Here is a 56,345-nt window from a genome sequence, read left to right as displayed (position 1 = left end):
ATTCAATAGGCTTAAACACAACTTGTGGAATTGGAGGTAATTCTAAATTCCAATTAGGATTGTATACTGGATTAGGTATAGGTTGAAACAATGGCTTTGGTATTAATGGAGGAGTTAACCCCCAGTTAGGTCTATATATAGGACTTGGTATAGTTGCAAATATTGGTGCTGGCACCATTAAAGGCACTGACATAGTTTGTCCTAATCTATTCCACTTATCACCAAACCAAATGAAGAATTTCTCCCACTTTGACTTTGATTCCTCTAATCCATTGTCAACTTGCACAGTAGACATAGAAGTATTGAATTCACCAGCTATCGCTCCTAATGCATTCCCTAAAGCTCCTCCACTGTTCCCCATTGAATCTTGCAACTGATTTATTTCATCAAATGACGCTATAGCTCCTTTAGCTGCTTTTCCAGCCTTTTTAATTCCATCCGCTAATTCTTCTTCTCCCTCAGCTGCATCAATTGCCGCATCACCTATATTGTTATTTGTTTCGACTGCAACCTCTTTGCCAGTAATCATTGTGTAAATTTTACCGATTTCTTTTGTTACATTGATTAATCCCTCTAATACCTTATTTATTATTTTTACAATAGGTAATAGGATTTCTATTAAAGCCTTACCTATTAGACTCATAAACTCTTGCCATTGTTCTTTTAGTATTTTGACTTGATTAGCCCAGCTTCCACTATTACGAGCAAAGTCACCTTGTGCATCGCCTGTTACACTTAACAAATAGTTATATCTTAACATTGTCTGCTCTGCTTGATTCATTTCTTGCCAAGACTTTCTAATCCCTTGTGCCATTGCATAGTTTTCAAGGTTTGCGATATTCATATTGATACCAAGTTCTTTAAGAGGTTGTGTCATACCTGACATACCTGACATAATCTTTTCAAATGCTACATCGTTGCTTAAATTATAGAAACTTGCCATATCAGTTGATAGCTTGGCTAAATCTATAGACATCTCTGTAACTGCATTTCCTCTTATACCGCTAGATTTTAACATTGCACCCATTGTGGATGAATATTTTTTAGCCGCCAATTCACTAAGCCCAAATTGTTTTATAGAATTACTAGCGAAATCATTTACTTCCTGAGACATAGACCCAAACGTAACATCAACTACGTTTTGAACTTCTACTAAATCAGATGCTACTTCTATAGATGCCTTGCCAAATTTATATAATTCCTTTGCAGCCATTCCGATTAATGCAAATTTACTTAACTTGCCTAAGTTTAACCCCATTCCTCCGGCTATACCTGAGAAAGCCTTATTAATCCTACCTTCAAACCCCTTAAACTGCTTTTCAGTATCTTTTAATCCTTTACTAATGTTACTTACATCTAATCCACCGCGAACTATAAAATTATTTTTTGCCATTTTCTCACCTGCCTTTTTGGCATAATAAAAGCACCTACTTTAGTAGATGCCTAAATCAGTAAGCCACTTATTATAAAAAGTGCTATACATATTAATATTTTTATCACTTCTTTGTTTACACTTTGTTTCTTTATTAGTTTATAAATCATCATTATAAAATTAATTATAAAGTACACCATTGATAGTACTCCGACATAAGATGCTGTCATTACTATTTTATTATCATTGTTAATTATTAAAATTAAATACATCACTACTAACACAATAGCTTGTATACTTATTTTGATACTCTTTTTCTTCTTCTGTTTTTCGTATTCTTCTATATCTCCATATTTTTTTGATAAATCCGGTGAACCATACAATCCCATAATCATACCCCCTTGGCACATATTACCTTTATAATATATATTATTGCCAAAGATTGCAAGGATGATTATTTTTGTTCTACAACTCCACCAAATAATCTATTTAATGCCATAACTTGATTTAGCATTTGCTTATCTGTCATGACTTTATTTTCTTTATATAAATTATCCAATATTTCATTAAGTGGTTTTGGACGGTCTGATTTCTTTCCTAGCCACTGTATAGTCCACATTGCGTTCCAATACTCCAATGTAATTTTTTCTTTGAAGTTTTCTTCCTTTTTATTGTAGTAGCTTTCTACTTTTAAATTAAATTCATAAGGTGTCAGTTCCCAAAATTCCGAGAACGGTAATTCTATTTCGGCAGCAAGTTTCATAGCACTTTTAATTGTAAAAGGCTCTACCTCACTACCTTCTATTCGTTTTTTCCTTCTTCCTCTACTTCTTCGGCTTCACCATCTGTAAATACTGCATTAAAAGCATTCCAGAACTCTTTTGTAACCGCCAATAATGATGAATGTTCATCTATTAATTCCATTACCTTTTTAGGTGTAAGGTTTTTATCTTCGTGTACTAACCCTGCCCATATAACGTATGCATATTCTTCCATTGTCAATTTACCATTCTGCATTGATTCTATTTCCATAATTGGTTTCTTATACTTCTTTTCAATCAGGTCTATTGCTACCATTCCATATTTTAAGTTTCTAATTTTGTCTAATTGTATTGGATAATAACTCATTTATACCTCTCCTTCAGTTTTTTATTTATCTTAAATAGTATTTTGTTTAGTAATTTCACTATAGGTAATAATAGCTTTTTAGCCATATTAAATCCCCCTATATAAAAATAAGGCTAAGAATAATCCTAGCCCTATACTGTAGTTACTGTTAAAACTGGTTTACCTGATACTTTTATTGTAGCCCCAAACCCTATAGTCCCATCTACATCTACATCTCCTACTTTAAACCCTGTTACAACCCCTTTAAAAGCCCATTCGGCTTGTGGTGTGGTAGGAAATGTTATTTTATAATCTTCTGCTAATCCACTATCTAAAGCATCCTGCAATGCTACTTGCCCAGATTCTGTGTCAGGATTAAAAAAACCTTCTATTGGAACCTCACCAGCATCTTTAAATCCACCTATAGATTCTTTATATCCTCCATCACTGTCTAAAGTAGTTGTATCTATGGTGTCGGCTGTAATTTCTATTCCGCCAATGGAAGTTAGTCCAGAAATATCTTTTTCACCTTTGCTCAACTTCGTTCCTAATGCTCTAGTTGCTTCACCCATCATTCTACCTCCTCAAAATATATTGTAAAATCTATTATCCCTCTATTTACTTTTAATTCATGTTCGTAAACTTCATGAATATTATTTATGTCTAAATCTTCAATAAAAAAACCACTTATAGCGGTATGTGGTAATGATTCTAATAACTTTTCAACTTTTTTAGTAATTCTTTTCATATCTCCGTAACGTGTAGCCATAATGCTAAACATGAAGGAAAGATACTCTTTACCCGTCATTCCTTCGAGAGTTTTTATCTTCTTGGTGCTAATACGCGTGTAAACTAGATAAGGTCTTGTAACCCCTTCTGGTGCGTTTGTGGGGAATACATAGCCTATCTCTGTTCCATCATCATTTATGGTTGGTTTTAACTCTTCAATTTTGGTTTCTAATTCTTGCCTTAATGCAGATTCCATTATTTTAGCTCCTTAAAAGTGGTTATATAAATATTAGTTAAGCCTGTCGGTACTCTGATTATGTTTTCTCCATCTAATGTAGACCTATCTATTTCTTCTACTTCATTTGCTATAGAAAAATCTTGTATTTCATCTACAGAATCAATAAAATCATTCAGTATCTTTTTTACAGTTTCTTTATCCATTTATCTCAACCCCGCTTTCGCTATTTCAGCATCAATTTTCTTTTGCATTTCGCTTACTATTGTTTTTTCTATTTTATTTACATTGTCGGTCAAACTATCACTTATAAAACGATAACCTGGTATATACCTACCATTCTTAGCAAAGAACCCATATTCTTGTGAAATTGGATAATAGCCTGTGATTTTGCCTTCCTTGTTAGGTTTTTGGAATATGTCATTCATTCTAGAGTCAAACATTATTCTATATACTTTCTTGCCTTTCTGTCTTGACCTTTCACCTTTAGACACAATTCCCTTTTTAAGCATCCCAGTATCAACAGGCGCATTAGCTTTAGATTGTTTTAAGGCTATGTTCATACCTTTTCTAGCACTCGCTGTTACGTGTTTTTGAGGTACCTTACCTAGTTGTTTAAGGCTACGTTCTAATTCTCTCATGCCCTCAACTTTAAATCTTACCTTAGCCAATTATTTCACCAACTTACCAATAAAAAACTTACTATTACACTTAGGACAACGAAGGCCATCCATTTGCTTATTATTTATCTCTGTATACTCACAATCGGCACAATACCATTTAGTTTTTTTATTTTTACTCATCTTATTTCACCAACCTACAATAGCAAAGCAGTTCTCTATTTAAACTTTTTACATTAATAGCGGATAGTATCTCGTATATTTCGTCATTATGTTTTATTCTCATTAAGTTTGTAATCCCTTCTACATATCTCATATTAAACTTTACTTCTACCTTTGTATCTGTAGTCAAAGCTGTAAAATATTCATTGCCTAATAAAGGGTCTTTACTCGCCCATATTCCGCCTTTGAACACTTCCCAATCTTCAATATACTCTCCGAATTCATCTCTTTTTTTTACTAAGTGTAAGAAGTCTATCTTATGTCTATAATCTCTCATATTACATCACCTACTGTATATTCAGTCGATAGTGTTAAATGGTGTTTTAGACTTATATAAGACTGTTCGAATCTCTCTGATAGTTTTACATCATCATAGCCAAAATTAGCTTTACAATAAAGTATTACCGCTCTTTTAATTAATGGGTCTGTGTCTATAACTTTATCTTTATTAACTCCTGATAATATTAAATCCGCTTTAGCACTTCCAATTAAGTCTAGAATTTCATTGTTTAAATCTTCTCCATTAATTCTTAGTGCATCTTTAATATCGTTTAACATCTAATCACCGCCTTGTAGCAGTTCAATTAAATCATCTTTCCTTGCTTTCATATCGTATTCTATACTTCTTTCTTCCAATACCTTCATAATCTCTTTTTTCGTCATAGAGTTAAAAAAGGGCTTGTCACCCTCAATCAATCCTCTATCAATTAAATCTTTTATCCTATCAGGCTCATTAGAAGAAAATTCATCTCCGACTTTGTAGACTATTTTTAAGTTATACTTATCGTGAAATTCTCTAATTACCTTATACATCTTATCCAGCCACTACTACTTCTTGAATTAATGCAAAGGCTTTAGTATCTAAAGGTGCTCCATCTACGATAGTGTATGCTGCATAGTCTACAGTTCTAGCTTTTACGTGTTCTTCTGTTGCAATACTCATTGGCTCATTGGTGTTCATGATATATGCTTCCCCAGGGTTACCAAAGATTATATTATTTGCTGTTACTCCCGCATCTGCTTTAACTACAAAACCTAACATCCTGCCTACTCCACCCGCTGTAGTATCTGGAATAAATATTGGTCTACCATTTTCATCTGTTATGTTAGCAAGTTGTGTCCAAATTGTAGAGTTATTAGCATAGAAAGCACAACCATTTAAGTAAGAAGAATGTACTTTACTAATAGCTTCAGTTATCTTTGCGTAAGTTAGTGGCACTGCTGTAGTTACATTGTCAAAGTCATAAGTCACTACTTGTGGAGTGTCTGTTTCTGCTAATAATGCAGTTTCTATTCCTAATGGTTCAGGTAAGAATGTATCACTTTCGCCTGGCTTGCCTTTACCTGTAGGCACTGCGGTTCCTAGTGCTACCCCTACTCTCTTGCCTAGTTCGTTCTTGATGTATGGAATAAATTCTTCTACTGCCATTGCTCTCATTTTCCAAGTCACAGTGATAGCTTTAGCAAGTTCACATCCTGTTAATTGAAGTTGCCCAAATACATTCTTTTCATCTGCTGTTGCTGTTGCTTCATCATACCAAGCTGCATCTCCTTCTGCTATTGCAGTATGCTTGTTAATAGTTAATGTACCTCTAACATTGTATTTCTTAACATCTGCTAACAAAGGATACATTTCTTCTGCTCTTGCCCAAATTCCAGCTACCACAGTATCAGGTATTAATGTTGGTGTGTTAACTGTTGTGTGAGTATAAGCATTGTTAAACTCTTTATTTACCTTGTTAAATACTTCTAACTCATTTCCTTCTAGCTTGTTACCTTGTATATATTTTGCCCATGCATTTTCGTATACTTTGCTTTCATTTACTACTTTGTTTTCTAAAATATTATCCACTACTTTTACCCCCTCTACTTTTACTGTTTTATTTTCTAAGTCTAATACCTTGTTGTTGTCCTTCAATGCGTTTAAATTAGCATTTGCTAACTTAATTTCTTCAAACTTGTTATCTAATGCTTTTACTTCTTCCATCTTTGCATTGGAATCTTCAATTTTACCTTCATTGATTAGATTTTCTACCTCTGTCATTAATGCATTTCTTTGTTCTAAATATTCGTTATACTTCATGCTTAACATCTCCCTTCAATTTTAAATAATTAAATTTTGCCATTAAAATATCCGACTCATTCTTTTCTGAATTAATCGGATTCTTAATTGTGTTTCTTATTTTATTTATTACTTCTAGTGGCAACATGCCTGAATAATCTGTACTCGCTACTAACTGTATATCATTTTCAAACATTACCTCATCTATAAATCCTAATTCCTTAGCTTTCTCTGCTGTCATCCATGTTTCACTATCCATTAAACTAAGTAATTCTTCTTGTGTTTTGCCTGTTTTTATCCTGTAAGCATTGGCAATAGTATTATTAGCACTTTTTAATACTTCGGCTGTATGCTCCATGCTTCTATAATCACCTTCTGCATAAGAAGATACATTATGAACCATCATTTGTGCTGTAGGAGACATTATAATCTTTTTACCAGCCATTGCTATTACACTTGCAGCACTTGCGGCTAATCCTACAATCCTTACAGTAACATTGCCTTGATAGGATTTTAAAGCAGTATATATTTCACTTCCAGCAAATACACTTCCGCCACCTGAATTTATTTCCACTTCAACATCTTCACCTTTTGCAGATTCCAACACTTTGTTTACTGAATTAGGGCTTGTGGCTTCAATCCCAAACCATTCATAGATCCAAGCTTCGCTATTTGATATTATAGGACCTTTTATATTTACCTTCACCTAATCACCTCCTTGTTCTGCAATAGGTAACCTTCCAACATCCATAGCTGTTTTTCGATGTCTTTCACCGCCAAATCATAGCCTATTGTTTCGTCATAATTGTTAGGGTCTACGCAAGCTGACTCCCCTACTATAGTAAAGCCATTAGGTAAAAGCGCTACTACAATGCATTGCTTGCCGAATATTCTATGAAATTCTTTCATCTCTGAATTGAATAATATTTCATCTATTTGTTTTTGCGTTACTGATTTAACTTCATTTACTTCTCTCACCTAATCACCTCCTCCAACTATACCAGTATCCTTCCTTAATACATATTGGTCTCCACCTTCCCTTGGTGCCAAATTAAGTATTGCTCTTACTTCATTAGGAGACATTATTCCTCTGTCTACATATTGAACTAAATTTAATTTAGTTTGCATGCTAGCAAAGTTTAAATTAGAACTTTCAAATATTATTTTGTTGCCAAACCCTCTCTCCCTTCTTGAGAATAACTTTCTTGTATATTCTCCACTAAGCTGAATTATGTCAGGTTCTATTGAACTTTCATAATAAGAGATCCATTTATTTTCATCATATTTGCCCTGGACTATATCCTCATTGGTATTAAAGAATGATAATATCCTTTGAGTGGTCTTATCCATTTGCACTGCATTAGGTACATAGTCTTTAGGCTCTACTTGCTTAGCTTCTGCTTTTGCATCAGTAGCAGCAGCACCTACAGTATCACTTTCAATATTCATATAATCATCTATGAATTGCTTAGTTTGTTTCTTCAAGTCCTCTGGCCTTAGAGACTGATTGAATTTAAGTAGCCATCTTATTATGTTAGAGTTTCTTATTGCCTTAACAATGCCTTGGTCAGTGGTATTTACAATTTCCATAAGCGGCATTAATGCTTTAGCTGGACTATCTCCAAATATTTCATTATTATTAAAATCTTTTCTAAGATGAATTACATCTGTATATCGAAATGTTACTGTTTTGCCACTTTTTAGAATAAACACAAGGAATAATTCTCCTTGGTTATTTTGTACCGCATCTACATAAGTTGCTGTTATAGGATAAATCTCAATAGGATAACCATTTTCATCTCTATTTATATAGGCAAAGGCATTATTGTTTAACTCTAATTGAGTTATTAGTTTTTCTTGTAGCATTTGTCCTGTCATATATGGATTCGGTTCTTCTAATAGAAATCTCATATACACATCAGGGTTGATTTTCATTCCATCAGGGCTATTCCTAATATGTTTACCTATTGCCTTGCCTATCGCCCTTGATTTTGGTCTTATTGCTGCTCTTACAATATCGGATTGATATAAGTTACCATTCCACGCATAAAAGCCATCACCTTCATCTGTTATCATCTTATACTTTGATACTGTTACTGTTTTATTTCTAAATCTATCAAATATTCCCAAGTAATCACCTCCTTAAATCATATTGATATAATCTTCATAGTGTCTTTCTAAAACTACATAAGCATTTAATAGGCCTGCAAATCCATCTATTCTTTTTCTTTGATTACTCCCCTTTGTAGGTTGTATATTGTCATTTTTATCTATATCAACTGCTACGTTTGACAAGTTCCATTTAAGTATTGGCGAATTATTATAATTAATCTTTTTAGCTGCCAAATCTGCCCCTAATGATTTCATAGGACCTGATAAAGTCTTTTTACCTTGTATTACTGGCTCCATACTATCTTTACCAAAATAAGACTTCATTTCCTCTACAAAATAAGTTGCGGACCAACTGTCATATCCTATCCAAGGGATATATATATCTAGTTCGTTTTGCACTTTTAAAAACCAATCCGTCACAAATTTATAATGAACTTTGTTACCTGGTGTAGTTTGCAATAGTCCCATATCTCGCCAAATATTATAAGGGATTTTATCTTCCTTTGCTCTTTGCTCTAATAGGTCCTCGGGCAACCAGTACATTTGTAATACATATATTGTCGGATTATCTCTACACATAAAAATAACCGTTGCATTGGTTAGGTCAGTTGTGCTTGATAAGTCAACTCCACCTATTCCATACCTCGGTTTTAATTCTCTCAAATCAAATGTAGCTGTATTGTTTAAATCTTCAAATGAAAGCCAAGTTTCAGTTGATGTTTCTCTTATATTAAAATCCTTACATAATAGGTTTTTAACTAATAAAGGATTTTCCTTTGCTTTTTCTACTTCATTTTTTAATATATCATAGTTTTTAATTGTCCCTAGTCCTGGGTTAGCTTTTACCCAACACTTTTCATCAGTCCACTCTTTTCTCTCGTCTAATTCATATATAAATGCGATTGTTCTTTCATCTTTATATCCGTTTGGATCTTCGTACCCATTTATAATTAATTCACACTCATCATAAATTACATCGTATATATCCTCTCTTATCGTTCCTGCTGTTGTAGTAATAAAGATTAAAGGTTGTTTCCTTGCTGAAATACCCCTTGCCAATATATCATATAAAGCTAAACCATTTTTCCATTGTTGTAATTCGTCTAGCAGTACACAATGAAGGTTTAATCCATCTAGTGTATTATAATCACTTGATAAGGGTTTAAATGTTCCAAAGTTAAAAGCCTTACTGGATAATTCGCCAGTTAGAGGTTTAATTCTCTTTTTTAGGACTGGGCTCATCATTACCATGGCCTTAGCTGCTTCCCAAATCTTTTTAGCTTGGTCCCTTGTTGTTGCAGCACTTACTACCTCAGGTCCCATTTCTCCATCTGCTATTTGCATATATAATCCTACTGCACTTGCTACTAATGATTTACCGTTCTTTTTACCTACTATCCATACTGCTCTACGATACTTTCTGTATCCATCGTTGTCTACAAAGCCGAATATTGTACTTATCATTGCTCTTTCCCAAGTTTCAAGAATTATCTTTTGTCCTCCCATTTCTCCTTGGGAATGTCTACAGTATTCTTCTATGAAATAAACTGCGTGTTTTGCTCTCAAATCATCATAATGCCATCTACCTGGATTTTCTATATCTTGTACTACTTTTTTATAAGTTTTATATATCTTTTTGCTTACTGCTACTTTATCAGTTTGTATATCATTCCAGTATTCTAATATATAATTATCTTGCTGCAAGGAACTTGTCAAAGCCATCGTCTTCCACCACCTCTGTATCCTTTGGTAGTAGGTCACTTAATTGTTTTATTATACTTTGGTAATTCTTATTCATTGTATTGTAAAGCCTTGCAACAGGTCTCTCTCTTTCATATGGGTCGGTTTTCTCTGATTGAGTGAACATTTCAAAGTATCCATTTTGCATTATATCATTTTCATAATCTTCAAGAGTTATCCGCATATATGCGGCTCTACTGATAAGGCCATCTATTAATGCTTGTTTATCTTTGTCTATATCTTTGTAAATCTTTCTTAGTCTCTTGTCCTCTTTTAATATTCTTTCATCTTTTGTCAATTCCCTCTTCTTTGCCACATATATCACCTCTTTTCTTTTTGGGTAGGGGGGTCACGTGTGAGCTTACGCATTGTAGAAAGGTTGACACACGGTATTCATAGCCCCACTTTGACCTTATTTTATAGGGGGGATAGCACTTCCTCTACCACTTCGCCTTATATTATGATATTATTTAGGGATTGCTCTCCACTAACTCCCCATTACTGTTAAACATTAATCCTTCTCGTACTACTTCCTTTTCTATCCTATTGTGTTCTATCGAGTGACAAGTCGCACATAGTAATTCTAAGTTTTTAAACGATAAAGTTATATCTGGATTGTTTATGTTATCGTGAGTAAGCCATACCTTATGATGTACTTCATCCCCTGGTACATACTTACCATCTTTCAAACATCTCTCACATAATCCGTTTACTGATTGTTTATATGTTTCTCTGCACTTCTTCCATTGTTTACTGTTGTAAAATTTAATTGCAAAGTCTCTTGCCACGCTATCATCCCTCAAATTTTACTTTCGCTATTTCAAGCCATCCGATTAACTTCCTTCACCGTTGGGATAAAACTAATTCCCATCACACATCATTCCTAATTCAAATGATACTTCCGATACTTTTCTCATAGCTTCTTTGACTGTATTATCTGTCATTGATGCTACTATTAACATTCCTACTGCAGTATCTAATTCGCTTATTAATTTACCTATCTTTTCTTCATCCATCTATCCCCATCTCCTTTGTTTAATCCTTCTACCCTGTCTAGTGTAGCTATCTGCCCTCATTAGTTCTTCTACACTACAACCCAACTCTATTTTAGGCTTGTCTATCGCCTTGCTACACATCTTTAATAACTTATAGTATGTATTTATATCAGTTAGTTTTATGTATTCGCCTATGGTCAATATAACCGACCTCCCATTAGCCTTCTCAGTACTTTTTCACGTTCTATTCCATTTACCTTCAACAACTTCCTAAATGCTCTATTAGCTTGTACCTCTTTTAACCCTAGTAAATCTATTAATTCTTTTATGTTGTAATAATCCTTAGTAAGTAGTTGCTCTAGTTTCTCTTGTAGTTCTAATTTATACTTTAAATCTGTTTCTTTGCATTTATGGGGACCGTTGTTTCCTCTGTGTTCAGTTGATGTCAAATATTTATAATTAAGTTCGAAGTCAAGTCCCCCTTGCGAACGATATATTATGTGGTGACGTTCTATCCCATTTAATCACTCCAAATAAAATAGACCAGTCCTCGCAAGGAATCTGGTCTCAATTTAGTTATTTAATTATATTATACACTTTACCTCAATATCATTATACCATAAGTCTCTTAGTAGGTGTTGCCCGTTTTTTGCCCGTTTTTTGCCCAACTAATCTTTTTCTACAATAATTTTTTTTCCAATTTCATCAAATGTTAATTTTAAATTCCTTACTTCTTCACTAAGCCCCATAGTACGTACCCATTTAGAAGGAAGGGTAGCTCTAAAGGTAGTGCCACCAGTTCCAGATTTTCTAATTGCAGCTAATAATTTAGCTTTCCTAGTTTCCATACTTATCACCTTATCCTACAATTTATTTCTGAGAATCTTACCATTTCTTTTGTAGAATAATTCATCATTGTACTAGCTAAATCTACATCATACTGAACCTTGTTAAATTCAGTTTTCTGTTGTGCTTCAATGTTTTCCTTTAATTTGATTGAATATTGAGTGCTAAAACCAATCAACCTCATAGCCTTTATCTCACCGGTGGAGCTGTCAGCTAAAATAATATGACAATTATACCCTTGTCCATCTTCTATGTCATTTAATTTAGTCAGGTTTTTCGATAAAGCTACATGATACGGAGCATCCATCCACTGTAGACTACCAAACTTACTAAGTATAAATATAATGTCATTTTTGACAAACATTCCAAATTGTAATTTACCAGCCTTAACATATTCAATTTCATTTCGTGTTGGCTTATTAAACAAAATAGTCATTGTTGATCCGATATCAGTCATGTCAAATCTTACACCTTCTTGATTACTTTGTAATCCTTTTACTATTTGACCTACTTCATATTTGTACATTATTCTTCCCCCTTAAATTTAGATTTTCCCTTTTCTGTTAATTTTAATTTAGTGCCATTTATTTCAACATATCCTAGTTTAACAAGTTCTTTATAATAATTAAGGATTCGTGATGTTTCTATTTCTTCCTCTATTTTAAGTATCATTAATAGACAATGACTTGTTTTATATACAGTGTTTTTCTGCGTATTTGCTTTCATATTCTTCCCAGCTTTTACTAAACTCGTGATTCGCAAATGCTTCTTTTAATCCTGTAATCTGTTTAAGTCTTATAACTTCGTCTAGATCCATTCCTAACTGTTTACATATCTCAGCATCATCCCATCCCATTTTGTACAAATCAGCTACAATAACGCTCATATCTTTAATTTGATGTGTTCCCCTTGCCCTATTATGTCTTATTGTAGATGCCATTCTATTTTTAATATCTTTTTCTATAACTGTACAAGGTATCTCTTTTAAATCCCAATATTCTTTAGCACATCTATATCTATGAAAGCCGTCTACAACTGTATATAAATCTTGTTCTTCGTCATAAATCACAACTATTGGCTGAGTATATCCATCTTCCTCTATAGATTTCTTTAATAATTTCATTTCAGGACCTGCTACTTTGTTTGGGTTGTAATCATTAGCAACAACTTTTTCAATTGGTATCATTTTAACATTCAGTACTGGGAATTCAATTTTTTTCATTTATTTTTCCTCCTCATAACACTATAACTACCTCTATTTCCTGTTACTTCAAATCCTCTTTCCCCCCAAGCAGAAATCAATTTATCTATGTTGGTTAACACTTGTATTGTAGAGGATTTATATTCTTTAACAAGATAATCGGCTATAAATGACCATACCCCTTTGTTTCTAAAACTTTCTAAAACATACATATTGCCAAACATTACTTTGTTTTTTTCTATTGATACAGATGAAAAACCTGCTAATTCATCACCCTCATAGAAAAGATACCACTCCATGCTTTCGTCATTTATTATATATTGTAGCTCCTTACGAAACTCTCTTTCAGCAAAATACCTTCCCATTATTGAGTAAAATTCACTCTTGTCGTAACTTCCTTTATAGACCTTGACCTTTAACACATCCTCATCCTCCTTATTAAGTTGAGCAGCTATTCTTTTTAATGGTGTACTGTCTGTATCGGCTCCGTATATTAAGTTTTTATATTTCTTTTTGAGTTCAAACAGCCTTTCTACATCTGATTTCGTTTGCCCGAATGATAACCTTGACATCCAGAAGTCGTTTTTTTCTATAGCTCTAGCTATTCTTTTCCAATATGGAGACTGTCTATATCCTTCAATCTCCCATTTATCATCAGGCATATTTTTAGGTGTAATATCAGCTTCTTTTTCCCACCAGGACATAAATGTTTTAATTTTTCTGTAATAATGATCTTCTAACTCAGGAGCATATAATCTAAGACTTTCTAATAACCAAACTGTGTATTGTTCCCATGTCATACCATCAGGTTTTTCAGATTTAATATTGCCAAGTAAACTTGTTCTTGCATAGATGTTCCCAAAATTAACTCCATGCACTCTATTTAATACCTTTTCCCATGTTTCATATTCTAGGGCTTTAAATTGATCTAGACCATTCCTTTGGTCATCCCCGTAAGGTTGACATAGCCTTTGTTCGTAAATTGATAGTCCATTTTTATACATTAACTCATATATTTCGTTAAACTTTAAGTCTAATTTCGATACTGATCCCCAAATATCCTCTACTCTCCAGTCATAAATAGGGAAAAAATTATATACATCTACCCATTTATCTTGGCTAATTTTTAACTGTGTGGTCCACCCATAATTCTTATATCTAACTTTTTTATCTGATATTATAGTTCTAAATCTATTAAGACTTTCATCTGACCTAATTCCTATTCCTGCTCCTACTATAGAATTATGTTGTTCTTGGTACCATACTGCAAAATCAACTATGAATTCTTCAAATTCCATTCCCCGCCTAAACCAGTTCCAAGGACAATTATCTTCATTTATTACATGTTTGTTTTTAGGCATTTCTCTTACCCATTTGTGCTTATCATTTTTGTCCCAGCATATCCACTTAGGCTGAATTACCGACACCGCATTTCTTAAACTCAATGGCAAGGCGCACCAATAAAATCTTCCTACAACATCTTTTGTTTCTACAATCAACTCCTCTACGTGTTCAATTGTTGCTTTGTACTGAGCTTCTAAGTCTATGTAGAGTACATCAAATTTCTTATTCATTTTTCTTGCAACCATAGCTGCTAATTGAAGCATAACACTACTGTCTTTTCCACCACTAACACTAAAATAAATATTATCAAATGCGTTAAAAACTATTTCATATCTTTCTATTGCTGCATCCAATACATTTTTATCATTATATATCTTAGCCAACTATTTCACCTCCTGTAATTCTTCTATAGTTTTTATTTCTTCCTTTTCAATCTTTCCAAGTTTAGTCCTACCTTTATAATCTTTATAGTAGATATATTTTTCTACTACACTTATATCCTTTTGCTCTTCTAGCTCTGCTTTAAAACTTTCAATCAAGTTTTCTTTTCTTTGCAAGCATCTTAATATTCTTTCATCTAACGTATTAGCAGCACATATATCTACATAATGAACATTGTTCTTTTGTCCCATTCTGTGAACTCTATCCTCACTTTGTCCCCTAGTAGCATAGTCCCAATCGTTGCTATAATAAACTACATAGCTGCAAAATTGAAGATTTAACCCATACCCTGCGCATGTTTTATTTGCAACTAAGAACTGAGAGTCGCCTTGAAATTTCTTCAAGTTTTCTTGCCTTTTCTTCTGATTTAATTCTCCATAAAATTCTACTGCAATTCCTTCTTCATATTCTTCATTAAGCAATTTTACTATAGTTTGTATTTCGTGAGTATATTTGCAAAATATAATTGTTTTTTCATCTAAGTTTACGATATCCATAAGCTTCTGTATCCTGGGGTTATTTTCTGGATTTTTAAAAAAAGTTTCAGTTTCTAAATGTTCCCCTACCTTTACCTTCAAGCCACTTATAACACTTTGCAACCCTGCGAATAGTCGATATATAGTATAAGGTTCTAATTCGTCTAATTCAAACAATAAATCATCTGCAACTTGAGAATAATGCTCATATTGTTCATGTGTAAGGTGATAATAAGCAGTTTCATAAGTTTTTGAAGGTAAATCTAAACATTCATCTTTTCTAATCTGATAGGTATATGGTGCTATCTTTCCTACTAAATAATCTAAATTCAATACCGTTTTAATCCTTCCTTTTATTCTTTGGTCGTATTCTAAATGATTAGCAGCGAAGGACCAAAAAGACCTATAACCTAATATTCTGTAATCTAAAATATACCATTGAGAGTATAAATCCTTCTCATTCCTACTTATCGGCGTTCCATTTAAAATTAGCCTATAAGGGCAATACTTAGAAAGTCTAATTATATTAACTGTCCTATTTGCTCTGTGATTCTTGACTAGATTGCTTTCGTCTACTATTAGCATTACTCTTTCTCTTTGTACTAGCTTTAATAGCTCTGTATTAAGTCTTATACTACTCGATAAGCTTTCAATACCTTCAATTATAAATTTCTCTTCAAACCCTTCTATATGTTTCCCTAGCTCTCTTTTAATTGTCTCTTTGACAGAGCAAGGACACAGCCATAAAACTATATCAATTTTGTTTTTTATAAACCTTTTATATGCTAGTTCTATAGCTGTCCTTGTTTTCCCTGTACCCATTTCCATATATAGAGCTCCTACTTTAATTTTACTTAGTTTTTCTACAGCTGCAACCTGGTGAGATTGTAACTCTGTTAGAAGTTTCATATTAATCATCCTTTAAATCTTCTAATACTTTCATACTGCTGTTTAGTATTTCTTTTAGACCATCTTTAGGAGTATTTTCTTCTACTTTAACTGGGGCAACTACTTCTACATTCTTTAAAGCTTCCTTATATTCTTCTATAGCCTTTAATGCAGCCTTAGAAAATTCAAAATCGAATAATTGAGCAAATTCTTCAACTTCTTTATATCTTTCTATCTTAACTACTACAGAGGGACTACTCCATTTGCTACCTGGTAATTTTCTAGCTGTCTTATATAATTTGTCATCTCTACCCTGCCAACTGATCGCTAATACTTTTTCTTTTTCCCTGAACTTTATCCATCTCTTACATTCTTGCTCATATAATCCGTTTACAGCATTATTTCTTGTTTGTTCATCTAGTATCATTATTGGGAATCCTGCATTAAGCAATTTGTTCCCAAGCTCTGCTGCTCTATCTTCTGCTTTACCAGTGTATTCAGTAATTTTTCTTTCCCAAGTGCCTTCCCACTTGTAACCTAGACTTTTAACTAATTGTCTAAAATCTTCGTTTTTTTCAAACATTACAGTAACTTTATCATCTTTAACTGTTATTTCTGCTACCACATTTGTAATTTTATTGTCTGGATAAACAGTCGATTCTAATTTAATGTCCACTATAGCTTTTTCTTCTATTAATTCTTTTTCTGATTTTATTGCATTCTTAATTTCTCTTTCAATATAATCCCAAAGTCTATCAGATCTGTTATCTATATAATATTTTGCATCTGTTTTATTTTCAATTATATAATCTCTTATAGTCAGTATGTCTTCCTTTGTGATGTCTATAAATCCATAATATTCAGATAGTCCTTTCATTACCATCTTATCATCAACCGACTCGTTAAAATAATTTATTAAGTTTTGTCTTAACGTAATTGCCCAAGCTACTTGCTTTTCCGAACCTGTTAATTGAGGTAGTTCCATTTCTTTAGCTTTTTCAGCCGCTTCTTTGTTAGCTTTTTCTCTTTCTTCATCTAGATGTTTCTCCCAACATTCAGGACACATTTTGTTAAACGCTCTTTCTTTTTTCCATTCTCTATCCTTAGTAGGTCCAATTATATTTACTCTTCCTTCGTGTCCACAACTAAATGTTCCATAATACCAAGCCATCTTTATTCCTCCTATTTTTATTTTTCTATTTACCGTTTATCTCTATCTGTGATTATATAATATCATAGTCGTACTGACTTTGCAAGTATTTTTTTATAAATAGTTTAATTATTTTTAAAGTTTATTTCGACAAAGTTTCGACAAATAAAAAGGGACTGCATTAGTCCCTCACCTTATTCATCAACTCATATATTATCTCTGTTCTTCTTCTTTGTGCAGTAGTTCTGCTCATATTTAACATAGTTCCTATTGCTTTATCACTTAGTTTTTCTGCATATCTTAATTCTATAATTTGTTTTTCTTCTTCTAGTAGATCTTCAAGCAATAACTCTACATCCTCAATTTGCTTTTCTAAATTATTTATTTTAGCTTTAGTTTTATACTTTTCTCTTATGTTTATCTCTATTTCCTTAAATATTCTATCTACCGCTCTTTCAAGTTCTGCCTCTATGTTTGATGTAACTAAATTATTTTGTATCGCATCCTTGGAGTAATCTATCGCTTTAATAGTATCTTCAAGGTCTACATTGCATTCCTTGATGTCTTTTCTTAGTCTATCTATTCTATTTTGTACTCTTATTTCCCTGCTTCTAAGCCTGTCCAAGCGTTTCTTACGCTTATAGTGTCCATATAACATTCCTTCTACTTTACTATATTGATTTATAAGTCATACCCCCTTGGATTGCTTTTTTTCTTCAACCTTTTTCTTTAATTCTTTTAATAATCTATCTCCATCCATATCTGTAAGTGCCTTAAACCAGTCACTTTTTAAAAAGTTCTCTACTTCTTTTCTATATCTTGGCTCTTGATAATCCTTACAGGCTTGTACTATTATTGCATTTGCTAAATTTTCATATCTATCCAACTTTTATTCCCCTTCCCGACGTTTTTCCGACGTTTAATTCTTGTTATGTTCAGTTAACCTTTAAAGTTTGCTTTTCTCATTTTTTCATATATTTCTGCATCAAATACCTTACTAGATAATGCACAAGCACAGGCATGGTCATCACAAACTCTCCAATATCCACATCCAAAACCATATTTAGCCTCTGTCTCATATTCTATTTTTAAAAAAGTTTCCTTATCCATTTTCAGAACTCCTTTCTAATTTCCATTAAATCCTATATCCTTCACCTGATTCTAATGCTCTTAATGCCTCTATCCTTATTTCATCTATCAATTTTTCCAATGCTTTTACACTTTTAGAATTATCATAGCCATAAGCTATATCAGCAATAAATTCTAAAGCCCCTCTACAACCTTTATAAGTCACTTTCTTTTGGTTTTTATCTGAATACTTTCTTTCGCAATATCTGTTGTATTCTTTAAATATATTATCAAAAACTTCTTCCCACTCTGCCCCATGCTCTACTTCATGGCCCACTATAACATGTGCTAATTCATGTCCCAGTGTTTCTACTTGTGTTTCTACTTCTGTTTTTGCATCTAGAGTTATAATTACTTTTTCATCAGGCAAGAAAGTCGTTAGCCCATATACTCCTTCTTTTTCTTTTAACTTGTTATCCCACTCTATTTCACAATCAAAGTCCCCATATAAATTTCTAGTTGCTTGTATTACATCTTCAAATGGTGTATTTAGCCATGTAATCATTTCTTAATCCTCCCTTTCCATTGCACATAAAAAACATTAGGTGCTGTTTGAATTTTTCTTCCGTTTGTTTTATGCAATCACACATATTAATATCCATCTCTTTGTCTACGATAATTTTCTTCGTGTTTCTTTAGATATGCTTGTTCTACTTCTTCATCTGTAAAGCCTAGTAAGTGTGTTAGTATCTTAATGCCTATCCCTATATTGTAATAAGCATGACTATTTACATTTTTTATATCTGTATTGTTTAGTTTGGATATCCAATAATAAAGTGATTTAAATGTGTTTGTCATGTCCCTTATTTTTTCGTATTCCCTTATTTCATCATTTATATAATAAATATCTAATTGATTGCCTATACTTAGGTAAAAATGGAGTACATCTGCTAATTCATCAAGAAGTCTTTCCTTGCTTTCAGGTCCTTTTGTACTCCAATGCTTAAAGCAACGTGTCGCATTTGCAAGTTCCCCAACTTCTACCAATAAAGCTAATATTGTCTTATCTAGTAGTTCTTCATCACTCATTGCTATATTTCTAATTTTAATAATGTATTTATCTAGTTCATCTTGCATTTTATATAACTTTTTTAAATTCATTCCTTTATCCTCCCCTTCGATATCTAATGCACATTTCCAAGCTTCTTTACTGTTAATCATTTCCCCTACCCCCAATAAGTTTTATCTGCTTCATCTCTCCATTTTTGTATTACCTTTTTATATCCGTTATTTTCTGTTACAAGTTCATCTATTAGTTTCTTATCTTCTTCGTTTTTATAGATATATTGTTCTATTGCTAAATACATAGAAATCCAACTAAGACCAAATCCTATAAGTAATCCACTTGCAAATTTCATCTAACTCACCTTCCTGCTATTTATTAGACATTTCCTTATTATTTTATCTCCTTTGGTTACCAGCCCGCACCCTGTACATAGCCTTGTAACTTGTCCCATATATTTACTTTGTATAAGCTTTCCTCCACAATGCCTACAGTAATTCTTATTATTTTTTCTTATTCTTGCTATAACCTTTTGCTGTTCTTTATTTAATTTATATAAGCAATACATTTTCTTTATATCGTTACATTTTTCTTTGCAATTAGTTCTATAGCAATTCACTTTTATACCTCCTTAGATTTCTTTAACTTCAACCCCATCTCTGCGGATACAACTAGCCATTACACCGTTAGCATTCGGACTATATATACTTCCTTTTTGCCGCTCTACTTCCTTATTTATAAAGCTTTTAGTCGGTTTTCTCCAACTTGGTGGCATCTCATAAACTGACTTAATGTCATTATGCCAATTCTTTGCAAGTTCAGGGTTTCCATAAGTTGGTTTCATCTCACAATTTAAAGCTTCTCTTACCTTTTTCTTTGATGTTGTAAATTCTATTTGATAATTTGGTCTTGTTTGGTCTGTGCTATATGTTAAAATTGCATACATTTTTATACCTCCTTAATAATTACCTCTATCCTCGGATTATGCTTGTCTACCTTAAACTTATGAGTAATGTCTCCTATCTGCTTCCATCCGTCATTTTCGATTATTCCTGCTTCTACTAGTCCATCTAAAATAAATTTAGTTCCTGCTTGAATATTATCTTTATCTTTCCGTTTGTCTTTACATATCCAATTAACTTCAAGGTCTATTTTGCTTAACTTCTTCTTTATCTTAGACTTTGCTATCCAAGCTACCTTCTCAGTATTTTCTCTTTTTATGTCGTTGTAAGGTTGATACCTTCCTCTACCTTTTTTAGATTCTGCTATTATTGTATTTAGATCAGGTAATTCACCCGGTATTACTATTTTCATTTCATCACCTGTCCCTCTCATATCCTGCCGGGTGGCAATAATGACAACTACTACAAATAGCATCTGGTATCTCTCCCCACGTTGTCGCTCCTATACTCCATACAACTAAATTCGCCCAACATTTTCTATGAACTCCAAGTAACCTTTTTCTATCTAAAAACTCTATTATTTTAAACCTAATATTGTTTAGTGAAGTTTTCTTTAATACTTTAGACATTCTTAATCACTTCCTTAGCCTTCTCTATCGCATCCCAGATTGTCATTGATGGATAATCTCTAAATATCCTTACTGCTTCTATGATTGTTTCGTTGACTTTGTTTTTCTCTATATCCACACCTACACCTCCAAAATCTTTATTTCGCCTAGCTTGTAATCATTTTTTAGGAAACATTCACAAAATCCTACTTTATTTTTTAATACAAAGAAATTATCTGTTATTTGTGTAAGTTCTCCTTGAAAAGTTTCATTTGTTCTAGTTTGTCCTTCTCGTAAAGCTAGTTTTATAACTTTATATTTCTTGCCTATCGTAAGTGGATAATCAAACTCCTTATCCGCTAATCCTTTTGTGCGAGGTTGACTTATCATTTTTCTAAATGCTTTTTCATCTTGTATGTCTCTTTCTCGTTTTTCTTTTTTAAATTGTTCTATTTCTTTTTTCTTTCTCTGCTTAGTTTCTAAATGTTTCTTTTTATTTTTATCTCTACAACTCTTACATACACTTCTATATACTACTTTTAGCTTGTCAAAGTTATCTTCGTTTAAAGGCTTATCTTTACCGCATTGACTACATTTCTTTGTATTTGCTTTTAGTCTTTCTCTTCTTTCTGCATCTTCTTTTCTTCTACAAAATTTACAAGTAGTATCTAACCCATTTTTATAATCACGTCTTTTATAGAAGTATTCTGATGTTTCAGGATATTTTTCTCCACATATTTTACATTTTTTAGCTTCCATTCCTAACCTCCTTACAGTAAACTTATTTGAATGTTCTCCCCGAATTCTCTTGTAAAATCTCTTTTTAACTTTTCTCTGATATTTTGATTAAACCTTTTAGGGTAATGCGATTTTAACTGTCCGTTGATGAATATATGGATATAATCAAATTCTTCTAGTTGTTCTAGTTCATATTCATTAGATGAAAATTGTACTCCGTCATAAGTGCCTAAAAATATTCCTTGTTTTTCGCCCCATTTATCTTGGTCTATAGTTTCTTTTGATAGCCCATATATTTCAAATTTCACCTAGTCACCTTCTATTTGTAGAGTTGTATTATTTAGTAGTTGTTTGATGTCACTTGGTAACTTTTTATACTCTTGTTCGGTTTGCGATTTAGCCTTGTAACTTCTCATAAAATTACTTGATACTACAGATTGAACTGTTTGTATATCCAGTTGTGACCATTCTCTTAGCCTATCTGCACTTCCTATTGTTTTTTGTATTATTGGTGGTAATTTATTGAATTCATCGACTGAATTATAGTAAGCATTTCTTACTGCTTTACTCACCAATCCCCAAGCTTCAACCTCACTCATTTGTTCAGGCTCTGATAACTTATATAGTGAATTTTTAATCTGTCCTATTACTGGCGGATAACCTTTTGTATCATTTGCTATATAGGACTTGACCGCAGCTTTTACAAGATTAATATCATCATCAGCAAACATTTCAGCCCAAAGTGATACCGATACATTTAATTCTTCTTTTGTTTTATCTCTGTAGTACATTGGATAGGCTTCTTTTAAGATTGCCATAATTCCTATAGTTTCAAATTTATTCAAATTAATATCCTCCGTTCTTATCTAATTCATCTTGCATCATTTCAAGAAATGGATTACTTGACTTTTTGGGTGAATTATTATTTATAGGTTCTTTTCTACTCCAATTAAGAATAGTCGCATAATCCGATTTATAATTTTTACCTGTGCTTGCCTTATAATTGTCTAATCTAACTATTAAATCATCAGTTAATACTTGTCCTAATTTGTCTATTAATTTTTGATATTCTATTTCTAATAGAGATACTTTTTTAAATTCACCAAATTTTATTTTTTTAGGAGTGGTTTTTTTAATTTCTTCTACTTCTTCTTCTATTGTTTCTTCTTCTTTTTCTTCTTCTTCTTCTTCTTCTTCTTTTTCTTGTTTACCTAACCGTTCCTCTAACAGTTTAATTAAGGGTTCAACAAAGGGTTTATCAAAGGCTTTCAAAGTAGTTAATAATTCAGTATTTAAGCCAATTGTAGGTATTGAACTTATAGCTTTTATTGCACCTTTAACTTGATTTTGATTTTCAAGTGGATTGTACTTTAAAAAGTTGGGAATTAAAATAATATTGGTGTTAGAGTTATAGTTTATTAAACCCTTTTGCAACAGTTCCTCTAACCCTTTACTAAACCGTTTATTATCCCAATTCAAATCATATGCACCATATGGAATTGGTAGATGATATATCCCTAACATATTTCTGTGGTTACAAGTCAATACATAGACAAATAATAATTTTCCATCATCGGTCAATTCCCTATATTTGCAATCACTCCACATTAAAGCATCTATTTTCGTATACATCCGTTCACCTCCGAGGGAGATTGCTCTCCCTTTACTTCTCTTTCTTCTGACAATTCATACATAAAGCTCTTCCGAATTTTTTCTCTGAAAATGTCTTAACCGCTTGAGTTATATCTTCATCACAGTCAATGCATTTTAGAGTACTAAATTTGGTATTTGAATTTGTAGTCGACTTTCTATTTTGTTGGCTTTTGGATTGTTCTTTTGTAGATTGTCCCTTATCCTCTTTACCATGCGTATTAGTGCTGTCACTATCCTTAGTATCATCTATTGCAAATAATCCATTTAAAGCGTATTTACGTGCGTATGAAGATGTGCTTCCAGTTACTTGTGCTAAGTCCATTCTTTTTTTTGTTTCATCTTCTCTTGCATAAGCAGTTGTTGTTATAACAGGACCATCACCAGTATCGTGTAATCTTGCGGTAGCCCTAACATAATATCTATCGCCTATTTGCACTATCTCATCATCTATCGTTAGAGTAGCTTTATGTTTGTTTAGTAAAGGTTTTAATCCTTCCAATATGTCCTCGCAACTTCTATAATTGTATTTACCAAAACTATTAAATTGATTTTTAGGTGCTTTTAAATCTACTTGAATGTTCATTAGCTTTTCATATATATTCATAATTATTCAACTCCCTTTCTTGCATTTCTCTAATCTTTTCATTATTCTTGTGCCATTCATCTACTAGTCCATATCTATCTCCGACAACTGTATTTCTAGTTGGTCTTGCACCATATTTTTCATATAAGAAATCCTCAATCTGCGTTTGTCTTTCGATTAAATCGTTAATTTAGACCACCCTCTAATCTGCATATTGCTCTTAGGTTTCCTTGTTCATTGAATAGCTTCTCTAAGTGTATGTTTATAAGCGATATTTCTTTTTCGAGTATTTTTGCTTTTATTGATTTGCTATCATAAAAATCTGATTTATCCTTTGCATCTTGTAGTGCTACCGCTCTTTTCTCTGCATTTGAATAATAAGGCTTCCCCTTTACATCTATTAGATTTGTGATAGTATTCATTTCTTTCATTTCCCATATTTTAAGTTCCATCTTTATATCCTCTAATTCTTGTTGTTTATCTATTAAGTGGCACTTCTTTTCAAATATCTCATTTGGTAAGCTTAATAATCTATCTTTTATCATTTATATTTCCTCCCTTTTTACACCTTCAAATTCTCCGTATTCAATCCTTCTCTTTATGCCAAACCTAGCATTTCCAAACTCTTTTTCCTCTATCTTTAATCCTGCTTCTTTAGCCTTTAGATATCTTTTCTCGTCTATTTCTTCTACATCAATTCGACCATCATCATCATCTGCGTACGATTTATATAGTAGATAATAAGTTTTATCTGTATCTATAATTTTCATATAGATAGTTTCAAATAATTTCATCTATACTTCACCTATATTTCCCTTTAAGGTTTTCTTCCATTTCTTTAACTCTTCTAGTTTACTTAGGGCTAAATGTAAATCATTATTTTCTATTGCTCTTGTCATGTTTGATAAAAATACATATAAATCGGAATAATCTTCCTGGCTAATTAATCTAACTTGCTTTACTTTGTTTGTATTTGTGCTATAATTAAGTTGATTATCTGTGACCTTGAAGGATGGCCGTCCTGATAGGTCTTTTTCTTTTATTTCGAGTAGTTTTCTCTTGATGAAGTAATAATCACTTTTATCTGATTCATCATAATAGAAGCTCCCATAAAAAACTGAACTATTACCTCTTTTCCACTTGCCTTCGTATATTGAAATAGACATACTCTTAACATGAGGACTGATGTCTACGAATACTTGATGTTTGCCTAATTCGTTTATTTCCATTGCTAGCTTAGTTATTTCTAAGACTTTACTCAATTTCATTTCCTCCTTCGTCTAATACTTGTTATGTTCAGCAGTCAGCTAATTATAATTCATATTCAGCATCTATTGCTTTGCTTGCTTCTTCAAAATTATTGTCTTGTAAAAATTGACTTACCTCATTTATTATGCTTTTCTTTATTTCGTTTATTGGTCTTATAGGGCAATCATCTCTTTTGCCTTCGGAAGGAACTAATACAGGCATATGCTTATTTCGACTTGACAATATATCACAAATATCGCAAACTTTATAAAATGGGCACCCGCTTCCACGACAACTTTTAGGTACTTTTTCAAGCTCTAGTATTGCTTTAGTCATTTTGTTTAACCTCACTTTCTCTGTGTAATATCCTTATTTTTTTCAATTCATTGAAATGTCTTGTTATGATTATGCTATCAATTTTATTCCATAGTTCTTCAGGCAAATTGATATGCAATTCTTTTTGTCTAGGTTCGTAATCTACTTGAAAAATATCATTTACATCACTCATTTTACTGCTCCTTTCTTATTACACATAAATAACATTATTTGTTCTAAATCAATGTTTTAGTTCCTGCAAACATACTCTTGATAATAAATTCTTTTAAGGTTGTACCATTAATTAGTTTTTTAATTGATTTAGTTTTCAAATTTGTCCCCTCCTGTGTACATATCCGTTCATTCTATAAATTGTTCCGTCTAGATAATCGAGATAGTCATAGTCTTTAGTGCTTTTGCATTTGCTTAGAGTTTCTCTATAATCTTTATAAGCCTTACACCTATCGCGACAACCTAAATATCTTCTATTGCATTTGTAACAACTTGATTTCTTGCATTTAGCTTGTCCCCTTTCTGATAAATAAGTTATAACGTATAAAAATAATAATGGTGGTAGCCATAGCCAGCTACTTTTTATTAGACCGAGTGTGACTGGATGCATATTAAGCCTCCTTACTTAGATATTTTTCTAGTCTGATTCTATTAATGTAATAGGTCCATTTTTCTTCATTCTTCCAAGCTTCTCCAAATTCACTAAATCTTCCTTGTCTTAAAGCTATTCTTAATCCCATTGGCGAGATTCCTAATAGTTTGGCAGCTTCACTTACTGTCATTTTCATAATTGCACCCCCTATAGTCTATCCCGTGAACTTCTATAAATTTTGACATTTTCATTCCTCCTTATTTCAATTCCAGCAAACTTTCTAAATCAAGCCCTAGTTTAGTTGCCCATGCCCTAGCAATCTTCTCAATTTTATGCATTTCGCTCTCATTCGCCTTATCTAAATGGCTCTTTTTACCTTCCCTAGCTTTTAAGTTTATTCCTAATTGGTAATTAATCTTCTTGTAAAACTCTGACCAAGTAACACCAAAATTTCCGTTAAAGTTGTTCACTGCTATATTTCTAATTAATACATTTATTACTTGTCTACTGTCCTTTATAGTTGTAGCTGTAGTTATTAAGTTCTTGTTTTCTACTTCCAACTCTTTTATTCTTTTATTTTTCAGGTTAAATAGTTTAGCATTTATAACCGATACTTCATTCCAGTTTCCTTCATATTCTGCTGATGCCTTGTCCATAATCAACTGTTGTTCTAGACTTATTTCTTTATTGATATTTTCTATTACATTTTCTTTGCCTTGCTCTGTATCATGATATACATTTAGTAGTAACGTTCTTATTACTTTTGCTACTTCGCTGTCTCTTAATAACATTCCGATTCTTAATACTGCTCTTTTGGAAAATAGATTGTTTTGACTATTGGCTAATTTCTCATTGTCTATTAATACGTATCCTCTCTTTTTTGTTGCTCGTCTCAAGTTGCGACGGGCAAACTCTTCAAAAATTTCTCCACCCGATTTTCTAATAATCCCGTCATCTTCAAATTCATCAAAATTCCTTGAATAAACATTTCTAATCACACCAATTTTTACTTCATAAAATTCTGCTACTTGATTTGTAGTCATAAATTCTGTATTTGCTAATGTGTTTAATTCTTTTACTTTTTCTAAGATGTCAATTCTTTCAATGTACTTATCTCTTTGTTCTTTTCCGCCTTCGATTAACTTTAGTTCATTTGCTAACATTCTCTTTCCTCCTTTGTTTCGGTTTTTCTGAAATTCATCCTAAAAAAATTTCACTTATTTCTACATCAAGGCTCTTGGCTATTTTCTCTATATTATTATAAGATGCGTTTCTTAGGGCGGAAATGTTATTTTCATAGCTTACTATTGTTCTAGTAGTTAAATTTACGAGCCTTGCTAATTCTTCTTGCGATATATTCTTTCTTGCCCTAAGTTCTTTTATGGAATACTGTCCCTTTTTCATACCTCATTCCTCCCTTCTGATTTCATTATATCATTTCGGTATTTCTGATGTCAAGTGTTTTATTTCATTTTTTCTGAAATTATTTTAAAGAAGTCTATTTCATTATAGTCGAAACTATGATAAAATGTATATAGAAAGGCGGTGAAAAAAGTGGGCAAAAATTTCTTTTCCAGCAACCTTAAATATTTAAGAACCCAAAGAGGGATTGAGCAACTAGAGTTAGCTCAACTCCTAGGAAGAAAAAGTGCATCTTCTATAAGCGAATGGGAAAGTGGGAACTACACCCCTAAGGTTGGGGTTATCTCCGATATAGCTAGGGTTTTTGGAGTTAGTTTATCAGAGTTGATGAATGAAGATTTAACGGGAATTAAAGTCCCGATTAAACCTATTACAAATTCCAACTTCATTCCCCTAATAGGTACCATTGCGGCAGGTCTTCCAATTTTAGCAGAAGAAAATATCGAGGACTATTTTAATTTAGATAGTCGAATCCATGCAGATTTTGCACTAAGAATTAAAGGAGACAGTATGATTGATGCAGGAATCTATCAAGATGATATAGTCTTTATAAGAAAACAAGATTGCCTTGAAAATGGAGAAATAGGGGCAATATTAATTGAAAATGAAGCAACATTAAAAAAATTCTATAAGGATAATGGAACTGTAATTCTTCAAGCAGAAAACGATAATTACAAGCCTATGATATTCACGAATGGGAACATCAGTATACTAGGCAAACTAGTAGCAGTACTAAACATAAGAGGATAAGAGACTATAGAGAGGTATAACTGCAGAATACCTCTCTTATTCTTAACTTAACATTAACTTAAAGAGGAAGGAGATAATATGAGTAAGAAAAAGAAGAAATATAAAAGAAAAAATGGTTCCGGAAGTGTATATCGACTTTCAGGAAATCGCCGAAAACCTTGGGTAGCGGTTAAAACTGTAGGGTGGATGGAAGGAGAGAATGAAGGAGATGCATCTGTACAAAAAAGAAAAATAATAGGCTACTTTGAAAAAGAAGATGAAGCTATGTTGGCACTACTCACCTATAAAGAAAAACCTTATGTCACTATAGTAGATGAAAAGACAACAGTCAAAGAACTGTATGATATGCTCTATAAGGAGTCAGAGAAGGAAGGGTTAAGTAAATCATCACTTGACATATTAAAGGCTTCCTACAAGGCAATAGAGACTTTAAAAGGTGAACCACTTTTTGACCTTACATCTATGGATTTTCAATTCATCATTGACAGTATTATAGAAGACCCAAATCAAAAATCTTCTTTTAGCAAGCTAAATAAAATTAAATCGTTAATTAACAAAATGTATAATATATTAATAATGCATCAAGTAACACAAGTCAATCATGCACAATTTATTAGCCTTAGAGGTAAAAAAGAAGGAGATGTTCCACCGTTCCCTGAAAAAGATATTCAAACTTTATTCAAAAATGACAAAAATAGAATTGCTAAGTCTTCTTTAATATTAGCTTACACAGGTCTTAGAATTAGTGAATTTCTAGAATTAAGAAAATTTTTGAACGTAGACTTGAAAAGAATGCTCATAGTCGGAGGAAATAAAACAGAAGCAGGCAAGGACAGAGCCATAGCAATACACCCTTATATTCAAAGATATGTAGAATACTTCTTTAATGAATTTCCAGAAAGTGAATATTTATTTAGCAGAAATGGAGAAAAAGTAACTCCTGATTATTATAGGAGATATTATCACAATCAACTTGTTGAAGATTTAAAATTATCTAATCTAAATCCTCACAGTTTTAGGCATACCGCTGCTAGTAAAATGAAAATGGCAGGAATGGACGATAAAGCAATAACCGATATGATAGGTCATACCTCTATAGATTTTACCGATAAGAGATATGTAGAAGTAGACGAAAAATATTTACATGAACAAATGAGGAAGGTGAAATAAATGATAAAAATATTTGTTAGCTACTTGTTAGCTACAAACCTATTTTTTAACCTATCTTACTTTAACTTAGAAAAAAACAAAAACACCCCGAAGGGTGTCAAATACTGTGTTTCTGTGGAGCCCACGATCGGAATCGAACCGGTGACCTCTTGCTTACCATGCAAGTGCTCTACCTACTGAGCTACGTGGGCTTATAGTAAAACATTTTACTATTAATACTTAATAATGTCAATACTTACTGTCCTCAATAAGAATAAATATTAAAGTTGAATATTCTTATTAGTTATAAAAAATCTTTCAAGTTTTCTTTTTATTCTTTGAAGAGCATTATCCACACTTTTAACTTCTCTGTTTAAATCTGTTGCAATCTCCTGATAGGTTTTTCCTTCTATATATGACATTAACACGTCAATCTCAAGTTTACTTAAGATTTCACCTATTTTATTTTCCATAACCACCATGTCTTCCCTACCAATAAACAGTTCCATTGGATCTTCTATTTTGTTGCCGGAAATAAACTCAATCAATGTCCTTTCCGATTCCTCATCGTAAACCGGCTTATTTAATGAGACATACGAATTTAACGGAATATGTTTTTGTCTGGTTGCAGTTTTAATTGCTGTTATTATTTGTCTTGTAATACATATTTCCGCAAATGATTTAAAGGAAGTAAGCTTATCACTATCATAATCTCTAATTGCTTTAAATAAACCTATCATACCTTCCTGAATAATGTCGTCTCTATCTGCCCCAATCAAAAAATAAGACCTAGCTTTCGAACGTACAAAATTCTTATATTTGTTAATCAAAAATTCTAAAGCCAGAGGACAATTAGAATTAGCCATTTGGACTATCTCCTCATCTTCCATGGTTTCAAAATTAGGTAAATTGCTATCATCATACAATTCAAAAACCATTAGAACCCCTCCATCTTTATAACCACTTTAATTATAGAAAATTGGCTCTATTTAGTCAAGATCAATTATTTGACTTATTCCAATCTTTAAGCTTGTATAATGTTTTTTCATCTAAACTTCCTATTTGTAAATCATTCTTCTGATTATTATTTTTGCTTTTTCTTTTTATCATGTTCTTCCAATTATATATTTCCGCTTCCAACTCTCTTGCTGATATTCGTGTGCCTCCACGGGACAGCACAAGTTGTTGTTCCATCCAATCTGATGTAGCAACCCTTACCCTTTTTATCCTGCCGATTGAATCCAAAGTTCTTTCGATATAATTATCGGCTGTTTCATTTTCTTTTGTATATATGATTTTAACCCCTTTATAGCAATCCCTAGTTCCTGTATTCCCTTTAACTAGATGAGCATCAAATACGACAATTATTTCAATGCCTGAGTAATGGTGATACTCGGCTAAAATTTCTAACAATTCCAACCTCGATTCTTCAAGGCTTATGGATGCCTTTTTTTTTAAGTTTTCCCATGCATTGATAATATTGTATCCGTCAACAAATAAATATTCTTTTTGCTTATTTCCTTTTTTCATGGTTCTGTTTCACTACCTCATATATCAATATTGAAGCAGCTGCAGAAGCGTTTAGAGAAGAAATCTTACCTACCATAGGAATTTTAATTAGAAAATCACATTTTTCCTTAACCAGCCTAGATAGACCCTTTCCCTCATTCCCAATAACCAAAGCTATAGGTCCTAATAATGAAATATCAAAATAATAATCTTCTCCTCCCATATCCGCGCCATATATCCATAGTCTATTTTTCTTTAATTCATCTATTGCAGAGGATATATTATTGACATTTGCTATCAACATATGTTCAACTGCACCCGCTGAAGTCTTGTATACTGTTTGATTTACCATTGCCGCTCTTCTTTTAGGTATAATTATACCATGTACCCCGGCACATTCAGCTGTTCTTACAATTGCCCCTAGATTGTGGGTATCCTCTATTTCATCTAATATTATTATAAAGGGATCTTCGTTTCTGCTTTTAGCCTTATCCAATATTTTATCTATGGTGGAATATTCATAATCAGTAACCAATGCTGCTACTCCTTGGTGTATATTACCATTTGCCATAGAATCAAGTTTTGCTTTATCCGCTTGTTGTATTATTATATTTCTAGATTTTGCAATCCCAATGATTTTATTGATTGAGCCATGTAAATCTCCTTTTTGTATATATAATTTATCTACCTGCTTATCAGATTTTAATAGCTCTAAAACGGGATTTCTTCCTACTATATACTGTTCGTTCATTCACTCAATCCTTTCCTTCAATTCACAGTTCACAGTTCACAATTCACAATTCACAATTCACAACTTAATTCAATTCACAATTATTATGGTCATCCGCCCCTACAAATGACTTCTGTTGTAATTATACTATCTTTTCTGTTGTTCACTGTTATCTATTCACTATCTTTTATCTTTTATCTTATACCTATTACCTTTTACCTATCTTTTACCTCTTACCTGCTATTCTAAGGTTCTAAACTTCTCCCTTACTTCTGCAATCTTCCCACAGGTCATATTTCCTTCCGGACATGGTCCGTTTAAGCAGCCTGGACCTGCATTCTTAAATAAAATCGGATATACTTTTTTTACTTCTATAAGCATCTGTGTTGCTAATTCCCTGATTTCCCACTGAGCTCTGTTACAACATCTCAATTTGAAAAAATTAAATAATGACCTTGCATTCATTGTTAAAACGATTTTGGTTTCGCAAGCATTGGGGAAAATATATCTTGCATCTTCAATTGCTTCTTTTTCAGCTTTTGACTTTGCGTCTTTCTCTTTTAATCCTTCAGCTATGTATTTATTAAAGTGGTCTTCAAAAAGAAGGTTTGATATTTTTTCATATCTTTTTTGATCCTCTTCCATAGCCTTGATAAAAATCTCTTTTGCCTCTTTATTATTTTCTATTGCAGGAGGAATGACATATTCAAATTGATTTAACCTGACATATCTTTGAGATTGTTGAGAGAAACTAGCAATCCTATGCCTTACCAGCTGATGGGTAAGGGTTCTCGAAACCCCTTCAATGCCAAATGTAAATGACACATGTTCTATTGGACTTTCATGTCCTAAATCCATCAATAAATTTAAAAATTTATTTAACTTCTCATCATCCAACCCTTGTTCAATTTGGCTGATTCCAACAGATGAATAGCATAGCTTGGCCGCAGATGCTACAAGTTTCTCACCATCCGGTGTGTATCTTAATAATTCAACATTCAGCATAGTATCCCTACTTTCTTATTTAATATCAAGTGCAGTTATCCTGTCAAATATCTCTTTCATTCTCAAATCTTCACCTGTAAGAAATAGATATCCAAACAAACATTCAAACCCTGTAGCATACTTATATTCCAGTATATCCGCATTTTTAGGAGATGAATGAATTTTTGCATTTCTTCCTCTCTTAATATAGGATTTCTCCTCATCAGTTAATATTTCTTCAATGCTATGTGTTATATCAGCTTGTGCCTTTGATTTTACATATTTTGTCGCAGACTTATGCAATTCGTTAACATTCAGCCCTATATTCAAAAGATATGTTCTTACCAGCAATTCATAAACTGCATCCCCTATATAAGCAAGTTGTAGGGGTGATAGCATTGAGATATCCTCCCTACTCAAATTTGTATTTATGCTTCTAAAGATATTATTATTTTCCATATTAAACCCTTTTCCACTTAACTCCGTCTTTAGTATCTTCTAAAATTATACCCTTTTCTTTTAGAATATCCCTAATTTCATCAGACAGTTTATAATTCTTATTTTTTCTTGCCTCTGTTCTCTTTTCAATAAGTTCCAAAATTTCAGATTCTAAAATTTCATCCCGTCTTGTCAATATCCCCAATATCTTTGCTAAATCCATCATGGTATTGTATGCATATTTAACAAAATCTTTGGATGAATCTTCATTGATATGAGTATTATAAAGCTTTACCATTTCAAATAAATATGCAATGGCATCCGCTGTATTTATGTCATCTTCCATACTCTCAATGAATTTATCTTTATAATTATTTATTTCATCAACTAAAGGTTTTTCATCTTCATCTATTTCGCGGTTCTCAACCTTATCCATAAGATACTCAAGATTTTTTTTGCTATTATATAATCTTTCCAGAGCATTTTGTGTCTGATTCATTACTTCTCTGCTAAAATTCATTGGAGATCTATAATGCGCTGATAACAAGAAAAATCTTAAAACTTCTAAATCATATTCTTTGCCTACGTCTTTTATAGTAAAGAAATTCCCCAAGGATTTGGACATTTTTTGATTATCAACTGTAATCATGCCATTATGAAGCCAATAATTTGCAAATGGTTTGTTGTTTAAAGTTTCAGACTGCGCTATTTCATTTTCATGATGAGGAAATTGAAGATCTTCTCCGCCTGAATGAATGTCTATGGTTTCGCCCAATAGGGTTTTTGCCATTACAGAGCACTCTATATGCCATCCTGGTCTACCTTTTCCCCAAGGGCTATCCCATGAAGGTTCTCCTTCTTTTTCCTTTTTCCAAAGAGCAAAATCCATTGGATTTCTCTTTTCTTCATTTATATCAACTCTGGCGCCGCTAATTAAATCCTCTAATTTTTTCTTTGATAATTTCCCATAATCCTTTGCACTGGATATATTAAAATATACATTCCCATCAACGTTATAAGCCGCCCCTTTTTCGATTAACCCCTCTATAAATTCAACAATTTGGGATATAAATTGAGTTGCTCTGGGATTAATAGTTTCGTAATCATATAGATTTAACCCCTTCGCATCTTCCATGAATGCCTCAATATATCTTTCTGCTATTTTCTGAACAGTTGTACCTTCATCATTAGCTTTATCTATCATTCTGTCATCTATATCGGTAAAATTAACTACAAATTTGACGTTATAACCTTTATAAATAAAGAATCTTCTTAATGTATCAAATACAACTAATGGTCTTGCATTTCCCACATGAATATAGTTATATACAGTAGGTCCACAATTGTACATATTTACATGACCTTCCGTAACAGGTATAAATTCTTCCTTTTTTCTGGTTAACGAATTATATAACTTCACATCATCACTTCCTCGTATCTATTCATTATTAAGTCATTGGAGACAATCCCCGATGACTTTATCTACCTAAAACCTTATTGGCTCTAGCAATTATTTTTTCTTTTCCCAGTAGATAAATTATATTTACCATCTCCGGTCCATGCGCAACACCGGTTAAAGCTACTCTAACCGGCATAAATAGATTTTTGCCTTTTATTCCGGTAGACTTTTGAATTGTCTTCATAAAGATCTTAGCATAGTCAAAATCAATTTCATCAATATTGTTTAACTCTTCAATTACTGCATTCATAAGCGTATCGGTATTCTCTCCACCTAATATTTCTTTAGCATCTTCTTCTACGACTTCAACTTCATCCTTGAAAATAAAATCAGTTTTATCGACTATCTCTGCCAACGTAGACATATTACCTCTAACTGTGTCTACCAATACCTTTAACCATTCTTTATTTTCATCGCAAAATTTATCATCTATAAGCTTAGCCTCTTTAAGGAATGGAATAGTTAATTCAGTAATGTATTCTAAGTCCAATTCCCTTATATAATGCCCGTTAACCCAGTCTAATTTATCTCTATCAAATATGCCTCCTGTTTTGGATACTCTTTCAAAGCTAAATTTTTCAACCATTTCTTCCAATGTAAGAATCTCTTCGTCATCCTCCGGACTCCAGCCCACCAAGGCTAAATAGTTAACAAGTCCCTCCGAAAGATATCCTTTGCTTCTAAAATCTTCTACAGAAACATCCCCGTGGCGCTTTGACAACTTCTTTCTTTCACTATTTAAAACTGTCGGGAGATGAACATAAACAGGTTGTTCCCAACCAAAAGCTTCATAAAGATAAATATGTTTTGGGGTAGAAGGCAGCCATTCTTCCCCTCTTACTATATGAGTAATCTTCATTAAATGATCATCAACTACAACAGCCAAGTGGTAAGTAGGAAATCCATCTGATTTTAGTAATACCTGGTCATCAATATCATTTGTATTTATAACGATTTCTCCTCTTACTAAGTCATGGAATTTGATGTCTTTATCATGAGGAAGCTTTAGTCTTACAACATACTCTTCGCCATCTGCAATTCTCTTTCTCGCTTCTTCAAGGGGAATATTTCTACAAAATCCGTCATATTTCGGAACCAAACCCTTTATCTTTTGTTCATCTCTTAATGTATCAAGCCTTTCTTTCGAACAGAAACAATAATATGCGTATCCCTTTTCAATCAATTCATTTACATATTTTTTATAAATATCCAACCTCTCCGATTGTATATATGGACCATACTCACCTTTTTGTACTAATTTATGATCTTCTACAAATACACCTTCATCATATTTTATTCCTGCCCATTTTAATGACTCAATAAGATTTTCAATAGCACCTTCCACGTATCTTGTTTGATCCGTATCTTCTATTCTCAATACAAATTTGCCATTGTTATGTTTAGAAAATAAATAATTATATAAAGCTGTCCTAAGTCCTCCAATATGCAAATATCCCGTTGGACTTGGAGCAAATCTCAATCTGACCTCTTCCAAGAAAATACACCTCCAATTTAGTTAACATATATTATACTACATCAGTTCACAATTCACAATTCACAACTTATTTCAATTCACAATGCACAGTTCACAATTCACAATTAAAAAGAGGAGATCCTTCGGTAGTAAAGTTTATACTACTATCCTCAGGATGATACAAGCAGCAATTATTCTGCCCGCTTAGAATAAGACACAAGCAATGATTATACTGACTTTTGTTGTTCACTGTTCAATTCACTATGTTCTTCTCTATTACCTATTACCTATTACCTAATACTTAGTCCGGCCTTTTGAAATTCACCCAATACCAATTCTTCTATTTCATCAACATTTACTTCTTGTTTGTCTTCTGAAGTCCTAAGTGAATATTCAACTATATTTTCTGCCGCTCTTTTCCCTACTGTAATTCTAATTGGAATTCCAATCAAATCTCTATCATTGAATTTTATCCCGGCTCTTTCATTTCTATCATCCAACAGCGTTTCTACACCTATTTTATTAAGTTTGTCGTATAGAGCTTCTCCTAATTCAAGCTGTTCTTTATTTTTAGTATTTATGACTGTTATTATTACGTGATATGGTGAAACAACCAATGGCCAAATTATGCCCTTGTCATCATGGTATTGTTCGACGATTGCTGCAACTGTTCTGGAAACTCCAACTCCGTAACTTCCCATAACAAAAGGCTTCTCTTTTCCGTTCTCGTCCAAGAACTTGGCACCAATAGCTTCACTATATTTTGTTCCTAACTGAAATATATTGCCTACTTCAATTCCTCTGTCCATCATAAGTGGCATCCCGCATTTCGGACAAGTATCTCCTTTTTCTACTGTCAATAAATCGTCTACAATTTCTCCGCTAAAATCTCTGCCGTAATTTGCATTTTTTATATGATAATCTGTTTCATTGCCTCCAACTACTATGTTTTTCATCTTTGTTATTCTATAATCTAAGATTAATCTTGCATCAGGCTTTAGTCTAATAGGACCGGTAAAACCCTTATTTGCACCGGTTATAGCTATAATCGTATCTTCATCAGCCATTTCCAATTCATGCTCTGCTACACCTAAATAATTTGCTAATTTTGTTTCATTTAGCTCTCTATCCCCTGGTATAATTGCAACTATCGGGTTGCCGGCAGCTTTATAAACGATAGCTTTACCAAAATGAGACTTCTCAATACTCAAGAATTCTTTTAAATCATCGATAGTTTTAACCTCAGGTGTATATATCTTTTCTATGGGCAATATATCCAATGCATCTTCAGTAATGTGATAAACAACTTCTGCTTTTTCATCAGTAGCCGCATAATCACAGTGATCACAATATGCTATAACCCCTTCTCCAACTTCAGACATAGCCATAAATTCATGGGATGTCTTTCCCCCCATTGTACCTGTATCCCCCTGTACTATTTTAAATTTGAGGTTTAATCTAGTAAAGATTTTATCATATGCATCCCACATGATTTGGTATGCTTCCTTCATAGCTTCTTCATCTACATCAAAACTATAAGCATCTTTCATTATAAATTCTCTGCCTCTCATGAGTCCAAACCTAGGTCTCTTTTCATCCCTATATTTAGTTTGGATTTGATATAAGTTTAGCGGCAGTTGTTTATAGGATCTTATTTCGTCCTTAATAACTGAAGTAAAATATTCCTCGTGAGTAGGTCCCAAACAAAATTCTCTGTCATTCCTATCCTTTAGTCTAAACATTTCAGGTCCAAAGTTAGCCCACCTTCCTGAGGCTTCCCATAGTTCTCTAGGTTGAATGGCTGACATTAAAAGTTCTTGAGAACCTGCAGCATCCATTTCCTCCCTAACTATCTGTTCAACTTTTCTTATTGCTCTCCACCCTAAAGGTAAATATGAATAAACACCGCTTACTAACTTCCTAATCATTCCTGCTCTTAGTAGAAGTTGATGACTTGGAATTTCTGCCTCAGCCGGAACTTCCCTTAATGTAGGCATATACATTTTTGACATTTTCATAAAATCACACTCCTTTTTATAATTCACAACTTAATTCAAATTCACAATTTACAATTGAAACCAGAGATACTGCAGTAATTATACTGTATGTCTTTTGTTGTTCACTGTTCAATATCTTTTATCTTTTACTTCTTAACTCTTAGTTCTTCACTATCTTTTACCTATTACTTATTGCCTATTACCTTTCATCCCCTATACTAAAAAACCTTCCATCTCAAAAAACAAGAGACGAAAGGTTAATATTCCGCGGTACCACTCTAATAAACCCTAAAGGTTCACTTAAAGGCTATAACGTAACCCCCGTTTAAATATACTTACAACTTCAATTTAAATGCTCCAGGACCGGTTCATTAAAAAGAGGGATAGAAACCTTCCACCAAATGATTTCCTCTCTTAATCCATTAATAATTACTGTTTCCTATCCTCGCTATAACTATTTAAAATATACTAAATTACGATATATATTGTTAATCTGTCAATTCTCAATTTGTTATAACCATTCACTCCTTGCATGTTTCTGTTATCGGCTTTAATAAACACACGCAATACGAAGATATGCCCTCTCCATTGCCAACAAAACCTAATTTTTCGGTTGTTGTAGCTTTGACACTGATATTATCTACTGAAGTATTTAAAATCTTGCTGATATTTTCTCTCATATCCAAAATAAAAGTCGCAAGTTTTGGATTCTCTGCAGCTACTGTAGCATCTATATTTCCTACTTCATATCCATTTTCATTCATAATATTGTATATCTCTTCAAGCAATTTCATACTTGAAATATCTTTATATGCCATATCAGTATCAGGGAAATATTTCCCAATATCTCCTAATGCTAAAGCTCCTAAAATGCTATCCATAATTGAATGTACTAAAACATCAGCATCTGAATGTCCTAATAATCCCTTTTTATAAGGAATTGTCACTCCACCTATGATTAATTTTCTATTTTCAACCAGCTTGTGTACATCATATCCAAAACCTAATCTCACCTAGTCCACCCCATAAAATATTCCTCTTTTTAAGAAAACATCCTTGTCTTTTAGCAATGATTCAGCTACTATTAGGTCTTCAGGCGTAGTTATTTTAATATTGTCATAACTTCCCATAATCATCTTGATAGGATGCCCCATCTTCTCTACAAGAGAACTGTCATCTGTTCCAATTATTCCCTCTTGATTTGCCATCTCATAACCCTTTTTTAATAACGATACCCAAAAGCATTGTGGCGTCTGAGCTGCCCATAGCAATGATCTTTTTGGAGTATGGTGTACATTTTCAGATGATGTTACAGCCTTTATAGTATCCTTTACCGGAACTCCTATTACACAGGCTCCATAGTTGATTACACCTTTTATTCCATCTTCTATCGACTCTATCTTAACAAAAGGTCTAGCACCATCATGAGTTAAAACTATGTCTGATTTTTCATTAACGGCTAACAAACCATTGTAAACAGAATCTTGCCTTTCTTTTCCCCCTTTGATAATATTGGTTACCTTTTTAAAACCATATCTTCTAACTATTTCTTTTCTACAGTATTCAACTTCTTCTTCTTTTGCTACTAGTATTATCTCATCAATATATTTGCACCTTTCAAATTTTTCAATGGAATGTGCTAATATTGGCTTATTGTCTATTGCTATGAACTGTTTATTTATTTTGCTGCCCATTCTATTACTCATACCCGCAGCCGCTATAACCACAGATACAAAGTAGTTATCATACATTGGATTCACCTCTTTATTATTATAGCATAAGATTCTAAAATTTAAAGAAAATGTTTTTTAATATGATAAATAAAAGAAAAAGACCCATTTCAGGGTCTATACAGCCTTATCCACCAAAGTTTTAGGCTTAGCAAATATCATTCTACCTGCAGATGTCTGTAAAACGCTGGTGACTAATACATCAATAGTTTCACCAATATACTTTCTTCCCGATTCAACCACTATCATAGTTCCATCGTCTAAGTACGCCAATCCTTGACCGGATTCTTTACCATCTCTCACTACTTGCACTATCATTTCCTCACCCGGTAATACAACAGGCTTTACAGCATTAGCCAGCTCGTTGATATTGAGTACTTCTATACCTTGAACTTCTGCAACCTTATTTAAATTATAATCATTCGTGATGATTTTCCCTTTCATCAACTGGGTTAATTTTAATAATTTTGAATCTACTTCTTGAATATCTTCAAATTTCTTATCATGGATTATAATTTCTATATCCAATTCCTTTTGAATTTTGTTAAGTATATCTAAACCTCTTCTACCTCTATTTCTTTTTAATCCATCCGAAGAATCAGCTATATGCTGTAATTCTTCTAACACAAATTCCGGTATAATTAGTGGCCCTTCAATAAATCCCGTCTTACATATATCGGCAATTCTACCATCTATAATCACACTAGTGTCAAGTATCTTAGGACAAGATTTATAATTATTCACTTTGCTTTTCTCTTTATTCGTCCTTTTTGTATTCCCAATATTGCTTATAGCATTTATTATGTCCTCCCGTTTTTTTATGGGGATTTTAATCCCCAAGTATCCGAACAACCCGTAAAGTATGATTGAAGCCGGAATAGTCAAATAAGGTATATTTAACCTTACAATTGGCTGACTTATTAAAAAAGCCATAACTAACCCTATAATCAAACCGACTGAACCAATTAAAATATCATATGCGGGGAGTTTAGATATTTCATTTTCAAAAAATTGAACTATACCTTTTCCTTTTTGAATGATTTTAGGTGACAATATAAAAAAGATAATTCCGAATATTAAAGAAAACCCTAAACTAATTAATAATCCAACCCAGCCACTACCTAATAAATCAAATACTTCCATTGTTTTTAATAAAGCTATTATTCCAAATCCTAAAACCATGCCGATAATACCTATTGCAAATCTAATTATTTTATTGAACATTCCTTCACCTCCTACTATATTTATTACCATAAAAAAATAATATATAACTATATTATATGGAAAAGCCATTTTATTTAAGAATATTTCATAAACATTAAGTTGAAAATAAGGTAAAATATTGGGAAGCAATATTTACCTAATAAACTAGAATCTGTTTTGTTAAGCTTCATCATCAGTATAATTTATTGCTTTTAATATAATCTCCTCTATTTCTTCAATATCTTTATCGCTTACCAATACCATTTCTGAAACCAACATCTGTTTTGCACTGGTCAACATCTTTCTTTCACCGGTTGACAACCCTTTTTCATTGTCCAAAATCATCAAATTTCTAACAACGGCGGCAATTTCAAAGATATTTCCCGATTTGATTCTGTCCATGTTTATTCTATATCTTCTATTCCAATTTTGAGGCATATTTGACTTATCTCCATGTAATATGTCAATAACTTCCTTTAAATTATCATATTCAATAATTTGTCTTACTCCTACTTCATCAACATTGTCAACGGGCACCATAACCTTCATATCTCCAATAGGCATTCTCATTATAAAATATTTTCTTTTTTCTCCAAGAATTTCTTTTTCCTCAATATTTTCAATAATACCCGCTCCATGCATTGGATAAACAATCTTATCACCAATACTAAACATTGGAAAACCTCCTATCTGATTTGCACAAAACCGTATATTATTATTATATATTATTGCTATAAAATTGTAAAGCTATTATTTTATCAAGTTTTTTTGTTATTGTCAATATAAATTTAAAAATAAAATATTGAAAATAGTTGCTAGAAATATTTGACAACAACTTGTCCTCACAAGTATAATTGAAATATGAAATATAAGCTACAGGGGTGGAGAAAATGGACAGAAATAATTTAGAAGCGAAAGTCTCACTTTGTGATGATTTTCAAAAAGAAGTTTCTCAAATTCTCATACGACATAAAAGTATTCTTGATATAATGACAAAATTAGATGAATATAATGCAAGAATCAATAGGGCAGTAGCTAAATCCGTGACTACTTGCGGGTGTTTAGAAATTAACGCACATAGGCAAAATTTTGATTCTGATTCCTTTGGAAAATTACCCTTAAGTGCTAAGTCCCATGTAGAAGGCAATATTTGTGATAGTTGCAGTGATGTACTTGAGGAAGAAATTGGATCATATATGTTTTATTTAGCAGCCTTATGTGATACATTGGAAATTAGTTTACAAGACGTATTGGAAAAAGAATTTGAGAGGGCGAGGACTTTAGGAATATATAGTTTAAAATAAAAATCATCTATTGCTGTGCTAAAGCAGCTTTTCTTAAAACTCATTTAAGTAAAATTTTTTGTTAATTAAGTGTAACTTTTCTATTAGTTATAATATTTAAGGGGTGGCATGCCACCCCTTAAATATTAAAAATATCATCAATTACATCCTTTAAGCTTTTCATCTCTATTATTTCTAAATTGTTTAATTTTAAATTCTTGATAAAACCCTTTGCAACGTATGCCTTGGCAAAACCCATTCTATCGACCTCCTTTAGCCTGGATTCTAATGAAGGCACTTTTTTTAATTCACCCGTCAACCCTACATCTGCAACAAATACCCTATCATTTGGTATCCCTACCTGAAAAACTGATGAGACAATGCTCATAATAACAGCAAGATTTGAGGATTGTTCTGTGAGCTTTATCCCACCAGTTGTTTTTATTACAACGTTTTTATCGTAAAGCTTTATCCCGCCTCTTTGCTCCAATATAGAAATTAATGTATTCAATTGCTCTCTATTCATGCATTCACTGATTCTTGAAGGATATGGTGTGAAAGAATTAGACACCAGGGATTCAACTTCCAATATTATAGCTCTTGTACCTTCTCTTACCACAGTAATGGAATTACCCGATACTATATCCCCTTTATCTCTCTTTGTTATAAAAAATGCCGAAGGATTATCAATGGATATCATCCCTTTTTCAGTCATATTGAAAAACCCAATCTCTCCTGTAGAACCATATCTGTTTTTAGTTGTCAATAAGGATCTTAATTCCTCACCGCTTTCACCTTCGATAAGTAAAACAGTATCAACTAGGTGCTCCAACGCTCTAACTCCTGCAATTTCGTCCTCCTTTGTCATCTGTCCAACCAGAAATACTGCTCTCGGTCTACTGGGATTCTTAGCAAGTTTAACAAGGCTATATGCACACTCCATGGTTTGAGTCGGAGAACCTGCTCTTGAATTTGGAAATTCATCCAATGTAAAGGTCTGTATACTATCTAAGATAATTAAATCCGGATCCGTCTCCTCTATATAATTTAGTACATTATCCATATTATTGTCTGATACCACCCATAGATTTCTATGTATATGTTCCAATATTCTATCCGCTCTAGCTTTAATTTGTGATTCCGATTCTTCTCCGGATGCATAAAGAACTTTATAACCTAAAAGAGCCAAATCATTTGCCACATGTAACAAAAGCGTGGATTTACCGGCTCCAGGTTTAGCTGTTAAAATAGTTACTGAATCCTTTACAATTCCACCTCCCATAACCCTATTGAATTCATTTATATTGGTCACAATTCTATCACTGTTGGTTGATAATACCTCATTTAACCTGCTAATGGTTTTTTTTGCATATGTTCTCCCTTTTTCCCCTGCATCAGGTTTTTCTTCCACTATAGTCTCAACCAATGTATTCCATGAATTGCATTCCGGACATTTCCCATAATGCCCCACGCTTTCATATCCGCAATTGCTGCAGATATAAATTTTTCTTTTTTTCATTCTAAGTTCCCCCATTTTAAGTTAAAAGCCTGTAGTAAAACTACAGGCTTTTACTGAATAGCAGCTCTTGGCCGTCATAATCTATTACAATGTCTTCTTCTTTTGATAGCTTGCCTTTGAGTATCTCTTCAGCAAGTTGATCTTCAATCATCTTCCTTATTGTTCTTTCTAATGGTCTTGCCCCATAAACCGGATCAAAACCGGTATTAGCTAAATACTCCTTAGTCTTTTCAGTGACCTTGATTTTTACATTCAATTTATCCATTTTCTTTTCTAAGTCCCTAATCATTATATCAACAATTTCTTTTATTTGTTCTTCTTTTAATTGATGGAAGACTATTACATCATCTAATCTATTTAAAAATTCAGGTCTAAATGTCCTTTTTAATTCTTCTGTAATTGTCTCTTTTATCCTTTCGTATTCTTCTTTGCTTTCATCGGCCGCTGTTGAAAATCCCAATACATTTTGTTTTTTCAAAGAGGTTGCGCCGACATTTGAAGTTAAGATAACAATTGTATTTTTAAAGTTCACTGTTTTACCTTTGGAATCAGTCAATCTTCCATCATCCAATATTTGTAACAAAATATTGAATACATCAGGATGAGCCTTTTCAATTTCATCAAACAATACTACTGAATAAGGCTTTCTCCTAACTGCTTCTGTAAGCTGACCGCCTTCATCATATCCCACATATCCCGGAGGGGAGCCTACTAATCTTGATACTGAGTGTTTCTCCATATATTCACTCATATCAATTCTAATCATAGCTTCCTCATCCCCAAACAAAGCATCCGCCAATGCCTTGGCCAGATATGTTTTCCCAACGCCGGTTGGTCCGACAAATATAAAGCTGCCAATTGGTTTGTTTGGATCTTTAAGTCCTACTCTCGCTCGCCTAACTGCATTAGAAACCGCATTTACAGCTTGATCTTGACCGATTACCCTTTCATGCAATATGCTTTCCAAATTTAATAATCTTTCACTTTCTTGTTCAGTCATCTTACTTACTGGAACGCCGGTCCAATCGGATACTATTTCAGCTATTTCATCATAATCAACTACCATATTTGTCGTTTGTTTTTCTTGTTCCCATTTCACTTTATTATTGGATAGTTCTTCTTTGATTTTTCTCTCTTGATCCCTAATATAAGCTGCTTGTTCATAATTTTGCGTATTGATTGCTTCCTCTTTTTCGTGCTGCAATTCTCCAAGTTTTTCTTCCAAATTCTTTAATTCAACCGGCGGTACATAGGCGTTTACCCTTTTCTTAGAAGCTGCTTCATCAATTAAATCGATTGCCTTATCCGGCAGGAATCTATCATTAATATATCTGCTGGACAATTCTGCAGCTGCAGTTAATGCATCATCGGTAATTTTAACCCTATGATGAGCTTCATACTTATCTCTTAATCCGTGTAAAATCTTAATAGTATCTTCCACCGATGGCTCTTCTACCATTATAGGCTGTAATCTTCTTTCTAAAGCTAAGTCCTTTTCAATATATTTTCTATACTCATCAATTGTAGTCGCCCCGACTATTTGGATTTCTCCTCTTGCTAATACAGGTTTTAATATATTAGATGCATCTATGGCACCTTCTGCAGCTCCCGCACCGACAAGAGTATGGATTTCATCGATGAAGAGTATAACTCCGCCTGAATCCTGCAATTCTTTTAATACCGATTTGAGTCTCTCTTCAAATTCTCCTCTATATTTGGCTCCGGCAACCATTCCAGGTAAGTCTAAAGTAACAATTCTCTTATCCTTAATAATTTCAGGCACCTTACCTTCAACAATTCTTTGAGCTAGCCCCTCAGCAATAGCTGTCTTACCTACACCCGGTTCACCTATCAAGACAGGATTGTTTTTGGTTCTCCTACTTAAAACCTGTACTACCCTCTCTATTTCTTTCATCCTTCCAATAACCGGATCGATTTTCCCTTCTGAAGCTAATTTATTAAGATCTATTCCATATTTATTTAAATTAGGTGTTTCGGATTTTTCCGCTTCCATGTTTTGGTTGTTATTTGCTTCAGTTATTTTGGCAATTACTTGTTCCTGAAGTTTACCAATATCTACACCAAGTCTTTGTAAAACAACTACAGCAACTCCTTCGCCTTCAGCTAATAACCCCAATAAAAGATGCTCTGTCCCTACATAATTATGACCTAAATTTCTTGCTTCCAAGAAAGATAATTCAAAGATTCTTTTGGTTCTCGGAGTAAATCCCAATAATTCCGAGACTTGATCTCCTTGACCTATCAATTTTACTACTTCTCTTCTTGCTGAGTCTAAATTAACTCCAAATTCTTGTAATACTTGTGCGCCAACACCTTGAGCTTCAGCTATAATTCCCAATAAAATATGTTCTGTTCCTACATAATTATGCTTTAGGATTTTAGCTTCTTCTTGTGCTAATAAAATGGCTTTTTGTGCTCTTTCTGTAAATCTCCCAAACATCGCCACAATTTATCCCTCCATATCTAAAAAATAATCTCTAATAATATTTGCTCTTATCTTATCCCTTTCCTCTTGGTCCATATCCTTGTTGCAGTCTTTTTGGATTGTAGCAGGCCTTATTTTTATCATAAGTTCTATTATTTTATCAAATTTTTCATCATTTAACAAATGTGCATCATAAGCCAATTTTACATTTGACAGATGATTCATTGCTTCTTTAGAATTTATTAACCTGCAATTTGACAATATGCCATAGGATCTAAACAATCTATCTTCTAACTCCAATCCTTTATTCTCCAGTAAATACTTTCTTGTGTTCCTTTCCCTTGTTACAACTTGAGTTATAATCTTATTTAATTTATCGATTATCTCTTCTTCCGTCTCCCCCAATGTAGTTTGATTGGAAATTTGATATAGATTCCCTATTGCCTCACTTCCTTCACCATAAATACCTCTTATAGTAAGCCCTACCTTTCTTAATGCTTCGACTAATGAATTTATATTGCCTGCCATTGTAAGACAAGGAAGATGCAGCATAACAGATGCTCTTAATCCGGTTCCGACATTTGTCGGGCATGCAGTTAAATAGCCCAAATCCTCACGAAAAGCAAATTCAAGCTCTGATTCCAAACAATCATCAATATTAGAACACAATTCCCAGCAATCCGTAAGGTTTAGTCCCGGTAACAGCGTTTGTATTCTTAAATGATCCTCCTCATTTATCATTATAGTGACTTTCTCGTCATCTCTTAAGAGAAAACTGCTTTTATCTATCTTTTGTACTAAATCAGGGCTTATCAAATGCTCCTCTATATATGATAACCTTTCTCTCGGAGTTAAATCTCTTATTCGTACAAATTTAAAATTCCAACTCATATAATTTTCCTTCATAGAATTTAGAATGTCATCGGTCAATTTATCCGACTCGCCAACAGACATATATAACGGAAAAGTATAGTTCGTTAGATTCCTTGCTATTCTGGTTCTGGAACTTACAACTACGTCTTGATGGAGAGTATCGTTATCTAACCATTTAGTCATTACATTCACTCCCAATACCTTGAAGTTTTTCTTTCACCTTTTTGATTTCATCTCTTATAATTGCTGCTCTTTCAAATTCTTCTTTTTTCACAGCATCTTCTAATTGAGTAGTTAAACCTTCGACTTCTTTTATCAAATTAAGTTTAGGTCTACTTGACTTAGGAATTTTGCCTCTATGTCTGCCATGTCCATGAATGCTCTTTACAATGGGTTTAAGATAAAGTGAAAATTCATCATAACATTTAGCACATCCTAATTTCCCCGTTTCTTGAAACTCTTTAAAACTCAAGCCACAATTTGAACATGTAATATCCGGTAAATTTTCTTCCTTAATCTCATTGTTACCAAATAAATTTGTAAATAATTTATTAAAAGAAAATTGATTATCAAAATCAAAATCGGTATTTTCCTTAGCACATATATCACATAGATGATGTTCTTCTATTTGCCCATTTACAATCTTTGTAAAATGAAAACTTGCAACTCTTTTATGACAGGATTCACACAACATACTAATCCCTCCTACTTTACTAAAATTAATAATATATTTTTGAGAATATCAGCTCTTATAGCATTTCTATTGTTTGGGTCGCTTCCCAGGGCTCTATCCCCCAATGCTGCCTTTATTATTTCTCCTTCTCTATTTGTAATTAAATTTTCCTCCATCAACCCATCTATAATATGATATGCTTTACTTTTCGTTATTGAATCTCCAATAGTATTCATTATTATATTGTTAATATCTTCATACTCTTCTATACTAACCTTTATTATCTTTATATACCCACCACCGCCTCTTTTACTCTCCACATAATAACCCTTATAGGGGGTAAATCGGGTTGTAAGTACATAATTTATCTGAGAAGGTGCACAATCAAAATACTCTGCTAATTCATTTCTTTGTATTTCAACAGTACCATTCGCTTCATTTATAAGTTCTTTAATAAATCTTTCAATCATATTACTAAGTCCGGGCATTGGCAATCCTCCTTTGACTTTGACTTTCCTTGACCTTACAATTAAATATTATGGGGTATCGATACCCCAATATTTATTAATATTCTCTAATTTTATTATATTCACTACTCGATTTTATCATACTCAAATTCCTATTCCCTCTAAATAGGGCTGCATCATAGGTGGTATCTATTATAACCCATTTATCATCTAAAAGAACTTCGTTCCAAGCATGATATTCCTCGATATCATTTTTATATCCTTTAACAAGCTTTGTATAAATGCCTTGTGACCTTAAAAGCCCTGCGAACAGAGCTGAATAATCATAACATATACCTTTTTTATCTTGTAGTATTTTCCCTAAATCAGGTACATAATCATCGGGTATCACACTCATCTTATAATTATCATACTTAATATTCTCCACCACATAATTGTAAATTGCTTCAACTTTTCCCAATTCAGAGGAAGAATCCTTGACTATTTCATTTCCCAATTCTATAACTGATTTAACTTCATTCCAGTATACAGGCTGACTAGACGAAAGAAATACATCCAAGTTATCATTATTTATGTTTAAATTTGATTTTTCAATAACTTTATATTTATTACCTTCAACATTTTGTAAAATTTTAACTATATAAGTGCCTGCTCCTAACTGAACCGGTATATGTTCATTCGCATTTTTTAAACTATAGTAGTATACATCGCTGTCCTTTTCTACCATAATCCGCATATTGCTTCCATATTGAGGGCTTTCTATTTCTATTATTTTATCATCTAATAAACTTACATTGTATGATGATGCATAAGCCTGTCCAACATTTAATATGCAAACAGTAAAAATTAATACAAAGCCAACAAATCTTTTTTTATACACATAAACTCTCCTTTCGGTAACTGGCTGCCATTTCAGGCCCTTTAGTTTTGCGTCCTTAGGTTTCCCTAAGTTTGCCTTTATCGTTTTACAGTTTACATTAAAGATGTAGCTTCTCTTGCTTATATAATAACATTTTTTAATACAAAAATAAAGTATTTTTTTTAATTTACTAAAAATACCCAACCTGAAGTTTTAGGTTGGGTACGAAATAATTAATTATTTTCTTTTTCTGCTTTAGCTTCAGCAATTATTTTTTCTGCGATATTGCTTGGTACTTCTTCATACCTTACAAATTCCATTGTGAAACTTCCTCTGGCCTGCGTCATTGATCTTAAATCTATTGCATATTCAAACATTTCTGCGTGAGGTGCCTCAGCTATTACAATTTGAGAACCGTCTGCTTGCTGTTCCATGCCCAATATCCTACCTCTGCGTTTGTTCATATCTCCCATTACATCTCCCATATAATCTTCCGGGATATTAATTTGAACTTTAACTATAGGTTCCAATAATATAGGTTTAGCAGCTTCTATACCCTTTTTAAATGCCAAAGATGCAGCAATCTTAAATGCCATTTCGTTTGAGTCAACCGGATGATATGATCCATCAAACAAAACTGCTTTCACATTTACAACCGGATATCCGGCAAGCACTCCATGGTCCAAAGATTCTCGAATTCCTTTTTCAACTGCAGGAAAGAAGTTTCTTGGGACTGCGCCGCCAAAGACTTCTTCTTCGAAAATAAAATCCTCAGTAGTAGGTTCAAACCTTATATGGACATCACCATATTGACCTGCCCCACCGGATTGTTTCTTATGTTTTCCCTGAACGGATGAAGTCCCTTTAATGGTTTCTCTATATGCAATCTTTGGGCTTTTAAGGACTACATCCACACCAAATCTATTCTTTAACTTATCTACAATAACAGCCAATTGCATATTCCCCTGCCCGCCGATTAAAAGCTCTTTTGTTTCTGAATTCCTTTCCAGAACAAATGTAGGGTCCTCTTCTGTCAGTCTTTGTAATGAAGTGCCTATCTTCTCTTCATCACCTTTAGTCTTTGGTTCAACAGTTAAAAATAAAGTTGGCTGCGGATACTCTATTCTCGAATACTCAATTCCAAAATTTTTATCCGTTATACTATCTCCGGTTTGAGTATATTGCAATTTAGATGTAGCAGCAATATCCCCCGCTAATACTTCCTGAACTTCTATTTGATTTTTTCCTCTTAACACAAAAAGTCCGCCAAGTTTCTCTGACCTTTCCTTATTTGGATTATAAATTTCCATATCCTTTGTTATTTTACCGGTTAAAACCTTAAATATGGATAATTTACCAACAAAGGGATCCGCTATAGTCTTGAAAATGATTGCTGAAAAAGGCTCTTTTGAATCTACTTTTATTTCTATTTCCTTTTCATCCTTAATTGCTTTAATAGAACCTACTTCTGCAGGTGATGGAATATATCTTTCCACAACTTCCAAAAGAAAATCACACCCCATTGTTTTTTCCGCAGACCCAACTATTAGAGGTACTAAATCGCCCTGTGATATAGCAATCTTTAAACCCTTTGATATTTCATCGGGAGTAAATTCTTCCCCTTCAAAATACTTCTCCATCAATTCTTCATCAGATTCTGCTACTTTTTCCATCAAACCTTCTCTTATTTCTTCAATCTCAGATGCTAGTTCATCAGTTAAACTTATTTCTTTTCTTACATTTCCATCATATTCATAAGCTTTGCCGGTGATAACGCATGCAAAGCCCTTAAAATCATTGGATTGACCTATTGGCAATGCAAACGGTACGATTTTATCGCCAAACTTTTCCTTTAGTTCACTTAATAACTTACCGAATTGAACATTATCCTTATCCATTTTATTGGCAAAGATTATTCTCGGTTTATTGTGTTTTTCAAGAATCTTCCAAGCTTTTTCGGCACCTACTTCGATTCCTGAAGAGGCATCAATCAGTAATACTGCGCCTTCACTTGCTCTTAAAGCACCATAGGTTTCTCCAACGAAATCAAAATACCCGGGAGTATCCATGATATTAAATTTAATGTCACTTAATTCCGTCGGCACAACAGTCATTCCTATGGAAACCTTACGAGCGATTTCCTCTTTATCAAAATCAGATACTGTATTGCCGTCATCTACTCTGCCTTGCCTTTTTGTAACACCTGTTGAAAATAATACTGCTTCAGTTAATGTTGTCTTACCACTGCCTGAGTGCCCCAGTAAAGCGATATTCCTAATTTCATCGGTTTGATATGTTTTCATTATACCTTTTCCCCCTAACCAACATTATTATTTAAAGATTTAAAATCCTTATTTGCTCTGAAACTTCTTAATTTTGCCATTGTATTATATCCAAAAGCACCGTTCGATACACTTTTTGATTATATCATGAAAATATTCTAATATCAAAGTATTATTTTAACTTAACAATTAAAAAGTGCTTAAAACCTATAGCTTGACCTCTCTCAATTGTGCATCGTGAACTTTGAATTATATCCTGTTTAATTCCTGTTTTATATCTCTCCAATTTGGATAGAATTGGTCCATTAACCTTTGAAAAAACGGTCCATGCCCTCTCTCTACTAAATGCATTATTTCGTGCACTACAACATATTCCAAACAATGGGGGGCTTTCTTTGAAAGCTCTAAATTTATCCATATTCTTCTATCCTTAGTATTGCAGGTACCCCATCTTGTTCTCATCTGTTTTACACCAAAACCCTCGACCTTTTCTCCTATTATTTCCTCCCATTTTTCTATTAAAGGTGGAATCTCCTCTTTCAATTCCTTTCTATACCATTCCTTCATGATCTTTTCTCTTTGCTCTTTAGACGAACCCTTCTTCACATACAAATCAATATTTTTTTTGTTTCTAAGTTCAGCTTTAGTTGATCCTTTATCTATTTCAATTACATTCAACGAGTAGGGTTTCCCAAAAAAATAATGAATCTCCCCTGTTGTATAATCAATTTCTTTAATTTTCTCTAAACTTTTGAATCTAAATATTTGATTTTGCAGCCAGTCGATTTTAGATAGGACAAATAACCTTAAGGCATCATCATTTACATATATTGGAGAAGAAATCTTTGCCTTCCCATCTGGAGGATGAACCGATAGATGTATGTTTTTAATGTTTTTTCTCGTTACTTCTATCTCTATATCATTAACAATAATAGTTGACATACTACTCTCCTTTATAAACTTACTCTGTTAATAATATTATACAATAATTCTCCCTTTATTCATAAAGAAAAAAGTAGTGGCCATCCACTACTTCAATTTAATATTTGTTTTTAAATTTGGAAATTTTATATAATATGGCCCTTCTACATAAAGATGTCTTGGTTTAAGATAATTATCTACGTCTTTCTCATCCATTCCCATTCTAATGAGGTCATCCTCATTTATCGTTAATTTATGTTTAAAAGTATAGTGATAAAATTCATCCTTCCAACTCTCTTCTTTGCTTAAATCCACCCTTTTCCCCTTTGAATCCCTTGTTTCAAAGTCAATATCAGTAGAATAGGAGGTATAAGAATGTTTGAAAGTTATCTTTTTACCATCATCAACAATCGTTTTAGGACCAATGATATTAAAGTAAAATCCCGTTTCACAATACTCTCTATCCTTACTGTCATCTTCTTTTATAATAAGGCTTATGCCATCATCTTCTTTTATCATCTCTTCTATTATAATTTTATTTCCCTTGTAATCAATTGTCTGAGGCAGATTGTCGTAATCTATATTGTATATATCATATCCCCTTTTTTTATAATCATAGGTATTTACTATTAAGTCTATATCCTTTGGATCTTTGAGATAAAGACTTTGGATATGAAAATCGCCATCTTTAGAACCATAATCATAATCTATTCCGTTTAAGCTATAACTCAATTCGGATCTTTCGTATGTTTTAAAACCCGATTTCACCAAAAATGTTATATCTCCTATTAAATAATCTTCTTTTTTATTAAATTTTTCTAGGGTATAGTCAATAACTGTTGTTGTGGGAGCCAATATTACTTTGTTGATAGTGAGCTTATTTCCATCTAAATCAATATCCTTATTTACCATATACGTTTTAGACTCAATTTGTTTAACGGGAATGGAAATATCCCAATTCCCATGGATTACTTCCCTATCTTCTATTCTTGCTATATCAGGAGAAAAAAAACGTGTTAATCTATTTATGTGTATCCCTATATCTCCTTCATCCTTCGATATGGGATTTGTACTTATCATTAATTTTACGGTATTTTCTTCCTCTGAATATAGAGGTGTATTCCTCCAAATCGGAGGAATACCATCATTATAATGTTCCACATCGGATATATTTCCGCTCAACAATATAGACCGATTCTCCTCTCCTCTGCCAAACATATCAGGAACATATCTTTCATTCCCGGTTAAATCCTCTATCTTTAAGAGAATGATGGTGTTTACTTCATCCGCTATTACGCCTTCGGCAGTAATCTTTATATCCTTATCTATTGTTGATATATCCAGCTTTTGACCTACATTATTTTCAATTAGTTCTTCCCATGCACCCATTGGTTTTTCACTTGATTTCTTCCAATCTTCAATAAATCCAAATATATCTGCGGCAAATACGGTCACTACAAAGATTAGAGACAATGCTATTGCTATAAATCCTGTCCTTGTAATTCTTCTAATAGGCTTATTTTTAGCTGCTTTTACGTCCAATTTTATATCTTTATTTGTATCTACTTTTTTTGAATTATCTATTAAATAATCTATTGTTGATTTATATTCGTCATATTCTTTTTTGCAACCAATGCAGCTATTTAAATGCATGTTTATCTCAGCTTCTTCATCCCTATCCAATTCTCCGTCCATATAATCAATCAATTTCTCCATTACTTCTTTACAATCCATTTACTCTACCTCCTTAAGTAGAATTTTAAGATCCCTTAAACCTCTATAAATTCTGGATTTAACAGTTCCTAAGGGGATGTTAAGTATTTTTGATATCTCCTCTTGGCTATATCCGGATATATATTTTAAAACGATGACTTCCTTATAAATGTCATCAATTGAATTTATCTCTTGGAAAAATTCATAATTATCATTGTAAGTGTTCTTAAGTATTATTTCTTCTTGTAAGACTTCTCCTTTTCTGTTTCTAAGATTTTGCCTGCATTCATTTATGAGGATAGATATAAACCATGTTTCAAAATACTTAATTTCTTTAAGGCTTGAAATGTTTTCATATACTTTTAATATGGTGTTTTGAAATATATCTTCAAGCTTGATTATCTTCATCCCCTCCTCTCACTAATTAGATGAATAAATATAACATAAAGTTCCCGATTGCACAAAAAAAGTGCCATCTAATTAGATAATGACACCTTCAGTATATTTATTTTAATAATATTCTTTTGTTTCAATGGGTAATCCCTTTTTCTTTAATCTATTTTCCACTATGTCTTTAATTATTGAGTAAACAAACACAAATAGGGGTACTCCAATCACAAGTCCAATAAAGCCTAAAAACTTTCCTGCCACAAGCAATGAGAACAAAATCCAAAATGCGGATATTCCTAATGAATCTCCTAGTATCTTTGGTCCGATTATATTTCCATCTATCTGTTGTATTATAAATATGATGAGTAAAAACCAAAGTGCCTTAGTAGGGGATACGAACAATATAATAAAGAACGATGGTACAGCCCCAATAAACGGTCCAAAGAAAGGTATGATGTTTGTAATTCCTACTATAAAAGATACCAATGTAACATACGGCATTTTAAATATTTTAAGAACTATAAATGTAAGTATGCCTATAATAGTAGAATCTACTATCTTTCCCCCTAAAAATCGTCCAAATATGGTATCTCCCCTTCTCGTTAACTCCATCAATCTATTGGCTCTTTCCTCACTAAACATTGAAAAAGTAATTTTCCTGCATAATGCTAAAAACTTTTCCTTCTCAATGAGTAAATAGATTGAAACTATAACTCCAAGAGCAATATTCCAAATGCTTGAAAATATGTTTTTTAACACATTACCGAATTTAGGAATTAAATCCGTTGCAAAATTTATTATATAGTTAACAAATTCATTCCATTTTTCAACAATCAAGCTATAATATTCCTCACGAATGTTCAATTGGTTGGTATATTTTAATACTATTTTGCTTATATTTGCAAAATAACTAGGTATGTCGGTTGCAAGTCCAACAATAGATGAAATTAATTGAGGTAAAACAAAATTTAAAAATAAAAAAACAAGAAATATAACAATTGCATATGTCACAAAGAGACTTAATATCCTTTTAACATTCTCTTTCATCTTTTTCTTAAATAATTTATCAATTAATCTAACTTCGACAAACTCTAGGATAAAATTTATTAGATAAGCCAAAGACAACCCAATAATAAATGGTTGCAAGATGCTCAAATACTGACTGACCTGTATCCTAAAGACATTAACTTCAGATGCAATTAGATAAAAAACAGTACTCAACGCTAATACTATAAAAGTATAAACGGCAATGGTGGTATATTTAGTATTCCAATTTACTTTCATATAATATTATCCTCCGATATATTTGATAGCTAAGATATCACCTTTTCGAAACAAAAGGATTATCCTTAATATAATATCTCAATAAATAATCTTTTCCCTTTTCTGCGTAGTCTATATTGACTCTCTTGGTCTTAACAATTTGCTCTTTAGGTATTGTAGGAGCATCTTCAACCCATATTCTCTCATCATTTACCAAATAAGCTCCATATAATCCTTCCTTTTTAATATTAAAAGCCATAACAAATTTCGCAGGTCCATTGGTTAAATTGATTATTTCTTTTTTGGAAGGATTTTTATAAGGTTTCTTATATCTATTCTCATACATATACTCTATGCCATCTATAGGCTCCAGAGCTCTGATTAGCACTGCTCCGAGAGTGCCCTTCATTTCAGTAACTATATTGAAGCAAAGGTACATTCCGTAAATCGTATATATATAGATATGTCCCCCTGCCTCATCTATAATCC

At 32.7% G+C, this 56,345-nt stretch carries 80 protein-coding genes, 1 tRNA gene, 1 riboswitch and 1 other annotated feature (2 of these 83 cut by a window edge); of the genes, 3 read left to right on the top strand and 78 right to left on the bottom strand.

Going from position 1 to position 56,345, the window contains the following annotated elements:
- The 53 genes from H8707_RS07670 to H8707_RS07410 all read right to left on the bottom strand — a co-directional run.
- On the bottom strand, positions 1 to 1,393 hold the 5' portion of the coding sequence (locus H8707_RS07670; RefSeq protein WP_262429553.1) for a phage tail tape measure protein. The gene continues 965 nt to the left of window position 1, outside the view; only the first 1,393 of its 2,358 coding nucleotides appear in the window; the start codon lies at positions 1,391 to 1,393; its stop codon lies off the left edge, out of view.
- 50 nt (positions 1,394 to 1,443) lie between these two features.
- Positions 1,444 to 1,761: a hypothetical protein gene (locus H8707_RS07665; RefSeq protein WP_262429552.1), complete on the bottom strand. Its 318-nt coding sequence runs from the start codon at positions 1,759 to 1,761 to the stop codon at positions 1,444 to 1,446.
- Between the two features lie 65 nt (positions 1,762 to 1,826).
- Complete coding sequence (locus H8707_RS07660) at positions 1,827 to 2,135, bottom strand: hypothetical protein (protein WP_262429551.1); 309 nt, start codon at positions 2,133 to 2,135, stop codon at positions 1,827 to 1,829.
- 38 nt (positions 2,136 to 2,173) lie between these two features.
- A complete protein-coding gene (locus tag H8707_RS07655; protein ID WP_262429550.1) occupies positions 2,174 to 2,500 on the bottom strand; it encodes a hypothetical protein in 327 nt (108 codons plus the stop codon).
- A 131-nt stretch (positions 2,501 to 2,631) separates the two neighbouring features.
- Positions 2,632 to 3,051, bottom strand: coding sequence for a phage tail tube protein (locus H8707_RS07650; protein ID WP_262429549.1), 420 nt, complete (start codon positions 3,049 to 3,051; stop codon positions 2,632 to 2,634).
- Positions 3,051 to 3,464 (bottom strand): tail completion protein gp17, encoded by a 414-nt coding sequence (gp17, locus tag H8707_RS07645; protein WP_262429548.1) that lies wholly within the window; start codon positions 3,462 to 3,464, stop codon positions 3,051 to 3,053. The genes H8707_RS07650 and gp17 overlap by 1 nt, the downstream gene beginning before the upstream one ends.
- Positions 3,464 to 3,649 carry a hypothetical protein gene (locus H8707_RS07640; protein ID WP_262429547.1) on the bottom strand — a complete coding sequence of 62 codons (186 nt, stop codon included), beginning with the start codon at positions 3,647 to 3,649 and terminating at the stop codon, positions 3,464 to 3,466. Before H8707_RS07640 ends, gp17 begins: the two co-directional genes overlap by 1 nt.
- Complete coding sequence (locus tag H8707_RS07635) at positions 3,650 to 4,114, bottom strand: HK97-gp10 family putative phage morphogenesis protein (RefSeq protein WP_262429546.1); 465 nt, start codon at positions 4,112 to 4,114, stop codon at positions 3,650 to 3,652.
- A gap of 133 nt (positions 4,115 to 4,247) precedes the next feature.
- The gene (locus tag H8707_RS07630) at positions 4,248 to 4,562 is read right to left on the bottom strand and encodes a phage head closure protein (protein WP_262429545.1); all 315 of its coding nucleotides are present in this window, start codon (positions 4,560 to 4,562) and stop codon (positions 4,248 to 4,250) included.
- Positions 4,559 to 4,843 (bottom strand): head-tail connector protein, encoded by a 285-nt coding sequence (locus H8707_RS07625; protein ID WP_262429544.1) that lies wholly within the window; start codon positions 4,841 to 4,843, stop codon positions 4,559 to 4,561. The genes H8707_RS07630 and H8707_RS07625 overlap by 4 nt, the downstream gene beginning before the upstream one ends.
- A complete protein-coding gene (locus tag H8707_RS07620; protein ID WP_262429543.1) occupies positions 4,844 to 5,098 on the bottom strand; it encodes a hypothetical protein in 255 nt (84 codons plus the stop codon).
- Between the two features lies 1 nt (position 5,099).
- Positions 5,100 to 6,368, bottom strand: a complete 1,269-nt coding sequence (locus H8707_RS07615) for a phage major capsid protein (protein ID WP_262429542.1) — start codon at positions 6,366 to 6,368, stop codon at positions 5,100 to 5,102.
- The gene (locus tag H8707_RS07610) at positions 6,358 to 7,053 is read right to left on the bottom strand and encodes a head maturation protease, ClpP-related (RefSeq protein WP_262429541.1); all 696 of its coding nucleotides are present in this window, start codon (positions 7,051 to 7,053) and stop codon (positions 6,358 to 6,360) included. Before H8707_RS07610 ends, H8707_RS07615 begins: the two co-directional genes overlap by 11 nt.
- A complete protein-coding gene (locus H8707_RS07605; RefSeq protein WP_262429540.1) occupies positions 7,050 to 7,325 on the bottom strand; it encodes a Gp49 family protein in 276 nt (91 codons plus the stop codon). Before H8707_RS07605 ends, H8707_RS07610 begins: the two co-directional genes overlap by 4 nt.
- A complete protein-coding gene (locus tag H8707_RS07600; protein WP_262429539.1) occupies positions 7,326 to 8,477 on the bottom strand; it encodes a phage portal protein in 1,152 nt (383 codons plus the stop codon). It lies immediately after the preceding gene.
- A 12-nt stretch (positions 8,478 to 8,489) separates the two neighbouring features.
- Positions 8,490 to 10,181, bottom strand: a complete 1,692-nt coding sequence (locus tag H8707_RS07595; protein WP_262429538.1) for a terminase large subunit — start codon at positions 10,179 to 10,181, stop codon at positions 8,490 to 8,492.
- A complete protein-coding gene (locus H8707_RS07590) occupies positions 10,150 to 10,515 on the bottom strand; it encodes a hypothetical protein (RefSeq protein ID WP_262429537.1) in 366 nt (121 codons plus the stop codon). Before H8707_RS07590 ends, H8707_RS07595 begins: the two co-directional genes overlap by 32 nt.
- 154 nt (positions 10,516 to 10,669) lie before the next feature.
- A complete protein-coding gene (locus H8707_RS07585) occupies positions 10,670 to 11,002 on the bottom strand; it encodes an HNH endonuclease signature motif containing protein (RefSeq protein ID WP_262429536.1) in 333 nt (110 codons plus the stop codon).
- 57 nt (positions 11,003 to 11,059) lie between these two features.
- Entirely contained in the window at positions 11,060 to 11,215 is a 156-nt protein-coding gene (locus tag H8707_RS07580; RefSeq protein ID WP_262429535.1) for a hypothetical protein, read from the bottom strand.
- Positions 11,216 to 11,395, bottom strand: coding sequence for a hypothetical protein (locus tag H8707_RS07575; protein WP_262429534.1), 180 nt, complete (start codon positions 11,393 to 11,395; stop codon positions 11,216 to 11,218).
- Positions 11,392 to 11,643: a hypothetical protein gene (locus H8707_RS07570; protein WP_262429533.1), complete on the bottom strand. Its 252-nt coding sequence runs from the start codon at positions 11,641 to 11,643 to the stop codon at positions 11,392 to 11,394. Before H8707_RS07570 ends, H8707_RS07575 begins: the two co-directional genes overlap by 4 nt.
- Before the next feature lie 219 nt (positions 11,644 to 11,862).
- Positions 11,863 to 12,042 (bottom strand): hypothetical protein, encoded by a 180-nt coding sequence (locus H8707_RS07565; protein ID WP_262429532.1) that lies wholly within the window; start codon positions 12,040 to 12,042, stop codon positions 11,863 to 11,865.
- A gap of 5 nt (positions 12,043 to 12,047) precedes the next feature.
- Complete coding sequence (locus H8707_RS07560) at positions 12,048 to 12,566, bottom strand: hypothetical protein (RefSeq protein WP_262429531.1); 519 nt, start codon at positions 12,564 to 12,566, stop codon at positions 12,048 to 12,050.
- Complete coding sequence (locus H8707_RS07555) at positions 12,566 to 12,766, bottom strand: hypothetical protein (protein ID WP_262429530.1); 201 nt, start codon at positions 12,764 to 12,766, stop codon at positions 12,566 to 12,568. The genes H8707_RS07560 and H8707_RS07555 overlap by 1 nt, the downstream gene beginning before the upstream one ends.
- Positions 12,732 to 13,262: an IbrB-like domain-containing protein gene (locus tag H8707_RS07550; RefSeq protein WP_262429529.1), complete on the bottom strand. Its 531-nt coding sequence runs from the start codon at positions 13,260 to 13,262 to the stop codon at positions 12,732 to 12,734. Before H8707_RS07550 ends, H8707_RS07555 begins: the two co-directional genes overlap by 35 nt.
- Positions 13,259 to 14,968 carry a GNAT family N-acetyltransferase gene (locus H8707_RS07545; protein WP_262429528.1) on the bottom strand — a complete coding sequence of 570 codons (1,710 nt, stop codon included), beginning with the start codon at positions 14,966 to 14,968 and terminating at the stop codon, positions 13,259 to 13,261. Before H8707_RS07545 ends, H8707_RS07550 begins: the two co-directional genes overlap by 4 nt.
- A complete protein-coding gene (locus H8707_RS07540; protein ID WP_262429527.1) occupies positions 14,969 to 16,411 on the bottom strand; it encodes a helicase-related protein in 1,443 nt (480 codons plus the stop codon).
- Position 16,412: 1 nt separating this feature from the next.
- Positions 16,413 to 17,561, bottom strand: coding sequence for a hypothetical protein (locus H8707_RS07535; protein WP_262429526.1), 1,149 nt, complete (start codon positions 17,559 to 17,561; stop codon positions 16,413 to 16,415).
- A 160-nt stretch (positions 17,562 to 17,721) separates the two neighbouring features.
- A complete protein-coding gene (locus H8707_RS07530) occupies positions 17,722 to 18,198 on the bottom strand; it encodes a sigma factor-like helix-turn-helix DNA-binding protein (protein WP_262429525.1) in 477 nt (158 codons plus the stop codon).
- A gap of 30 nt (positions 18,199 to 18,228) precedes the next feature.
- Positions 18,229 to 18,426: a hypothetical protein gene (locus tag H8707_RS07525; RefSeq protein WP_262429524.1), complete on the bottom strand. Its 198-nt coding sequence runs from the start codon at positions 18,424 to 18,426 to the stop codon at positions 18,229 to 18,231.
- Between the two features lie 53 nt (positions 18,427 to 18,479).
- Complete coding sequence (locus H8707_RS07520; RefSeq protein ID WP_262429523.1) at positions 18,480 to 18,650, bottom strand: hypothetical protein; 171 nt, start codon at positions 18,648 to 18,650, stop codon at positions 18,480 to 18,482.
- A gap of 25 nt (positions 18,651 to 18,675) precedes the next feature.
- A complete protein-coding gene (locus H8707_RS07515; RefSeq protein WP_262429522.1) occupies positions 18,676 to 19,173 on the bottom strand; it encodes a SprT-like domain-containing protein in 498 nt (165 codons plus the stop codon).
- A gap of 86 nt (positions 19,174 to 19,259) precedes the next feature.
- Complete coding sequence (locus H8707_RS07510) at positions 19,260 to 19,829, bottom strand: dUTP diphosphatase (RefSeq protein ID WP_262429521.1); 570 nt, start codon at positions 19,827 to 19,829, stop codon at positions 19,260 to 19,262.
- 5 nt (positions 19,830 to 19,834) lie between these two features.
- Positions 19,835 to 20,026, bottom strand: a complete 192-nt coding sequence (locus H8707_RS07505; RefSeq protein ID WP_262429520.1) for a hypothetical protein — start codon at positions 20,024 to 20,026, stop codon at positions 19,835 to 19,837.
- Positions 20,027 to 20,290: a hypothetical protein gene (locus H8707_RS07500; RefSeq protein ID WP_262429519.1), complete on the bottom strand. Its 264-nt coding sequence runs from the start codon at positions 20,288 to 20,290 to the stop codon at positions 20,027 to 20,029. It lies immediately after the preceding gene.
- A 12-nt stretch (positions 20,291 to 20,302) separates the two neighbouring features.
- Complete coding sequence (locus H8707_RS07495) at positions 20,303 to 20,617, bottom strand: hypothetical protein (RefSeq protein WP_262429518.1); 315 nt, start codon at positions 20,615 to 20,617, stop codon at positions 20,303 to 20,305.
- 2 nt (positions 20,618 to 20,619) lie between these two features.
- On the bottom strand, positions 20,620 to 21,048 hold the full coding sequence (locus tag H8707_RS07490; protein WP_262429517.1) for a RusA family crossover junction endodeoxyribonuclease: 429 nt from the start codon (positions 21,046 to 21,048) through the stop codon (positions 20,620 to 20,622).
- Positions 20,990 to 21,202, bottom strand: a complete 213-nt coding sequence (locus tag H8707_RS07485) for a hypothetical protein (RefSeq protein ID WP_262429516.1) — start codon at positions 21,200 to 21,202, stop codon at positions 20,990 to 20,992. Before H8707_RS07485 ends, H8707_RS07490 begins: the two co-directional genes overlap by 59 nt.
- Positions 21,195 to 21,320, bottom strand: coding sequence for a hypothetical protein (locus tag H8707_RS07480; protein WP_262429515.1), 126 nt, complete (start codon positions 21,318 to 21,320; stop codon positions 21,195 to 21,197). The genes H8707_RS07485 and H8707_RS07480 overlap by 8 nt, the downstream gene beginning before the upstream one ends.
- A gap of 2 nt (positions 21,321 to 21,322) precedes the next feature.
- On the bottom strand, positions 21,323 to 21,940 hold the full coding sequence (locus H8707_RS07475) for a hypothetical protein (RefSeq protein WP_262429514.1): 618 nt from the start codon (positions 21,938 to 21,940) through the stop codon (positions 21,323 to 21,325).
- A gap of 11 nt (positions 21,941 to 21,951) precedes the next feature.
- Entirely contained in the window at positions 21,952 to 22,227 is a 276-nt protein-coding gene (locus H8707_RS07470; RefSeq protein WP_262429513.1) for a hypothetical protein, read from the bottom strand.
- Positions 22,228 to 22,764, bottom strand: a complete 537-nt coding sequence (locus H8707_RS07465; protein WP_262429512.1) for a replicative helicase loader/inhibitor — start codon at positions 22,762 to 22,764, stop codon at positions 22,228 to 22,230. It abuts the gene before it with no gap.
- Position 22,765: 1 nt separating this feature from the next.
- On the bottom strand, positions 22,766 to 23,551 hold the full coding sequence (locus H8707_RS07460) for a hypothetical protein (protein WP_262429511.1): 786 nt from the start codon (positions 23,549 to 23,551) through the stop codon (positions 22,766 to 22,768).
- A gap of 31 nt (positions 23,552 to 23,582) precedes the next feature.
- Positions 23,583 to 24,176, bottom strand: coding sequence for an ERF family protein (locus tag H8707_RS07455; RefSeq protein WP_262429510.1), 594 nt, complete (start codon positions 24,174 to 24,176; stop codon positions 23,583 to 23,585).
- Positions 24,177 to 24,340: 164 nt separating this feature from the next.
- Entirely contained in the window at positions 24,341 to 24,700 is a 360-nt protein-coding gene (locus H8707_RS07450) for a hypothetical protein (RefSeq protein WP_262429509.1), read from the bottom strand.
- Complete coding sequence (locus H8707_RS07445) at positions 24,701 to 24,949, bottom strand: hypothetical protein (protein ID WP_262429508.1); 249 nt, start codon at positions 24,947 to 24,949, stop codon at positions 24,701 to 24,703.
- Positions 24,950 to 25,417: a hypothetical protein gene (locus H8707_RS07440; protein WP_262429507.1), complete on the bottom strand. Its 468-nt coding sequence runs from the start codon at positions 25,415 to 25,417 to the stop codon at positions 24,950 to 24,952. It lies immediately after the preceding gene.
- A gap of 49 nt (positions 25,418 to 25,466) precedes the next feature.
- The gene (locus H8707_RS07435; protein ID WP_262429506.1) at positions 25,467 to 25,739 is read right to left on the bottom strand and encodes a hypothetical protein; all 273 of its coding nucleotides are present in this window, start codon (positions 25,737 to 25,739) and stop codon (positions 25,467 to 25,469) included.
- Complete coding sequence (locus H8707_RS07430; RefSeq protein WP_262429505.1) at positions 25,732 to 25,911, bottom strand: hypothetical protein; 180 nt, start codon at positions 25,909 to 25,911, stop codon at positions 25,732 to 25,734. The genes H8707_RS07435 and H8707_RS07430 overlap by 8 nt, the downstream gene beginning before the upstream one ends.
- 135 nt (positions 25,912 to 26,046) lie before the next feature.
- The gene (locus tag H8707_RS07425) at positions 26,047 to 26,340 is read right to left on the bottom strand and encodes a hypothetical protein (RefSeq protein ID WP_262429504.1); all 294 of its coding nucleotides are present in this window, start codon (positions 26,338 to 26,340) and stop codon (positions 26,047 to 26,049) included.
- Between the two features lies 1 nt (position 26,341).
- Positions 26,342 to 26,518, bottom strand: a complete 177-nt coding sequence (locus tag H8707_RS07420) for a helix-turn-helix domain-containing protein (protein WP_262429503.1) — start codon at positions 26,516 to 26,518, stop codon at positions 26,342 to 26,344.
- 61 nt (positions 26,519 to 26,579) lie between these two features.
- The gene (locus tag H8707_RS07415) at positions 26,580 to 27,485 is read right to left on the bottom strand and encodes a hypothetical protein (RefSeq protein WP_262429502.1); all 906 of its coding nucleotides are present in this window, start codon (positions 27,483 to 27,485) and stop codon (positions 26,580 to 26,582) included.
- 34 nt (positions 27,486 to 27,519) lie between these two features.
- A complete protein-coding gene (locus H8707_RS07410) occupies positions 27,520 to 27,726 on the bottom strand; it encodes a helix-turn-helix transcriptional regulator (protein WP_262429501.1) in 207 nt (68 codons plus the stop codon).
- A 150-nt stretch (positions 27,727 to 27,876) separates the two neighbouring features.
- Between H8707_RS07410 and lexA the strand changes: the two genes are divergently transcribed.
- The gene (gene lexA, locus H8707_RS07405) at positions 27,877 to 28,494 is read left to right on the top strand and encodes a transcriptional repressor LexA (protein ID WP_262429500.1); all 618 of its coding nucleotides are present in this window, start codon (positions 27,877 to 27,879) and stop codon (positions 28,492 to 28,494) included.
- Positions 28,495 to 28,572: 78 nt separating this feature from the next.
- A complete protein-coding gene (locus H8707_RS07400) occupies positions 28,573 to 29,664 on the top strand; it encodes a tyrosine-type recombinase/integrase (protein ID WP_262429499.1) in 1,092 nt (363 codons plus the stop codon).
- 115 nt (positions 29,665 to 29,779) lie between these two features.
- Here H8707_RS07400 and H8707_RS07395 read toward each other — a convergent pair.
- From H8707_RS07395 to H8707_RS07335, 13 genes are all read right to left on the bottom strand, one after another.
- A tRNA-Thr gene (locus tag H8707_RS07395) sits at positions 29,780 to 29,855 on the bottom strand.
- Positions 29,856 to 29,924: 69 nt separating this feature from the next.
- Positions 29,925 to 30,581, bottom strand: coding sequence for an RNA polymerase sporulation sigma factor SigH (gene sigH, locus H8707_RS07390; RefSeq protein ID WP_262429498.1), 657 nt, complete (start codon positions 30,579 to 30,581; stop codon positions 29,925 to 29,927).
- 61 nt (positions 30,582 to 30,642) lie between these two features.
- Positions 30,643 to 31,173: an NYN domain-containing protein gene (locus tag H8707_RS07385; protein ID WP_262429497.1), complete on the bottom strand. Its 531-nt coding sequence runs from the start codon at positions 31,171 to 31,173 to the stop codon at positions 30,643 to 30,645.
- Complete coding sequence (gene rlmB / locus H8707_RS07380) at positions 31,157 to 31,903, bottom strand: 23S rRNA (guanosine(2251)-2'-O)-methyltransferase RlmB (RefSeq protein WP_262429496.1); 747 nt, start codon at positions 31,901 to 31,903, stop codon at positions 31,157 to 31,159. The genes H8707_RS07385 and rlmB overlap by 17 nt, the downstream gene beginning before the upstream one ends.
- 219 nt (positions 31,904 to 32,122) lie before the next feature.
- Positions 32,123 to 32,884, bottom strand: coding sequence for an FAD-dependent thymidylate synthase (gene thyX / locus H8707_RS07375; protein WP_262429808.1), 762 nt, complete (start codon positions 32,882 to 32,884; stop codon positions 32,123 to 32,125).
- 18 nt (positions 32,885 to 32,902) lie between these two features.
- Complete coding sequence (locus H8707_RS07370) at positions 32,903 to 33,265, bottom strand: Mini-ribonuclease 3 (RefSeq protein ID WP_262429495.1); 363 nt, start codon at positions 33,263 to 33,265, stop codon at positions 32,903 to 32,905.
- A gap of 61 nt (positions 33,266 to 33,326) precedes the next feature.
- Complete coding sequence (cysS, locus tag H8707_RS07365) at positions 33,327 to 34,724, bottom strand: cysteine--tRNA ligase (protein ID WP_262429494.1); 1,398 nt, start codon at positions 34,722 to 34,724, stop codon at positions 33,327 to 33,329.
- A 58-nt stretch (positions 34,725 to 34,782) separates the two neighbouring features.
- Complete coding sequence (gene gltX, locus H8707_RS07360; RefSeq protein WP_262429493.1) at positions 34,783 to 36,258, bottom strand: glutamate--tRNA ligase; 1,476 nt, start codon at positions 36,256 to 36,258, stop codon at positions 34,783 to 34,785.
- A 269-nt stretch (positions 36,259 to 36,527) separates the two neighbouring features.
- Positions 36,528 to 38,255 (bottom strand): proline--tRNA ligase, encoded by a 1,728-nt coding sequence (locus H8707_RS07355; RefSeq protein WP_262429492.1) that lies wholly within the window; start codon positions 38,253 to 38,255, stop codon positions 36,528 to 36,530.
- A 221-nt stretch (positions 38,256 to 38,476) separates the two neighbouring features.
- Positions 38,477 to 38,689, bottom strand: a binding site (T-box leader).
- 66 nt (positions 38,690 to 38,755) lie between these two features.
- Positions 38,756 to 39,247 (bottom strand): 2-C-methyl-D-erythritol 2,4-cyclodiphosphate synthase, encoded by a 492-nt coding sequence (gene ispF / locus H8707_RS07350; RefSeq protein ID WP_262429491.1) that lies wholly within the window; start codon positions 39,245 to 39,247, stop codon positions 38,756 to 38,758.
- Positions 39,248 to 39,985: a 2-C-methyl-D-erythritol 4-phosphate cytidylyltransferase gene (gene ispD, locus H8707_RS07345; protein WP_262429490.1), complete on the bottom strand. Its 738-nt coding sequence runs from the start codon at positions 39,983 to 39,985 to the stop codon at positions 39,248 to 39,250.
- Between the two features lie 96 nt (positions 39,986 to 40,081).
- Positions 40,082 to 41,188, bottom strand: a complete 1,107-nt coding sequence (locus H8707_RS07340; RefSeq protein ID WP_262429489.1) for a PIN/TRAM domain-containing protein — start codon at positions 41,186 to 41,188, stop codon at positions 40,082 to 40,084.
- Between the two features lie 159 nt (positions 41,189 to 41,347).
- Positions 41,348 to 41,842 (bottom strand): CarD family transcriptional regulator, encoded by a 495-nt coding sequence (locus tag H8707_RS07335; protein ID WP_262429488.1) that lies wholly within the window; start codon positions 41,840 to 41,842, stop codon positions 41,348 to 41,350.
- A gap of 215 nt (positions 41,843 to 42,057) precedes the next feature.
- Here H8707_RS07335 and H8707_RS07330 point away from each other — a divergent pair, with 215 nt between their 5' ends.
- Positions 42,058 to 42,471, top strand: a complete 414-nt coding sequence (locus H8707_RS07330) for a nucleoside triphosphate pyrophosphohydrolase family protein (protein ID WP_262429487.1) — start codon at positions 42,058 to 42,060, stop codon at positions 42,469 to 42,471.
- A gap of 118 nt (positions 42,472 to 42,589) precedes the next feature.
- Here the strand turns inward: H8707_RS07330 and radA are convergent, their stop codons facing one another.
- The 12 genes from radA to H8707_RS07270 all read right to left on the bottom strand — a co-directional run.
- Positions 42,590 to 43,969: a DNA repair protein RadA gene (radA, locus tag H8707_RS07325; RefSeq protein WP_262429486.1), complete on the bottom strand. Its 1,380-nt coding sequence runs from the start codon at positions 43,967 to 43,969 to the stop codon at positions 42,590 to 42,592.
- Positions 43,970 to 44,009: 40 nt separating this feature from the next.
- Complete coding sequence (locus tag H8707_RS07320) at positions 44,010 to 46,436, bottom strand: ATP-dependent Clp protease ATP-binding subunit (protein ID WP_449406487.1); 2,427 nt, start codon at positions 46,434 to 46,436, stop codon at positions 44,010 to 44,012.
- A gap of 3 nt (positions 46,437 to 46,439) precedes the next feature.
- On the bottom strand, positions 46,440 to 47,471 hold the full coding sequence (locus tag H8707_RS07315) for a protein arginine kinase (RefSeq protein WP_262429485.1): 1,032 nt from the start codon (positions 47,469 to 47,471) through the stop codon (positions 46,440 to 46,442).
- Positions 47,464 to 47,982: a UvrB/UvrC motif-containing protein gene (locus H8707_RS07310; RefSeq protein WP_262429484.1), complete on the bottom strand. Its 519-nt coding sequence runs from the start codon at positions 47,980 to 47,982 to the stop codon at positions 47,464 to 47,466. The genes H8707_RS07315 and H8707_RS07310 overlap by 8 nt, the downstream gene beginning before the upstream one ends.
- Positions 47,983 to 47,993: 11 nt before the next feature.
- Positions 47,994 to 48,449 carry a CtsR family transcriptional regulator gene (locus tag H8707_RS07305; protein ID WP_262429483.1) on the bottom strand — a complete coding sequence of 152 codons (456 nt, stop codon included), beginning with the start codon at positions 48,447 to 48,449 and terminating at the stop codon, positions 47,994 to 47,996.
- Between the two features lie 76 nt (positions 48,450 to 48,525).
- Positions 48,526 to 49,308: a transglutaminase-like domain-containing protein gene (locus H8707_RS07300; RefSeq protein ID WP_262429482.1), complete on the bottom strand. Its 783-nt coding sequence runs from the start codon at positions 49,306 to 49,308 to the stop codon at positions 48,526 to 48,528.
- 12 nt (positions 49,309 to 49,320) lie between these two features.
- A riboswitch (cyclic di-GMP riboswitch) is annotated at positions 49,321 to 49,394 on the bottom strand.
- 126 nt (positions 49,395 to 49,520) lie between these two features.
- Positions 49,521 to 51,590, bottom strand: coding sequence for an elongation factor G (gene fusA, locus H8707_RS07295; RefSeq protein WP_262429481.1), 2,070 nt, complete (start codon positions 51,588 to 51,590; stop codon positions 49,521 to 49,523).
- A gap of 228 nt (positions 51,591 to 51,818) precedes the next feature.
- Positions 51,819 to 52,511 carry a M48 family metallopeptidase gene (locus H8707_RS07290; RefSeq protein ID WP_262429480.1) on the bottom strand — a complete coding sequence of 231 codons (693 nt, stop codon included), beginning with the start codon at positions 52,509 to 52,511 and terminating at the stop codon, positions 51,819 to 51,821.
- An 87-nt stretch (positions 52,512 to 52,598) separates the two neighbouring features.
- A complete protein-coding gene (locus tag H8707_RS07285) occupies positions 52,599 to 54,224 on the bottom strand; it encodes a DUF4179 domain-containing protein (protein WP_262429479.1) in 1,626 nt (541 codons plus the stop codon).
- Positions 54,225 to 54,611 (bottom strand): RNA polymerase sigma factor, encoded by a 387-nt coding sequence (locus H8707_RS07280; protein WP_262429478.1) that lies wholly within the window; start codon positions 54,609 to 54,611, stop codon positions 54,225 to 54,227.
- A gap of 102 nt (positions 54,612 to 54,713) precedes the next feature.
- On the bottom strand, positions 54,714 to 55,877 hold the full coding sequence (locus tag H8707_RS07275; protein WP_262429477.1) for an AI-2E family transporter: 1,164 nt from the start codon (positions 55,875 to 55,877) through the stop codon (positions 54,714 to 54,716).
- A gap of 37 nt (positions 55,878 to 55,914) precedes the next feature.
- Positions 55,915 to 56,345, bottom strand: partial view of a DNA-3-methyladenine glycosylase gene (locus tag H8707_RS07270; protein ID WP_262429476.1) — the 3' portion only. It continues 184 nt past the right edge of the window; the window shows 431 of its 615 coding nt (coding positions 185–615); its start codon lies off the right edge, out of view; its stop codon occupies positions 55,915 to 55,917.

Origin of the sequence: Paratissierella segnis (genome assembly GCF_014385195.1) — a bacterium.
In the GTDB taxonomy this organism is placed as follows: Bacteria; Bacillota; Clostridia; order Tissierellales; family Tissierellaceae; genus Paratissierella; species Paratissierella segnis.
This window is presented reverse-complemented; position numbering and strand designations above follow the sequence as displayed.

Bases quoted from the DNA above. Each gene is read 5' to 3' on its own strand.
- H8707_RS07560 (WP_262429531.1), bottom strand. From the start codon at position 12,566: ATGTACAAATATGAAGTAGGTCAAATAGTAAAAGGATTACAAAGTAAT.
- H8707_RS07640 (WP_262429547.1), bottom strand. From the start codon at position 3,649: ATGGATAAAGAAACTGTAAAAAAGATACTGAATGATTTTATTGATTCT.
- gp17 (WP_262429548.1), bottom strand. From the start codon at position 3,464: ATGGAATCTGCATTAAGGCAAGAATTAGAAACCAAAATTGAAGAGTTA.
- H8707_RS07305 (WP_262429483.1), bottom strand. From the start codon at position 48,449: ATGCCCGGACTTAGTAATATGATTGAAAGATTTATTAAAGAACTTATA.
- H8707_RS07485 (WP_262429516.1), bottom strand. From the start codon at position 21,202: ATGTCTAAAGTATTAAAGAAAACTTCACTAAACAATATTAGGTTTAAA.
- H8707_RS07445 (WP_262429508.1), bottom strand. From the start codon at position 24,949: ATGAAATTATTTGAAACTATCTATATGAAAATTATAGATACAGATAAA.
- H8707_RS07340 (WP_262429489.1), bottom strand. From the start codon at position 41,188: ATGTTCAATAAAATAATTAGATTTGCAATAGGTATTATCGGCATGGTT.
- H8707_RS07335 (WP_262429488.1), bottom strand. From the start codon at position 41,842: ATGTTTAGTATTGGTGATAAGATTGTTTATCCAATGCATGGAGCGGGT.
- H8707_RS07530 (WP_262429525.1), bottom strand. From the start codon at position 18,198: ATGTTATATGGACACTATAAGCGTAAGAAACGCTTGGACAGGCTTAGA.
- H8707_RS07330 (WP_262429487.1), top strand. From the start codon at position 42,058: ATGGACAGAAATAATTTAGAAGCGAAAGTCTCACTTTGTGATGATTTT.
- H8707_RS07280 (WP_262429478.1), bottom strand. From the start codon at position 54,611: ATGAAGATAATCAAGCTTGAAGATATATTTCAAAACACCATATTAAAA.
- H8707_RS07655 (WP_262429550.1), bottom strand. From the start codon at position 2,500: ATGAGTTATTATCCAATACAATTAGACAAAATTAGAAACTTAAAATAT.
- H8707_RS07460 (WP_262429511.1), bottom strand. From the start codon at position 23,551: ATGTATACGAAAATAGATGCTTTAATGTGGAGTGATTGCAAATATAGG.
- H8707_RS07370 (WP_262429495.1), bottom strand. From the start codon at position 33,265: ATGCTATCACCCCTACAACTTGCTTATATAGGGGATGCAGTTTATGAA.
- H8707_RS07495 (WP_262429518.1), bottom strand. From the start codon at position 20,617: ATGTATGCAATTTTAACATATAGCACAGACCAAACAAGACCAAATTAT.
- H8707_RS07455 (WP_262429510.1), bottom strand. From the start codon at position 24,176: ATGAATATATATGAAAAGCTAATGAACATTCAAGTAGATTTAAAAGCA.
- H8707_RS07510 (WP_262429521.1), bottom strand. From the start codon at position 19,829: ATGATTAACAGTAAAGAAGCTTGGAAATGTGCATTAGATATCGAAGGG.
- H8707_RS07435 (WP_262429506.1), bottom strand. From the start codon at position 25,739: ATGACTAAAGCAATACTAGAGCTTGAAAAAGTACCTAAAAGTTGTCGT.
- H8707_RS07450 (WP_262429509.1), bottom strand. From the start codon at position 24,700: ATGATAAAAGATAGATTATTAAGCTTACCAAATGAGATATTTGAAAAG.
- rlmB (WP_262429496.1), bottom strand. From the start codon at position 31,903: ATGAACGAACAGTATATAGTAGGAAGAAATCCCGTTTTAGAGCTATTA.
- H8707_RS07425 (WP_262429504.1), bottom strand. From the start codon at position 26,340: ATGCATCCAGTCACACTCGGTCTAATAAAAAGTAGCTGGCTATGGCTA.
- radA (WP_262429486.1), bottom strand. From the start codon at position 43,969: ATGAAAAAAAGAAAAATTTATATCTGCAGCAATTGCGGATATGAAAGC.
- H8707_RS07630 (WP_262429545.1), bottom strand. From the start codon at position 4,562: ATGAGAGATTATAGACATAAGATAGACTTCTTACACTTAGTAAAAAAA.
- H8707_RS07580 (WP_262429535.1), bottom strand. From the start codon at position 11,215: ATGGATGAAGAAAAGATAGGTAAATTAATAAGCGAATTAGATACTGCA.
- H8707_RS07275 (WP_262429477.1), bottom strand. From the start codon at position 55,877: ATGAAAGTAAATTGGAATACTAAATATACCACCATTGCCGTTTATACT.
- sigH (WP_262429498.1), bottom strand. From the start codon at position 30,581: ATGGTTTTTGAATTGTATGATGATAGCAATTTACCTAATTTTGAAACC.
- H8707_RS07565 (WP_262429532.1), bottom strand. From the start codon at position 12,042: ATGGAAACTAGGAAAGCTAAATTATTAGCTGCAATTAGAAAATCTGGA.
- fusA (WP_262429481.1), bottom strand. From the start codon at position 51,590: ATGAAAACATATCAAACCGATGAAATTAGGAATATCGCTTTACTGGGG.
- H8707_RS07285 (WP_262429479.1), bottom strand. From the start codon at position 54,224: ATGGATTGTAAAGAAGTAATGGAGAAATTGATTGATTATATGGACGGA.
- H8707_RS07550 (WP_262429529.1), bottom strand. From the start codon at position 13,262: ATGAAAAAAATTGAATTCCCAGTACTGAATGTTAAAATGATACCAATT.
- H8707_RS07650 (WP_262429549.1), bottom strand. From the start codon at position 3,051: ATGGGTGAAGCAACTAGAGCATTAGGAACGAAGTTGAGCAAAGGTGAA.
- H8707_RS07400 (WP_262429499.1), top strand. From the start codon at position 28,573: ATGAGTAAGAAAAAGAAGAAATATAAAAGAAAAAATGGTTCCGGAAGT.
- H8707_RS07660 (WP_262429551.1), bottom strand. From the start codon at position 2,135: ATGAAACTTGCTGCCGAAATAGAATTACCGTTCTCGGAATTTTGGGAA.
- H8707_RS07620 (WP_262429543.1), bottom strand. From the start codon at position 5,098: ATGTATAAGGTAATTAGAGAATTTCACGATAAGTATAACTTAAAAATA.
- H8707_RS07290 (WP_262429480.1), bottom strand. From the start codon at position 52,511: ATGTCAACTATTATTGTTAATGATATAGAGATAGAAGTAACGAGAAAA.
- H8707_RS07665 (WP_262429552.1), bottom strand. From the start codon at position 1,761: ATGGGATTGTATGGTTCACCGGATTTATCAAAAAAATATGGAGATATA.
- H8707_RS07355 (WP_262429492.1), bottom strand. From the start codon at position 38,255: ATGAAAATGTCAAAAATGTATATGCCTACATTAAGGGAAGTTCCGGCT.
- H8707_RS07430 (WP_262429505.1), bottom strand. From the start codon at position 25,911: ATGAGTGATGTAAATGATATTTTTCAAGTAGATTACGAACCTAGACAA.
- H8707_RS07310 (WP_262429484.1), bottom strand. From the start codon at position 47,982: ATGTTGTGTGAATCCTGTCATAAAAGAGTTGCAAGTTTTCATTTTACA.
- H8707_RS07415 (WP_262429502.1), bottom strand. From the start codon at position 27,485: ATGTTAGCAAATGAACTAAAGTTAATCGAAGGCGGAAAAGAACAAAGA.
- H8707_RS07615 (WP_262429542.1), bottom strand. From the start codon at position 6,368: ATGAAGTATAACGAATATTTAGAACAAAGAAATGCATTAATGACAGAG.
- H8707_RS07520 (WP_262429523.1), bottom strand. From the start codon at position 18,650: ATGGATAAGGAAACTTTTTTAAAAATAGAATATGAGACAGAGGCTAAA.
- ispD (WP_262429490.1), bottom strand. From the start codon at position 39,985: ATGTATGATAACTACTTTGTATCTGTGGTTATAGCGGCTGCGGGTATG.
- H8707_RS07475 (WP_262429514.1), bottom strand. From the start codon at position 21,940: ATGGAAGCTAAAAAATGTAAAATATGTGGAGAAAAATATCCTGAAACA.
- H8707_RS07595 (WP_262429538.1), bottom strand. From the start codon at position 10,181: ATGGCTTTGACAAGTTCCTTGCAGCAAGATAATTATATATTAGAATAC.
- H8707_RS07490 (WP_262429517.1), bottom strand. From the start codon at position 21,048: ATGCTATTTGTAGTAGTTGTCATTATTGCCACCCGGCAGGATATGAGA.
- H8707_RS07385 (WP_262429497.1), bottom strand. From the start codon at position 31,173: ATGAAAAAAGGAAATAAGCAAAAAGAATATTTATTTGTTGACGGATAC.
- H8707_RS07420 (WP_262429503.1), bottom strand. From the start codon at position 26,518: ATGAAAATGACAGTAAGTGAAGCTGCCAAACTATTAGGAATCTCGCCA.
- H8707_RS07555 (WP_262429530.1), bottom strand. From the start codon at position 12,766: ATGAAAGCAAATACGCAGAAAAACACTGTATATAAAACAAGTCATTGT.
- H8707_RS07505 (WP_262429520.1), bottom strand. From the start codon at position 20,026: ATGAAATTTGCAAGTGGATTACTTATAGGATTTGGTCTTAGTTGGATT.
- H8707_RS07315 (WP_262429485.1), bottom strand. From the start codon at position 47,471: ATGACTAAATGGTTAGATAACGATACTCTCCATCAAGACGTAGTTGTA.
- H8707_RS07625 (WP_262429544.1), bottom strand. From the start codon at position 4,843: ATGTTAAACGATATTAAAGATGCACTAAGAATTAATGGAGAAGATTTA.
- H8707_RS07540 (WP_262429527.1), bottom strand. From the start codon at position 16,411: ATGAAACTTCTAACAGAGTTACAATCTCACCAGGTTGCAGCTGTAGAA.
- H8707_RS07535 (WP_262429526.1), bottom strand. From the start codon at position 17,561: ATGGCTTGGTATTATGGAACATTTAGTTGTGGACACGAAGGAAGAGTA.
- H8707_RS07515 (WP_262429522.1), bottom strand. From the start codon at position 19,173: ATGATTACATGGCTAAATACACCATTTGAAGATGTAATACAAGCAACT.
- H8707_RS07410 (WP_262429501.1), bottom strand. From the start codon at position 27,726: ATGAAAAAGGGACAGTATTCCATAAAAGAACTTAGGGCAAGAAAGAAT.